Origin of the sequence: Persicobacter psychrovividus, from assembly GCF_036492425.1 — a bacterium.
GTDB classification, from domain to species: domain Bacteria; phylum Bacteroidota; class Bacteroidia; order Cytophagales; family Cyclobacteriaceae; genus Persicobacter; species Persicobacter psychrovividus.
In genome coordinates this window covers 749,728-807,398 of the sequence record NZ_AP025293.1, presented here as the reverse complement: position 1 = coordinate 807,398, position 57,671 = coordinate 749,728, and the positions used below count along the sequence as shown (strand labels likewise).

At 44.6% G+C, this 57,671-nt stretch carries 43 protein-coding genes (2 of these 43 only partly in view); 16 read left to right on the top strand and 27 right to left on the bottom strand.

The annotated features are described in order from the left end of the window. The 6 genes from AABK40_RS16535 to AABK40_RS16510 all read right to left on the bottom strand — a co-directional run. A protein-coding gene (locus AABK40_RS16535) for a polysaccharide lyase family 7 protein (protein WP_338398199.1) crosses the window boundary here: on the bottom strand, positions 1–156 show its start. The gene continues 1,200 nt to the left of window position 1, outside the view; only the first 156 of its 1,356 coding nucleotides appear in the window; its start codon is at positions 154–156; its stop codon lies off the left edge, out of view. 77 nt (positions 157–233) lie between these two features. After that, a complete protein-coding gene (locus AABK40_RS16530) occupies positions 234–1,604 on the bottom strand; it encodes a RagB/SusD family nutrient uptake outer membrane protein (protein ID WP_332921996.1) in 1,371 nt (456 codons plus the stop codon). A 13-nt stretch (positions 1,605–1,617) separates the two neighbouring features. Next, on the bottom strand, positions 1,618–4,806 hold the full coding sequence (locus tag AABK40_RS16525) for a SusC/RagA family TonB-linked outer membrane protein (protein ID WP_332921997.1): 3,189 nt from the start codon (positions 4,804–4,806) through the stop codon (positions 1,618–1,620). Between the two features lie 468 nt (positions 4,807–5,274). Then, a complete protein-coding gene (locus tag AABK40_RS16520) occupies positions 5,275–6,927 on the bottom strand; it encodes a polysaccharide lyase family 7 protein (protein WP_338398198.1) in 1,653 nt (550 codons plus the stop codon). 123 nt (positions 6,928–7,050) lie between these two features. Then, entirely contained in the window at positions 7,051–8,379 is a 1,329-nt protein-coding gene (locus AABK40_RS16515) for an MFS transporter (RefSeq protein WP_338398197.1), read from the bottom strand. Positions 8,380–8,497: 118 nt separating this feature from the next. Further along, the gene (locus AABK40_RS16510) at positions 8,498–10,783 is read right to left on the bottom strand and encodes a polysaccharide lyase 6 family protein (RefSeq protein ID WP_338398196.1); all 2,286 of its coding nucleotides are present in this window, start codon (positions 10,781–10,783) and stop codon (positions 8,498–8,500) included. A gap of 539 nt (positions 10,784–11,322) precedes the next feature. Between AABK40_RS16510 and AABK40_RS16505 the strand changes: the two genes are divergently transcribed. After that, the gene (locus tag AABK40_RS16505; RefSeq protein ID WP_338398195.1) at positions 11,323–12,198 is read left to right on the top strand and encodes a hypothetical protein; all 876 of its coding nucleotides are present in this window, start codon (positions 11,323–11,325) and stop codon (positions 12,196–12,198) included. A gap of 158 nt (positions 12,199–12,356) precedes the next feature. Here the strand turns inward: AABK40_RS16505 and AABK40_RS16500 are convergent, their stop codons facing one another. The 3 genes from AABK40_RS16500 to AABK40_RS16490 all read right to left on the bottom strand — a co-directional run bounded on the left by AABK40_RS16500 (position 12,357) and on the right by AABK40_RS16490 (position 16,080). Next, entirely contained in the window at positions 12,357–13,139 is a 783-nt protein-coding gene (locus AABK40_RS16500) for a glutaminyl-peptide cyclotransferase (RefSeq protein ID WP_338398194.1), read from the bottom strand. Positions 13,140–13,198: 59 nt separating this feature from the next. After that, a complete protein-coding gene (gene ybaK / locus AABK40_RS16495; RefSeq protein ID WP_338398193.1) occupies positions 13,199–13,675 on the bottom strand; it encodes a Cys-tRNA(Pro) deacylase in 477 nt (158 codons plus the stop codon). Between the two features lie 338 nt (positions 13,676–14,013). After that, a complete protein-coding gene (locus AABK40_RS16490; protein WP_338398192.1) occupies positions 14,014–16,080 on the bottom strand; it encodes a helix-turn-helix transcriptional regulator in 2,067 nt (688 codons plus the stop codon). 281 nt (positions 16,081–16,361) lie between these two features. Here AABK40_RS16490 and AABK40_RS16485 point away from each other — a divergent pair, with 281 nt between their 5' ends. Next, positions 16,362–18,008, top strand: a complete 1,647-nt coding sequence (locus AABK40_RS16485; protein ID WP_332922005.1) for an AMP-binding protein — start codon at positions 16,362–16,364, stop codon at positions 18,006–18,008. Positions 18,009–18,138: 130 nt separating this feature from the next. Here the strand turns inward: AABK40_RS16485 and AABK40_RS16480 are convergent, their stop codons facing one another. Beyond that, a complete protein-coding gene (locus AABK40_RS16480) occupies positions 18,139–19,857 on the bottom strand; it encodes an ATP-binding protein (RefSeq protein ID WP_338398191.1) in 1,719 nt (572 codons plus the stop codon). A gap of 621 nt (positions 19,858–20,478) precedes the next feature. Between AABK40_RS16480 and AABK40_RS16475 the strand changes: the two genes are divergently transcribed. The 6 genes from AABK40_RS16475 to AABK40_RS16450 are packed head-to-tail and all read left to right on the top strand — an operon-like array spanning position 20,479 to position 25,665. After that, positions 20,479–21,273: a Rossmann-fold NAD(P)-binding domain-containing protein gene (locus AABK40_RS16475; RefSeq protein WP_338398190.1), complete on the top strand. Its 795-nt coding sequence runs from the start codon at positions 20,479–20,481 to the stop codon at positions 21,271–21,273. Between the two features lie 29 nt (positions 21,274–21,302). Then, entirely contained in the window at positions 21,303–21,974 is a 672-nt protein-coding gene (locus tag AABK40_RS16470; protein ID WP_338398189.1) for a nitroreductase family protein, read from the top strand. After that, positions 21,967–22,674 (top strand): Dph6-related ATP pyrophosphatase, encoded by a 708-nt coding sequence (locus AABK40_RS16465; protein WP_338398188.1) that lies wholly within the window; start codon positions 21,967–21,969, stop codon positions 22,672–22,674. The genes AABK40_RS16470 and AABK40_RS16465 overlap by 8 nt, the downstream gene beginning before the upstream one ends. 4 nt (positions 22,675–22,678) lie before the next feature. Further along, positions 22,679–23,449, top strand: coding sequence for a 5'-methylthioadenosine/adenosylhomocysteine nucleosidase (locus tag AABK40_RS16460; RefSeq protein WP_338398187.1), 771 nt, complete (start codon positions 22,679–22,681; stop codon positions 23,447–23,449). A 48-nt stretch (positions 23,450–23,497) separates the two neighbouring features. After that, on the top strand, positions 23,498–25,054 hold the full coding sequence (locus tag AABK40_RS16455; RefSeq protein ID WP_338398186.1) for a DNA recombination protein RmuC: 1,557 nt from the start codon (positions 23,498–23,500) through the stop codon (positions 25,052–25,054). Between the two features lie 50 nt (positions 25,055–25,104). Further along, complete coding sequence (locus AABK40_RS16450) at positions 25,105–25,665, top strand: NUDIX hydrolase (RefSeq protein ID WP_332922014.1); 561 nt, start codon at positions 25,105–25,107, stop codon at positions 25,663–25,665. Positions 25,666–25,764: 99 nt separating this feature from the next. On the opposite strand, the gene AABK40_RS16445 is transcribed toward AABK40_RS16450, so the two are convergent. The 3 genes from AABK40_RS16445 to AABK40_RS16435 form a co-directional block, all read right to left on the bottom strand. Beyond that, positions 25,765–26,229, bottom strand: a complete 465-nt coding sequence (locus AABK40_RS16445; RefSeq protein ID WP_338398185.1) for a GNAT family N-acetyltransferase — start codon at positions 26,227–26,229, stop codon at positions 25,765–25,767. A 224-nt stretch (positions 26,230–26,453) separates the two neighbouring features. Further along, on the bottom strand, positions 26,454–27,041 hold the full coding sequence (locus tag AABK40_RS16440; protein ID WP_332922016.1) for a DUF4202 domain-containing protein: 588 nt from the start codon (positions 27,039–27,041) through the stop codon (positions 26,454–26,456). A 102-nt stretch (positions 27,042–27,143) separates the two neighbouring features. Further along, positions 27,144–28,010, bottom strand: a complete 867-nt coding sequence (locus AABK40_RS16435) for a zinc-dependent peptidase (RefSeq protein ID WP_338398184.1) — start codon at positions 28,008–28,010, stop codon at positions 27,144–27,146. Between the two features lie 480 nt (positions 28,011–28,490). Between AABK40_RS16435 and AABK40_RS16430 the strand changes: the two genes are divergently transcribed. Both AABK40_RS16430 and AABK40_RS16425 read left to right on the top strand, forming a co-directional pair. Further along, positions 28,491–29,366: an alpha/beta hydrolase gene (locus AABK40_RS16430; RefSeq protein ID WP_338398183.1), complete on the top strand. Its 876-nt coding sequence runs from the start codon at positions 28,491–28,493 to the stop codon at positions 29,364–29,366. A gap of 775 nt (positions 29,367–30,141) precedes the next feature. Further along, on the top strand, positions 30,142–30,489 hold the full coding sequence (locus AABK40_RS16425) for a hypothetical protein (protein ID WP_338398182.1): 348 nt from the start codon (positions 30,142–30,144) through the stop codon (positions 30,487–30,489). A gap of 145 nt (positions 30,490–30,634) precedes the next feature. Here AABK40_RS16425 and mscL read toward each other — a convergent pair whose 3' ends face one another. Next, positions 30,635–31,111: a large conductance mechanosensitive channel protein MscL gene (gene mscL, locus AABK40_RS16420; RefSeq protein ID WP_332922020.1), complete on the bottom strand. Its 477-nt coding sequence runs from the start codon at positions 31,109–31,111 to the stop codon at positions 30,635–30,637. Between the two features lie 215 nt (positions 31,112–31,326). Here mscL and AABK40_RS16415 point away from each other — a divergent pair, with 215 nt between their 5' ends. The 6 genes from AABK40_RS16415 to AABK40_RS16390 all read left to right on the top strand — a co-directional run bounded on the left by AABK40_RS16415 (position 31,327) and on the right by AABK40_RS16390 (position 43,383). Next, complete coding sequence (locus tag AABK40_RS16415; RefSeq protein WP_338398181.1) at positions 31,327–33,558, top strand: heavy metal translocating P-type ATPase; 2,232 nt, start codon at positions 31,327–31,329, stop codon at positions 33,556–33,558. Positions 33,559–33,654: 96 nt separating this feature from the next. Next, a complete protein-coding gene (locus AABK40_RS16410) occupies positions 33,655–34,062 on the top strand; it encodes an HYC_CC_PP family protein (RefSeq protein ID WP_332922022.1) in 408 nt (135 codons plus the stop codon). 372 nt (positions 34,063–34,434) lie between these two features. Further along, complete coding sequence (locus tag AABK40_RS16405; protein ID WP_338398180.1) at positions 34,435–38,265, top strand: efflux RND transporter permease subunit; 3,831 nt, start codon at positions 34,435–34,437, stop codon at positions 38,263–38,265. Between the two features lie 401 nt (positions 38,266–38,666). After that, a complete protein-coding gene (locus tag AABK40_RS16400; protein WP_421953311.1) occupies positions 38,667–39,809 on the top strand; it encodes a TolC family protein in 1,143 nt (380 codons plus the stop codon). Positions 39,810–40,672: 863 nt separating this feature from the next. Continuing rightward, positions 40,673–42,478, top strand: coding sequence for an efflux RND transporter periplasmic adaptor subunit (locus tag AABK40_RS16395; RefSeq protein ID WP_338398179.1), 1,806 nt, complete (start codon positions 40,673–40,675; stop codon positions 42,476–42,478). 356 nt (positions 42,479–42,834) lie between these two features. Then, positions 42,835–43,383 (top strand): DUF3347 domain-containing protein, encoded by a 549-nt coding sequence (locus tag AABK40_RS16390; RefSeq protein WP_338398178.1) that lies wholly within the window; start codon positions 42,835–42,837, stop codon positions 43,381–43,383. A gap of 143 nt (positions 43,384–43,526) precedes the next feature. On the opposite strand, the gene AABK40_RS16385 is transcribed toward AABK40_RS16390, so the two are convergent. The 13 genes from AABK40_RS16385 to AABK40_RS16325 all read right to left on the bottom strand — a co-directional run. Continuing rightward, positions 43,527–44,186, bottom strand: coding sequence for an SCO family protein (locus AABK40_RS16385; protein WP_338398177.1), 660 nt, complete (start codon positions 44,184–44,186; stop codon positions 43,527–43,529). Beyond that, entirely contained in the window at positions 44,155–44,739 is a 585-nt protein-coding gene (locus tag AABK40_RS16380; protein WP_338398176.1) for a toxin-antitoxin system YwqK family antitoxin, read from the bottom strand. Before AABK40_RS16380 ends, AABK40_RS16385 begins: the two co-directional genes overlap by 32 nt. Next, on the bottom strand, positions 44,739–45,497 hold the full coding sequence (locus AABK40_RS16375) for a YHYH protein (RefSeq protein ID WP_332922028.1): 759 nt from the start codon (positions 45,495–45,497) through the stop codon (positions 44,739–44,741). Before AABK40_RS16375 ends, AABK40_RS16380 begins: the two co-directional genes overlap by 1 nt. A 209-nt stretch (positions 45,498–45,706) precedes the next feature. After that, positions 45,707–46,282 (bottom strand): helix-turn-helix domain-containing protein, encoded by a 576-nt coding sequence (locus tag AABK40_RS16370; protein WP_338398175.1) that lies wholly within the window; start codon positions 46,280–46,282, stop codon positions 45,707–45,709. Positions 46,283–46,585: 303 nt separating this feature from the next. Further along, positions 46,586–48,868 (bottom strand): chondroitinase-B domain-containing protein, encoded by a 2,283-nt coding sequence (locus tag AABK40_RS16365; protein ID WP_338398174.1) that lies wholly within the window; start codon positions 48,866–48,868, stop codon positions 46,586–46,588. Between the two features lie 222 nt (positions 48,869–49,090). Then, positions 49,091–49,762, bottom strand: coding sequence for a bifunctional 4-hydroxy-2-oxoglutarate aldolase/2-dehydro-3-deoxy-phosphogluconate aldolase (locus tag AABK40_RS16360; RefSeq protein WP_338398173.1), 672 nt, complete (start codon positions 49,760–49,762; stop codon positions 49,091–49,093). A 260-nt stretch (positions 49,763–50,022) separates the two neighbouring features. Next, positions 50,023–51,060, bottom strand: coding sequence for a PfkB family carbohydrate kinase (locus tag AABK40_RS16355; protein WP_338398172.1), 1,038 nt, complete (start codon positions 51,058–51,060; stop codon positions 50,023–50,025). Positions 51,061–51,086: 26 nt separating this feature from the next. Beyond that, on the bottom strand, positions 51,087–52,085 hold the full coding sequence (locus tag AABK40_RS16350; RefSeq protein ID WP_338398171.1) for a PfkB family carbohydrate kinase: 999 nt from the start codon (positions 52,083–52,085) through the stop codon (positions 51,087–51,089). 171 nt (positions 52,086–52,256) lie between these two features. Further along, complete coding sequence (locus tag AABK40_RS16345) at positions 52,257–53,021, bottom strand: SDR family NAD(P)-dependent oxidoreductase (RefSeq protein WP_332922911.1); 765 nt, start codon at positions 53,019–53,021, stop codon at positions 52,257–52,259. Between the two features lie 25 nt (positions 53,022–53,046). After that, positions 53,047–54,348, bottom strand: a complete 1,302-nt coding sequence (locus AABK40_RS16340) for an MFS transporter (RefSeq protein ID WP_332922910.1) — start codon at positions 54,346–54,348, stop codon at positions 53,047–53,049. A gap of 26 nt (positions 54,349–54,374) precedes the next feature. Further along, the gene (locus AABK40_RS16335; RefSeq protein ID WP_332922909.1) at positions 54,375–54,752 is read right to left on the bottom strand and encodes a cupin domain-containing protein; all 378 of its coding nucleotides are present in this window, start codon (positions 54,750–54,752) and stop codon (positions 54,375–54,377) included. A gap of 306 nt (positions 54,753–55,058) precedes the next feature. Further along, complete coding sequence (locus AABK40_RS16330; RefSeq protein WP_338398170.1) at positions 55,059–57,341, bottom strand: TonB-dependent receptor domain-containing protein; 2,283 nt, start codon at positions 57,339–57,341, stop codon at positions 55,059–55,061. A 148-nt stretch (positions 57,342–57,489) separates the two neighbouring features. Beyond that, positions 57,490–57,671 carry the final stretch of an alginate lyase family protein gene (locus AABK40_RS16325; RefSeq protein WP_338398169.1) on the bottom strand. Its footprint extends 2,056 nt past the window's final position, so 182 of the gene's 2,238 nt are visible here — the last part of the coding sequence; the start codon falls outside the window, past its right edge — the gene reads right to left on this strand; its stop codon occupies positions 57,490–57,492.

Sequence of the window (57,671 nt, the reverse complement as noted above, 5' to 3'; positions counted from 1 at the left end):
TTCCTCTTTGTCCTCATCCACAGGAGGCTCCACCTCTGGATCTTCAGGCTTTACCTCCGTTTCTGGCACAGGTGTAACCTTGGCTGTACAAGCCACAAAAGCCGCACTGATCGCCAGGAAAAAGAATAGGTAAACAAAACAATGTTTGATGCTCATTTTAAAGAATTATGATGTCGGATCAATAAAAAGACCTGCCACAATGGAAGTTCATTATGGCAAGTATTTAATGGTGATTAATAACCAGGGTTTTGAACCAAATGCCCGTTACTTGTATCAATTTCCCGCTGAGGGATTGGCAACAACAAGCGGTTTTCATTGTAAGTCAAACCGTTGCTTTGCAGATAGTTGGCCATGGTCATTTTCAAATCACCTGTTCTGACCATGTCAAACCAGCGTTGATTTTCATATAAAAATTCTTTGCGACGCTCCTTGGCCAAAGTAGGCTTGGAAACATTGGCTAATGGCGCCAAACCTGCGCGGCTGCGAATGGCATTGAAGTATTCCAGAGCAGTGGCGTCATTGGTCTGGAAATCATTCCCCATGGTGGCTTCAACATACAACAACAACACATCAGCATAGCGAAGCAGGATATAATCGTTACCTGCCAGGCGTACGTTTGAAGACGAGCTGACGAATTTACCACAACCGCGGCGCACACCTCGCATATCGATGATGTTGGTCGTGTATCGAAGATCTTCTGTACCATTTTCACCTGGTTCAGCCTCATATAAAGCGACCATCTCTTCAGTAGCATAATTATGCGAACCTTGCTCAAACAGGAAGTAATAAGAAAATTCCTGAGAGTTGTCCGTATTGTCATCTACAAAAGAAATTGGGAACATGATTTCATTGCCCAGGCTCTGATAAAAGATATCGTTGTAGTTGGCGTTCAATTCAAAATTTCCGCCATCAATCACCTCTTTCAGCAAAGTCTTGGCCTCATCAAATTTCTTGAACTGGATCAAGTATTTAGCCAGCATCGTTTTAGCAGACTCCTGATTGGCCCTTCCCAATGCGACATTGGCACGGGTAGGCAGGTGGTCAGCAGCGAACTGAAGATCTTCGGCGATAAATTGATATAGCGCTTCGGTATCCGCCTGTTTGTAGCCTTCATAATCACCCACACGAATCAGGTAATCGGCCTTTGGTACTGATCCGAACAAGCGTACCAAATTAAAGTGAAGGTAAGCGCGAACAAAGCGTGCTTCTGCTTCAAACTGTGCTTTTTTGCCAGGATCGACCACATTCTCAATGTGTGCAATGATCATATTGGCACGGTAAATTGCCGCATAACACGTTCTCCAGTAGTTGGCTACGATAGAGTTGTAAGGGGTGATGTTCATCACCTCAAACTGTGCCCAGTCTCCTACCCCACTTCGTGTTCCAGCATTGTCGGTACGCATCTCCAAGATGGCGTATTCTTGCTGAACAACATCCTGAAGGCCGTCATACATCCCGATCACCCCCGTTTCCACTTCGTCGTCGTTGCGGAAATAATCATCGGCACCAACTTCAGAAATTGGCATTTGCGTCAAAAAGCTGTCGCAGGCCACCATTCCAGAAGAAAGGGTGGCTGCTAATAAAATTCTTAAAAGTGATTTCATTTTCTTCAAAAAATTAGAATTCAACGTTTATACCTACTGTGAAAGAGCGAGGCATTGGCGAAGCTCCTCTTTGGTAACCATAGTTCAATGGCCCTTCGTCACGAATACCCTCTGGGTTGAATGAGGTATAATTATCAGCCATCAAGTAGATCAGGTTGGACCCTGAGCAATAAACCCTTGCACTGTTTAGGCCGATGCGGTTGACCACACTTGTTGGCAAGGTATAACCGATGTTCAGGCTTCTTAAAGCGATGAATGAAGCATCCTGAATGATATCGTCCGTAAAGATTCTTTCTTGTGTTGTTGCAATATCCTCCGCGCTCATGTAGGCCTCGTTAGGACGCTGCCCCTGCATGGTTTGGTATTCATAATACTGCGGATCGATGTTTCTTACCAATCCACCGTGTGATCCCTGGAACATGAACATGAAATCGAATCGACCGATGTTGAAGCTGTTCGTAACTGCCCATAATATGGTAGGGTATGGCGAGCCCAAAACGGTACGGTCTTTATCGTCAATCACGCCATCACCGTTCAAATCCTGCACATAAGCTCTTTGAGAAGAAGCACCGATTGGCCAGAAACCTTCATTCAAATACTCCAAAGGAACATTACCGTTATCGCCTTTGGTGCGGTCTACTTTAAAGCCGTAGAAAGTAGAGATCGGCATGCCCTGAATAGCGATCCAGTTGGCCGCACGCTTGTCATCAACAATCGTTGTCAGGCTGTCTACGCCACCGTTATTGACCAATTTGTTTTCGTTGGTTGAAAGGTTAGCCGTAATGGTCCACTTGATTTTTTCAGTTTGAACAGGTTTACCACTCAACTCAATTTCAAAACCCTGATTCTGTACACGTCCCAAGTTTACAATACGCTGATCGAAACCTGTTACTGAAGGAATTTGCTGTGAAAGCAACAGATCAGAAGCAGTACGACGGTACCACTCGAATGAACCATAGATTCTGTTCCCCAAGAAACCATAATCAATACCTGGGTTAATTTCAATTTGCTTTTCCCAGCGCAAGTCTGGCATGGCAATGTTTGCTGGCGCATAACCTGAAGAAATATTACCTCCGACTACCGCACCTACTGGCGACATACGCTCAAGTGCTTCGTAATCGTTAATGCTGTTGTTACCCGTGATACCGTAAGAGATACGAGGCTTCAATACCGATACCCAGTTCAGGGGTCTCATGAACGACTCCTCAGTCATTCTCCAACCGAATGAACCCGCAGGGAAAATACCATACTGGTAGTTCTGACCGAATTTAGAAGATCCATCTGTACGCATCGAGAACGACACCAAATACTTGTCCATATAGGCATAGTTGAAACGAGAGAACACCGAGTGCAAAGTTTCTACTGTTTTGATTTGATCTCCGTAAGCGATTGTTCCCGCAGCATTCATGGTTCTCACCGCATCGTTTGTAAATCCTGTACCGATCGTTTCAGTGGTCTCATACATCCCGCGCTCGAAAGACATTCCGACTACCGCGTTGATGTCATGCCCGCCCTTGATCGAACGGTCATAAGTGAAGTAGTTATCATTCACCCATCTGAAATCTTCATAAGTTCTGTATTGCAATCTTGCATCTGCTTCGCCATTTCGTGTCGCTTTTGTACCGGTATAATAATCACGGATACGGTTGCGGTAGTTGGCCATCAATGAAGAGCGAAAATTCAAACCCTTCATGATTTTGTATTTCAGGTAAGTGCTTGCATAAACACGAGTAGTGTTCTCCTGGTAATCACGCTCCATAATGTTGGCGTAAGGGTTGGAGTTGTTTGTTACACTCACGTTAGGCAAAGTGGTTACCGTACCGTCTTCGTTGATTACTTCAAAGTTGTTGAAGTGAGACTCCTGGGTATAATCGCCAATGGCAATATTTGGGAAGTTTTCACGGTCAACGTACTGGATGCTGTGTGCATCGTGAACGATTGGCAACCATGAAGACTGACGCAATGACTCATGCAATGATGTTGGGAAAACCTGCTTGTGCTCACGTGTTGGGTTGAAATTCACACCCAATTCAAGCTTTTTGTTCAATTTGGTTTTCAACTTGAAACGCAGGTTCATTTTCGTGTACTCATCCTGAAGCAATACCCCCTGGTCATTCAAATACGCACCAGAAATATGGTAAGTCGTATTGTCTGAACCACCAGCAGCACTTAAAGAGTAAGACTGAATATTACCGCCAGTAAAGATCTCATCCTGCCAGTCGCGCTCATTGCCCTGACTGATATCCAGCATGTGATCCATACGGCTGATGGTTGTTTGTGCCTTGCCATATACCGTATTGAAATGATCAAGACTCTGGAATTTCCCTGTCGCAATGTAATCATCACGGTTGGCATCCATATCCGCCAGATACGCCTCAGCATTGGCTTTATTTTGCGCTACTGTTGGGCGGAAATCCGCTCTTTTCTGCACCCATTTTTGTCCGAAGAAAGAGTTGAAGGTATATTTTGTTTCGCCTGAAGCACCTGATTTTGTGGTGATCATGATCACCCCATTACCCCCACGAGAACCGAAGATTGCTGCTGAAGAAGCATCCTTCAATACCTCGATAGACGCCACATCGTTCATATCCAAAGCGGCCATATAATCGGAATCCACCAATACACCATCCACAACAATTGCTGGAGATGAACCTGCACCGATAGAACCTACACCACGAACCTGAATGGTTGGGGCGGCACCCGCCTCTGGGTTGGTCATCTGGATGTTCACACCCGAAACCTGACCCGCCAAAGCATCATCAATACGAGCGGTCGGCAACTGATCGAGTTTTTCATTTTTCACCTTGGAGATGGCACCCGTCAAGTGAGATTTTTTCTGTGTACCGTAACCTACCACGACAACCTCATTAAGCTCAGAGACTTCTGAACTCATCGTTACATCGATTTTTGTACGTGTACCCACAAATTCCTCTTTTTCGCCATAGCCAATAAAGCGGAATTCAAGGATTGATTTTGGGTTACACATGATCGTGTAATTTCCCTCAAAATCTGTGATCGTACCTGTTTTGGTACCTTTAAGAATAATATTCACCCCTGGAAGAGGCTCATTATCATCTTGTGAAATTACCGTTCCAGTCACTCGGATCTCCCCCTGGGCGAACAACGGTGTTTGTGCTATCAGTGACAGCAAAAAGCATTGAACGAGTAGAATTCTCCACCCTGATTTTAATACTGTAATCATGCTAAACAAATAGGGTATGCTTTATAATGTTATTAAAAAAATAAGCCAACCATTCCATATTGTAAACTCAAAAAATTTTAATGTTTACATTTCGTAAAAACATATCGTAAAACACTAAAATTAACATCTACACCGAACAAATTATTTGGGATGTGGTGATTGGTTACCCAAACTTAGAGAAATCTATTAATTTTTCCTAAGGATTTAAGGTTGATTTTATAATTACATTAATCAGATTACAAAAAACCGAGAATTCATTAAAAAGCAGTTATCACGAAACTCAACTTAAAATATAGGCTTTTCTAAATAGTGACTCAAAACACCACAACGAAATAAGCCCTCTTCAACAAAGAAGAGGGCCTCAAATAATCAAACACCTTTAACATAGTCGATAAAAAATATCAACTAACAATCATATAAATTCAATAAATACAATTCCGAAATTAAAATAATATAGTAATTGATCAATTATTGTTTAGAATACGTTTCTTTTAACTCAATACTTTTAACAGCCACCTCGCCATAAGCCCCTTTGGGCTCATCTTTGGCACCAGATTTAATCTGGCTCAAAAATTTATTTGACTGCGTGTAGCATCCCACTTTAAAATACCCTGTTTCGTCAGAAGATTTCCAGTACTTGGTATATTCTTTCCCCTGATCCAGGTTTTCGATGTGGCAGTTAATAAATCCGCCTTCCACGCTTACGGTGATCCGAAGATTTTCCCCCAACTGATAAGGCACCCCATTTTGGGTATCTTTATTATCTTCATTCCAAACAATATACACCCCATATTTTGGGTGGTACTGTACACGAAGTGGTTCATCTTCTGGCCCGTGAATTTGCACCATACAAACTTCAGGCTTTTCCACAGGCAAATGCGTTACCCGCAATTCTGTTTTCAAAAATTGATGATCCTGCACCGACCAGTAGTTATTCCCTCCGCCTACTTGCTGACGCAATTCTGCACGAGGGTATTTGGATCCTTTAGTGGTAACACCATCACAAATTCCACGGAAAAATACCTCGCCATCTTTCGCATAGAAATAAGGAGTATACTCAAAATCCACCAAGCCCTGACCGACAATCTCCAGCGGATTTTTCAATCGGCTATTGACATCATAAACCTTTGCATTGGTACGGCCTTCGGCATCCACAGGAAGGGTTAATTTCCAGTCCGTTAATGATGGAATAATTGCCGTAGGAAACTGATGATTTGGATCCACCTCAATATCTGTGGCTTTCAGCTTGAAATCATCAAAACGCCCCTGCCCGTTGGTATAACGGCCACCGATAATGATACTTTTAGCCTTTTCCGCTTCAAAAGGAATTGTAATTACTTCAAAAGCTTTATTGTTAAATTCTTTAACCGTCTCTTTGCCTTTCACACGAACATAAACTTCGCCTTTGCCTTTCACCGCAACGGACAATTCATAGGCATGAAAAGGCGTGATGCGAACATACTGACTCAAATCGCCTTTGTCGTCAACTTTTGCTGATTTTGCGCCTGTCTGAGCAACATCGGACTTCGATACTTTACCTCGAACATCCCAGCCCTTCAGCCCATTTTCAAAACCTGCATTGATTAATCTCGGTGCGGTGAAAGCATCTTTCTTCTCCTTCCCCTTGGCCACCACTTGCTCCTCACTCGTTACGAGGACGAAATCATCGAACCGTACCTGTCCGTCAGCAAACTTGCCTCCGATGGTCACGCGCTTGGCTTTTTTATTGAAAAAAGGCAGCTCAATTTTAGTAAATGCTTTTTTGTTCGATGCCTCAGCCGTAAACGTCTTTCCGCCAACCTGAACATACAAAGTGCCCTTGCCTTTTACATAGGCTGAAAGCAGGTAGTTGGTTTTGGGAGTAACCGATACTATCTGGCTGAAACTGGCGCCACGATCCTGCATCTTTGCAGATTTGCTCCCTGCATTCGCAACGTCAGAAGCTGCCACTTTACCACTTTTTTCCCATCCCTTCAGTCCATTTTCAAAACCAGGATTCACGAGTTCCACTGCTTTACTGTTCTCCGAAGTTATACCCTGCGCGAATGCCTGCATTGGCAAAGCACAAAAAGAAGAAAACAGGAGGCTACTCAAACCGATTGATATTAGGTGCTTTTTCACAAAAAAAGTTTTAGTTGATCGAAATTACGCCATCAAAGCAACGGGCAAGCCAGCGACTAAATGACAGCGTTAAAAATTTAATTTACAGGTGGCTTGCGGAACAATGCCCGCAAGCCTCCTGTATTATTGGTCTTCAACAGATTGAATGTTTTTGGCAAAATAGAAGATAGAACCTATCCCAAGTGGCACAAAAACAGCAATCATCATGAAAATATAGCTATAAGAAATTTCTGCAATTTGCGGAACGAGGAAGTTCATCAGTACTACCGACAACACTCCGATTGTTCCACCGAAACCTGCCAACGAACCGACATTTTTTCCTGAGAACAAATCCGAAGGAAGGGTCTGAACATTACCAATGGAGAACTGGAAACCAAACAAAACAACCGCAACAATATATACAAACCAGTCTGGGTTGTGTTGCAAATTGATCGTCAATACGGCCGCCAAACCAACGAGCATCAGGACGCCACCAATAACAATGGTTTGCTTACGCGCAGTGTTGGTGGACTTTCCTTTTTTCATCAGTTGGCCAGAATAATACCCTCCTGCAATAGAACCAATGGCGGCACCAACATAAGGGATCCAGGCAAATGCTCCGATTTCCTTGACATCAAAACCGTAAGTATCTGCAAGATAAATAGGCATCCAACCTACAAACAACCACCAGATAGGCTCCATAAAAAAACGTGAAACCAATACTGCCCAGGATTCTTTGTGCGATAAGATTTCTTTCAGAGGCATGGCCACCGCGTGCTCGTCGTTGTCGGCTTTAGATTGCCCAGATTTGATATGCTCACACTCCTCGGCGGTAATCCAAGGGTGATTTTTTGGCTCGCCTTTATTAATCAGCAACCATGGCACAATCCATAGCATTCCCAAAGAACCGATGATCATGAAGGTGGTCTGCCAGCCGAAAGCAACAAACAAGGTGGCGATAAACGGCGGAGCGACCACGGAACCCAATGAGGCACCAGCATTGAAAAGCCCCTGTGCAAAAGCGCGCTCTTGAATTGGGAACCACTCGGCGTTGCTTTTTGCGGCGCCTGGCCAGTTACCTGCTTCCCCAAAACCAAGGGTTGAACGGAAGAAAGAAAGGGAAAAGATCCCTCTTGCGAAGGTATGGCAGAAAGACGAAATCGACCAGATCCCGATAGAGATCACATAGCCAAAACGCGTTCCTACTTTATCAAAAATACGCCCAGAAAAGGTTTGCCCTAAAGCATATGCCACCATGAAAATATTCAGGATGATGGCGTAATCGGCCTTGGTCAGTCCCAGTTCAGCGCCTATACCATTCTCGCCAGGAAACATCATCGCTAAAGCCGAACGGTCAATATAGTTAATTACCGTCGCCAAGGCGATCAGCCCGATGATTACCCACCGCAAATTGCGGAGTTTAAAACCCTTTTCCTTTGGGGTGGTGCTCTTTTTATCTACAACTTCATTCATCTCTAAAAAATTTTTATCCCCGAAGGGTGAAGTATTCAGGTATTGATTTAAATGTTCCCGTTCCCGAAGTGGGGTTCAGGAGAAATTCAGGGAAGCGGCAATCACTCCCCCAATATTTTTAACCCCTTGGCTGTGCGCCAAAAGTATAGTTTTTACGTGTGCTGACTTTGCGACTCAAAGCTTTCTCCTTCGGTTCGGTTTGCGCAAATTCGGAAATGTGCTTGCCACGGCGAGGGTAATAAGATTCAATTTTCCCTGAGCCTACACTCAAAATATGGTCGATACTGCTCACTGCCCAAAGTGGGTCTTCAAAGCGGATCGTACGGCCAGAACATCCAGAATTGTAGAAAAACAGGTTGTCGGCAGTTACTTTCTGTACTCCCCAAAGCATCACCACACTGCCTAATTCTTTGTTGCCGACGTCCACGAAATCACAATTTCTCACCGTTACATATGGCCCTGTGGTGGACTCATCATTTCCCATTCGGGTGATTTCCATTGCGCCAGTCATCACCTTCTCGAATCGGCAATTTTCAATCACCACCTCTTCGGCGCTGTATCGGCCTTTATCGTCTTTTTGCCCATTGATATTCAAGGCAATGCCTGAGATATTGTTGAAATCACAGTTGATAAAGCTGATTTTATCCGCAAAAGTACTGGTGAAAGCCCTGAATGCGGTATAATCTGCGGCATCAAAATTAGAGAAGCTACAATCTTCCACTTTCAGGTTATAATGCTCGATCATTGGCTCGTCTGAAGTGCGGATTCCTGCCTTAACAATACCCGTTTCTGAGCGGCCATTGAATGCAATACCTTTCAAACTTAAATCTCCACCGTTGTCAATAACAAAGAATGATTCCTGCTTGGTATTTTTTACATATTTGAAGTTTACACGAGTTGAATGACCATTGATGATTTTCACATTTTTCGTGATATGAATCGCATGGTTGAATTCAAAATCTGAACCTGCCGCAAGCTGAATCGTCGTGCCATCTTTTGCCTGATTCAAAGCCGACACCAGTGCCTCGAAACCATTCACGGTTACTGTTGTATTGACCAATTGTTTGGTTTCAGGAGTTGGCGTGTACCAGCTGACCCCCACTTTGTTTTTATCTACAGGCAATTTTGGTGTAAACTCAGCACTCGCATACAAGCCGTCCTGATTTTTTTCATAAGCTGTTTTTACCCTTACCAATCCCTTCGTCTTAACCGATGAACCATCGTTTACGAACGCATTATTATTGAAAGTAAAGCCTGAGATATCATCAAGTTTCGTGAATACCGCTTTTCCCGCAGGATTGTAAAATAGGTTATCGCTGATCGTGATATGGTCTGGTGTCTGTGTCCGCTCACGGTCAGCACCTACGCATAATTCAATATTTGGACAGTTGAAGAACTTGTTGTTTTTCACCAATACATCGTGCGCACGGATATAACGGTTCGCCAGAGAATTAGGCACGCCGTTCATAATTGGCAGCGGCCCGAAAAATCGGCGGCCTGCCAAATCCTGAAAGTAGTTGTTTTCTATCGTGTGGCCACCATTAATTACCCGAACACCTCCTGCATTGGCAAGGTTCTCGCCAAGGAAATAGTTGCCAAGCACCTGATTACGGTCACCATGGCGCAACGCCAACACCCCTTCACAGGCGATAAAAAGATTATCTTTAATAATATTATCTGAAGATTTGATCGAAACCACTTCCACCTCACCAGAGCAACGTTCGAAAAGGTTACGCTCAATTAAAGTATTTGAAGACATCTCGCAGTAGGTCGAAACCCCCACACGGAGCGTTTCCCCACCGTTGGAGCCCAACTTCGGACGGAAGCCAAAGTAATTATCATGAATATGGTGGAAATTCTGACGTGACTCCACATTGTTCAATTTCACGGCCATCAGCACCCCTGCATTCAGTTTTCCACCGAAATAGCAATGATCAATTTCATTATGCTGCCCGTAAAGCTCCACCCAAGAGGTTTTCTCGAAGCGATCCGCAGGGTTGTAATGATCCATCACCACCTCACTCAAGCGACAATGTTTGGCCACCTCATCCCCAATTTTGAAAGCAACCGCTACACGGCCTTTGGCATATCCATCTTTAAAAACCAAGCCATGCACCTGAAGGTACTCCCCAGCCAATGCCAGCGAAGAATTCCCCGAAAGGATCGTCTTGCCTTTTTCTTCCGCCATTAAAACGATCGGATTGGCTTGCGTACCCTGTCCTTTAAAAGCAATCTGTGTATCATTCCACACACCTGCAGCCATACGAATAGTATCCCCTGCTTGCGCAGTACTGATGGCCTTTTGCAGCCCATCGGCTGTAGTAACCAGGCCGTCTTTTCCTGAAAAATTACAGGCTGACAATAAAAATGCCAGGCAAAAAAATGGTGTAAATAACTGTTTCATCTTCATCGAATCCTTTGACCCTCCTCAACGAGTTCGGTTTATCTTTCCTTAAAGCGAATAGTGGTAGAGGTAATTATAAAAATTTCTAAAAAATGGTTTTAAAAATTAAAAACCTGTGCTCATCCACCGCCGACCTTCGAATAATTTTAACAATAATTTGAATGGTCTTTGGTTTTTGGTTTACCAAAAGTAATCACTCAAATTAAATTTTCCTAAATGGAGATAAAGAATTTCAATAGAATTTAAAACAAAGCATCAAATCACCATCAAAATATCAAATTTCATAATTACCCATTCAACAAACACAACACCACCGCACGAATTAATGACAAAGATCATCTTTCCATAAAACAAAATACCATTATTTAGAATATCAACACTGCGCAGTATGCAAAACCCTCCATGCGCCCAAGCTTCGGGCCTGTTTAGCATGGTTCAACCAACATGCACAGGCGCATCCATTGAAATATCTGATCAAAAATCACTATTTTTGTATTCAGCGCTAAAACCATATTTACCACCATCATTTTTTCGACCTCATGAATAAGTTTCTTTTTCCCTTATTGCTGATGATCGCCCTGGCAGGCTGTAAAACCGCTGCGCCTTTTCTGTTAATGTACGATCAACAGCCGCAGCCTATGCTGTCCAAAAGTCAGCTTCCGAAAGCGAACCGAAAACTACCCACAGCGGTGAAAGTCATCGTGAAAAATATTTCCCAATTCCCCGACTCCACCTGCCTGGTTGGTAGCCATACCCTGACACACGATGAAGTCAGCAATAAAAAATCAGTGAATCACTATCAGCTTTTGCTTGGCGAAAATTCCCTGGCCAGCAGCGTCAACAGCTATACCAAAAAAGCCATTGAAAAAACCATTCAGCACGGAGGTTTTTTTCAGGTGGCCAATATGCTCGAAGACTCCGCCCTCACCCTTGAATTTACCATACGCCAGTTAGCCGTCAGTGGGAATTTTACAAAAGTCGAGCAAACAGAAAGCGACGGTTATTACAATAACAACCCCTACATGAGCCCCTATCGCAACAATCTTTACGGCTCCCCCTATGGCATTAACGATCCCTACTACCATAACCGCCCTTCATCGAAAACCCATACTTATATCAAAAGCAGTCTGCCCGAACGATACATCTATTTTGAAGCTCGCCTGATTGGCACCTCGAACCAAGTGATTTATCACAGAAGTTATCAGGTGGAAGGCCAAAATTTTAAAGGTAGCGGAAAACGAAAAAATAAAGCCTACGGCGAGGAAGGCATTAAAAAGCTGTACCTCGAAAACAACCTGATCACGGAAGAATATATGCGGCTGATGGTCGAGGAGATGACCTCAGGATTTCAGGAGTGCATCGATAAGATGATTAAAGACACCAATGTATATATCTTGCGCATGAAAAACAGCTGATCAGTCGCCTGTATTTTTATCAAAAAAAACTGAAATAAAAAAGGGATACCTGAACGACCATATGTCACTGACATATATCCTCAGGTATCCCTTTCATATTGAATAAATCAAAGCTTCAATAAGATGCTTGAAGCATCCCGATCTTTCGTATTTTTTACCTATCTGAAGCGCACAATATAAGCGCGGGGCCATAATTTGCCAGTGATATAGGTTTGGTTGTTGGTCGGATTGAACGCAATACCATTGAGGACATCTGCGCGTGGGTTGGCGGATTTATTGTCCTTCACCAAGTGATCAAAGTTGTATCGACGAACAACTTTACCATCTTTAGGATCGATCTTGACAATATCTGCTGACTGCCAGACGTTGGCAAAAATATAACCATGAATATACTCCAGCTCATTGAGGTAAGTGACGGCTTTACCGTTTTCTGTTACCGACAAAGTGCGCTCCTCTTTAAAGGCTTCAGGGTTCAGGTAATGAATTTTATCCGTACCATCACTGATGATCAGGCTCGTGCTATCGTGCGTTACTCCCCAGCCTTCATAGCCATATTCAAAAGTGCCTAATTTTTTATAGTCATTAACGTCATAAACAAAGCCGGTCTTTCCGTGCCAGGTCAATTGGTAAATTTTATGATCCATCACCGTAATTCCTTCACCAAAATAGCGATCCTCAAGGCTGAGTTTTCTTGCGCCCTGCCCTGTGGTATAATCAATCGAAGAAATCCATGAGGTACCATTGCCGCCAGTACTTTCGAGTAACTCATTGCCGTTAAACACAAGCCCCTGTGTAAAAGACTCAGTATCATGCCCCAAAGTCATCAGGATGTCGTACCCACGATCCAGCGGCGCGGATTCCTGCGTTGTATTTTGCTGTTCCTTTTGATTGCATGCGAACAAGCCGACGATCAAAAGCAATAATAATGATGTATTGTTCATCCTTAAATATAATATTTTGTTGTATTATTTTTTATTCCAGTACGTTTTTTCGTTGCGTATCAAGCCTCCACCACCGAGGCCCTCCTGCCGTCGGTCGCTTGCATTAAACCTTCGGCAGACAAACAAATCTGCGTACCGCGCAAACCTGCACTGATAAATATTTGTGCGTGTTCAAAAGCTTCCTCATCTATAAAAACGGGGAAGTTTTTCTTCATCCCGATAGGCGAACAGCCCCCACGGACATAGCCCGTAATACCGAGCACCTCTTTCAAAGGAACCATCTCCACCTTTTTGTTCCCACTCGCTTTGGCCAGTGCCTTCAGGTGTACTTCCCTGTCGCCGCGAATCACCGCCACGATCACGCCCGTTTTATCACCGCTCAGTACGAGGGTTTTAAAAATTTGCTCAATCGGTTGCCCCGTCTTTTCTGCCACCGCAATTGCGCCTCTTTCCTCCTTTTCTACAGCATAATGATGAAGGCTGTAACTGATTTTCAATTGGTCGAGCTTACGGGCTGCATTGGTTTTTTTTGCCATAATCTATCCCTGTTTTTCACTGCTCAGGTCAGAGCAGTCGCCACTAAGAGCATGTTTAAAACTTAAAATTCGCAACGAAAATTTGGCGTATTGTAGAAGCGATCAATCATTCAAAATCAATTCCAGTTATCCGAACTTGCGCTCGAATGGAGCGCCTTTAAACACGCTCTTAATAAAAATCCTTCCCCACATTGCTGCTGTCGGGAAGGATTGATGTTAAGCGTTTATCGAAAGGTTACGATCAGCTGTAATCGGGAGAGAAACTCATCCAACCTACGCCGACCACAAACCCTGTTATCTTTAATTTTTACTGTTCAGCAACGGAACAGCCCCTATGATCAATAGGAGTTTTTCTTATTTTTTTTGCGGTACTCCTCGGGGCTCATCCCGAAGTAGTATTTGAAATTGGAAGAGAAATAAGCGCCAGAAGTAAAGCCTACCCTGTGCCCGATGGTCTCCACATTCTGATTGGTTTCCAGCAGTAAACGAACAGCCTCGTCAAGCTTGCGCTTACGAATATAATCATTGGGTTTCAGGTGTGTGCGCTGCTTGAGGTTACGGAAGAATATCCGTCGTTCCATCCCCAGGGCCATCATCACGTGATTTTGATTTAAATCTGGCTTCTCCAGATTTTCGAAAATCACCCCATCCACTTTTTTAAGAAATTCATCTTCAACAGTTCTTAAATAGGCGGGTGTTTCATCCTCTTTTTCAATAGCCGCTTGCAGCTTCATTTTCTTGCGGATGCGGTAAATCGAATAGCCACCTCCAAGCACAATAAACAGAATAATGACAATAAAAATAATGACGGTTCGGCCAATAGGGAACTTCCAGGGCAATTCCACGTGCATGGTTTCCGACCACTGATTTGGCCCGAGGCTTGCTTTCCATTCCACATGTTCCATATGGCGAAACTCTGTATCCGCTACCAGCTTCCATTTCCGTCCTTCGTGGTATTGCCAGTTGGCCGTAGAATCATGTCGCCAGGCGATAAAATCCCACACCTTGGGCATCAGGCTCTGTGCATGTAAAAACAGGTCGAATTCCTCATCGTCGGGCAAAGTGGACTGATATAAAAACACCGGCATGGTCGGGAAGGTTTGCGGCAAAATCACCACCTGCCCATCGGCGTAGTTCAATGCCCATTGATTTTTCACTTTACCAAGCTGATAATCTTCCTTCAGCTGCCCATAGTCAAAAACAATTTTAGCAGAAGGATCAATCAAATAAAGTTGTGCGCCATTATTTGCCCAAAGCATGCCTTTATTAAGACCAATCAATTGCCAGTGTGCTGCAGCCGGCTTTTTGGGCGTCTGCCCCTCCAGCACCTCCAATTCTTCCTCCAGGCTGTGGTGTTCTTTTTCCAACAGTCCACGGTTCACCTCAAGGACGGAGTCGTCCACCAAAAGTTGGCCATGTTTCACCTGCCAGCGCTCACCGCCAAGGGTCAGAACTTTGGAGGCATCAACCGGGTGAAAATTCACCGCTTCAGCTTTCAGTTTCTGTAACTTACAATCCTTGGTAAAATCCACCATAAGGCCCTCATCGGTTGCTAGGGCAAACCAGTGCCCTTTCGCAACATAAATCAATGGGTTGGCCGAGGGGCTATCAAAAATTGGTTTGATATGATCGTTCGCATCGATCTGGTAAATTCTTTCGCCTTGGGTCTGAAAATAGAACTTGCCATCTTCACTGAAAACCCTGCTCGGCACTTCAGCTAATTTGCCAAAATCCTTTTCAAGGTCGCCCGTAACATCAGAAATCAATTTCAGGTGTCCGTCTTTGGTCAGCCAGATGCCGTCCTGTGTTACCCCGCAAAACTGATGCCCCCAGAAAGGCTGTGCGAATTCCACTTGCGTCATGGTTTTATCAGCAACATTCACACTGATCATAAAAAAAGCACCATTGGGCTGTATGCCCAAAAATTTGCTGCCACCAATCTTATGCAGTTCATAATCCTGAAGCGCTCCCGCAGCACCTATAGCTTCTGTTTTACCCTTTTTAAAATACCAGAGCGAGCCTTCCCCTTCGAGCATTAAACCCTGCTGCAAAGGAAAAATCTTCGACAGGCGTTCATTCACTATCGGCTTTGTAGCAAAAGTTCCCCCTTGTGCCTTCAGCTTAAACAAACCCGCACTACTGCTGGCATAAAGTACACTATCAGCATTATATAACTGACTGAATTTGGCCTCTTCCGCTACTGTCTGCCATTTGCCCTGATTCAGGAATAGTATTTTTCCTTGTCCATTAATTGCCATGATTCCGCCATGATACGGAAACATCTGCTTCAGGCTGGTAGTACCTTCGGGATAAGTGTACAAGAATCCGTCGGCAGTATTTGCCCATGCTCCCTGCGCACACAGGAACATTAAAAACGCTGAAAAAAACAGGTTAAGTCGTCTCATCAAAATCATTTATTAGCTGCTACTTCTGCTATTATTTCGTATAACTCCACAAATTAAGTCTTCGGAAGAAGAAACTCGAACTTTAAAGGAAATTATTCTTCGACAAAATTAATTTTTATATTTTACACACCAAACATTGTACTTTACCGATGGTTTAAGCATTAATATCAACGCTTTTAAGGAAAAAGAAATTTTGTTTGATATTTTCGCGGTCGCTTAATTTTTCACACAAACGATCAAGCGCACCTTATCAGATTTTATAATATTTATATAAATTTATTTTGAAGACACTTGTATCTTTAATACAACAATCCATTCAGGAGTGTTGGGAACTGCCAGCTTTGTCCAACTATAAAGGAGATAACTATACCTTTGGTGCAATTGCTATCGCCATCAAACAACAGCATTACCTCTTTGAAACATTGGGTGTTGAAAAAGGAGATAAAGTGGCTTTAATGGGAAAAAACTCCGCCAAATGGGCCATCAGCTATTTGGCTGCCGTTACCTATGGTGCAGTGATCGTCCCTATATTGCCGGATTTTAAAGTAGAAGACGCCACCAGAATTGTGCATCATTCCGATGCCAAAGTATTGATCATCGAAAAGTTCATTTTTGAGCAAATGGAGGTGGAAGGAATGCCCCTTTTGCAGGCAGTAATGGATGTGGCGGACTTCAACCCTTTATATCAGAAAACAGAAATACTGGACCTTGGGGCGCTTCCTGCCGAAAAAATGCTACAGGATTTCCCGCTCGGCTACCATGCCGCTGATGTTCAGTATGCCGAAACACAGCCAGACGATTTGGCGGTGATCAGCTACACTTCAGGAACGACGGGCTTTTCCAAAGGGGTCATGATTCCCCACCGAAGCCTGACAGGCAATGTGGTTTTTGCTCGGGAAAACATGCCCCTCGAACGCGGCAACAAAATCATGTCTTTCCTGCCTTTGGCGCACACCTATGGCTGTGCTTTTGAGTTTCTTTTTCCTTTTACCCGAGGTTGCCACATCACCTTTCTGACAAAAACCCCCGCACCAAAAATCATTATGATGGCCTTTGCGGAGGTCAAACCTCACTTGATTCTGTCCGTGCCATTGGTAATTGAAAAAATCTACAAAAGTCAGATATTGCCTGCCCTCGAGGATTCAAAAACCAAGATGATGCTCAAGGTTCCCCTGCTCAATAAGCTGGTGCATAAAAAGATCCGAGAAAAACTGACACAGGTTTTCGGCGGAAATTTCAAAGAGCTTATTATTGGTGGCGCGGCCTTCAATGCGGAAGCGGAAGCTTTCTTCAAAGAAATTAAATTCCCTTTCACCGTAGGTTACGGCATGACCGAATGTGGCCCACTGATTGGCTATGCCTCCTGGAACAATACAGTACTTGGTGGTTCTGGCCGACCTGTAGATGCCCTTGAGGTGAAGATCGACAGCGAAAACCCAAGGGAAGTGGTTGGCGAAATTCTGTGTCGTGGTGGCCACGTGATGCAAGGTTACTATAAAAATCCAGAAGCCACCGCCGACACCATCGACAAAGACGGTTGGCTGCATACAGGCGATCTGGGGATTATGGACGAGCAAGGCAACATCCTGATTAAAGGAAGAAGCAAAAGCCTGATTTTAGGCCCTTCGGGAAAAAATATCTACCCAGAAGAGCTTGAATCTTTACTGATGAACCTGCCCTATGTTGGCGAAGCCTTGGTGGTTGACCGTTCGGGAAAACTCTGTGCCCTGATCTATCCTGATTATGTAGAAACAGAAAAAGCGAACCTGAGCATTCCACAAATTCATGATATTTATAAAGAACACCTTAAGGTGGTCAATACCAAAGTGCCCAAATATATGCAGCTGAAAATGGTGGAAGTTCAGCAGGAAGCCTTTGAGAAAACCCCAAAGAAAAATATTAAACGCTTTTTGTATCAAAGTAAATAAAGCTCCATCATAATAAAAAAACAACAGACGATCAGTGATGCATAATTCCCATCGCTGACCGTCTGTTAATTTGATCTTTAGGGGCCATTAATTCATTGATTTTTTTAGATTTGTAAATGCTGGGCAGCGGTTACTCCTCAATCAGAACCGGACTCAGTGGCAGGTGGATCGTGAAAACACTGCCCACTCCTTCTTCAGAAAACACACTGATATGTCCATGGTGTTTTTCCACAAACTCTTTACACACACTCAGCCCCAAGCCAGAGCCTTTAATATTCTCGGCATTTTTTCCCCTGAAAAAAGGATTGAAAAGATTTTTCTGATCCTCTATAGAAATGCCAATCCCTTTATCCCGGATAACGATCAGCAACTCATCATTATCCGTCTCCAAAGATAACCTAATGGGCGCTTCCTTCGAGGAATACTTGATCGCATTGGTCACCATATTGGTAATGGATTGCTCGATCATCTTATAGTCGAAAGTCATCAAAAGGCTATTCTCCAAACAATTCTCAAACTCCAGATGGCGTCCCTGAACGCTAAGCTGCTCCAACAAATCCGCCATAAAACTCTTCACCTCATACTGCTTGGGATTGAAAGGAAAGTTCCACAAATCCAAGTCCTTAAAAGCTAAAATCTGATCCACAAAATTGACGAGCTGATCCACCGATCCGTTGATCCGACCATTCATTCTCTGAAGCTGATTATTGGTCAGTTGTTCCCCTGAAATCAACAGCTGATGCATCAGGTCTACCGACGAACGAATGACGGTAAGTGGCGTTCTGAACTGGTGGGAAATGGTCAGGATAAAATTCTCCCGAACCTTTCGCATTTGTTGCTCCTGATCAAGGGTATTTTTAAGCGTCTGCATAATTCGGTGACGGATACTGATGTCCTGAACAATGGAATCGATATGGGTTACCGACCCGTTTGCCGAAAAAGTAGGGGTATCTTTGATGTGCAGGCGGATGGTTTTTCCATCGGCACAAAACACCTCGAGCTCATAATTAAAGGGATGACCAGCCTTCATTTGAGACTGCCGATGACTAAACATCTTTTTGTTTTCTTCAGACGACCAGAATATCTCCTCATATTTTTCCTTGAAATCCGCTTGATTGAAGCCCAGCAGCTGCACGACCGAAGGGCTGACATAATCTACCTGCCCATCAATAGATTCACTTTTCAGGAAATATTCATCGCGGATACTGTCAATCAAATTTTTGTATTTCTTGCTTTCCCGCTCCCGTAATTCATTCGACGACGCAAGTGCTTCTCTTTGTTCTTCGTAATGTTTCCTGAAGATAAAACCAACCACAAAAATCAGGATCATCGCGAACATATTGGTCATAAAGAAATCAAGCTCCCGCAACTCATCCGTTTCATAAGGAATAATTATCGCACTCATTTGCTCATCGAAAAAGAACAATAACCACATGACGATGATATTGGTAGCAAACCACTTAAAATGGTACTTTCTGCCCATCAAATAGGTAACCACCACAAAAATAATAATGAAATTTAAGCTGCTCGGCCCCGTTTTCCCTCCAGAAACCACCCACATGGCCACGTTGGAGAGCACTCCCCAAAAGCTAAAGAAAATCACACCTTCCTGGTAAAAATCAGAACTTATTCGAGACAACACATAAATTTGTGCTACAAATATGGTTACCATCAACATGGTATAGACCAGCACCGGAGGGAATATTGGAGTCGTGAGCACAAACACACTATAAGATGCATAAACAATAAAGCCCACGAAAAGCCCTATGTTCAACACTCGGTGTTCAAATGCAAAAGATGGCCCCCCCGATAATAGCCTGTGCAGTTTATCCAAATAGGATTTGATCATACTCCCTAATTAACTTTTTATATAATATATTACTAAACTCATATTTACAGGGTCGAAAAATTCAAACCAATAATGGTAAATTTTTATTAAAGCGCCTTTTTTCTTTTCAACAGCTGCTGATCATTCCTTACAGCGAAATACGATGGAAATAACCCTCAAATGTCATTTCATCCTAAGATTTAAGAGTGGGTTTCAGCACTTACCGCCTTACTGCAAATTTTCATATTTGAACATCCGCTAAGTGCCTAAGGCTGCGAAAAACATCAAAAACCAACATCAAAATCTGTCGCAGGACTCCGTCGTGGGGCAAACCTATCGACTTAAATATTGAGCACAAAAGGGACGATCGCGATAGATTATGGCCATGAAAACGGCGGCTCATTTTTATCAATATTATGCTGACCGAAATACACGGCGATCCTAATTTTACAGCGGGGCAACATTTACGTGCGGAGCCCCCAAAAGAAGCACGATGATGCCCTCATTTACAATGGCTGCTATCCGGTTGATGAAGGCTAAATATCTGTTGAAAACGCTGGAATCAGTGGGCAATAAAAAAACAAGTATTATTTATGAGTTGCAGCATTATTGCTTTTTGGGCTGATTTTGTAACTTCATCCCATGACATCAGACAAACTTCAAATTGGAATTATTGGCTGTGGATGGTTTGGGCTTCCGCTCGGCAGTTTTTTGACCAATGCGGGCACACAAATTATCGGAACGACCACCCAACAGCAAAAGCTCAGCCTGCTGAAAGATAAGGGCATCGATGCCTTTCAGTATCGCATCGGACTTGATCCCCTGCCTGCAGCATTCAAGGCCTGTGATCTGGTCGTGGTCAATATTCCCCCAAGGCGCCAAAAGCGGGAAGCGATGGACTATTTGGAGGCCATCCACCAACTCAAAGATGACTTGCTGAAAGCGGAAATCAATCAGGTAATTTTTATCAGTACCACAGGAGTTTATAACGATTCGCCCACTGCAGTCACCGAAAACGATCTTCCCGATCAGCCTGAAAATCACTTTCATGAAGCGGAACTGATCTTCAAAAAGCATTTCAGCAAGGTGAATATTCTCCGTTTTGCAGGGCTTTTTGGCGGCGACCGAAAAGCAGGACGATTCCTCGCTGGCAAAGAAAACCTGGAGGACAAGGTCATCAATATGTTGCACCTTGACGATGCCATAGGCTTCACCCAAAGGCTGATCCACCAACCACAGCCCAATGAAGATTTCAATGTCTGCTGCCCAGAACACCCTTTGCGCAGTGAATTTTATACACAGGCGGCGAAAAAAAATGGGCTGAAACCACCGACCTTCGCCTCAATGGCCGACCGCCAAAAAATGATTTCACCCCAAAAAGGCATCACGCAACTGGGCTATACCTACATTTATAAAAACCCTTTGGAGGCACTTTAAAAGCCTGAAGGCCGATCAATAACAATGCTATGAACACTGAATCCGATAAATTTATCCCATATACAGCGCCTGTGCTTGATGAACAGCAAAGCTTAAAGGCTGCTGCCGATTATTTTGAAAAAATCAACCAGCGCCGAAGTTTGCGGGAATTTTCCGATCGCCCTGTGGCGCGGGAGGTTATCGAAAATATCCTTAAAGCCGCCAACTGTGCGCCAAGTGGGGCTCACAAACAGCCTTGGACTTTCTGCGTGATCAGTGATCCCACACTGAAGCAAAAAATCAGGGAAGCCGCAGAAAAAGAAGAGTACGAAAATTACCATGGCCGAATGAGCGAAGCCTGGCTCAAGGATCTCGAAGCTTTTGAAACCGACTGGCACAAACCATTCCTGACCACTGTGCCCTACCTGATCATTGTTTTCAAAAAGCCTTACGACCTGATCGAAGGACAGAAACATAAAAATTACTATGTGAATGAATCCGTTGGGCTTGCCTGTGGATTTTTAATCAATGCCATTCATGAAGCAGGGCTGGCAACACTCACCCATACGCCGAGCCCCATGAATTTTTTGCATAAAATTCTTGAACGCCCTGAAAACGAAAAGCCCTACCTGCTCCTGCCTGTGGGCTACCCTGCCGATGAGGCCAAAGTCCCGAATCTTCACCGAAAAAATTTATCGGAAATCAGTATTTGGTATGAATAAGAAAACCTATCTCAACTGGAGCGGAGGCAAAGATGCCGCCATGGCATTGTACAAACACCGCGCAACGGGCAATGCCCCGGTAACTAAACTTCTGACCACCATCTCGCAGGAACAAAGGCGCATTACCATGCATGGCGTTGCCGAGGCACTGCTCGATGCTCAGGCTGAAGCCCTCGGCTTGCCCGTACAAAAAGTGGCGCTGCCTGCATCGGAAAATCTTGAGCAATACAATAAGGTTATGGCCGAGGCCATGCAGCAGCTCAAGCAGGAAGGTTTTGAGCGGGCTGTATTTGGGGATATTTTTCTGGAAGATTTAAGAAAATACCGCGAGGAACAACTTGAGCAACAGGCCATCAGGGGCGTATTCCCTTTGTGGAAACTCAACACCAAAAAGCTCCTTCAGCATTTTATCAATCTGGGCTTCAAGGCCGTTGTGGTTTGTACCAATGCCCGCCTGCTTGGGGAGGAATTTGTCGGAAAAGTGATTGATCAGCAATGGATCGACCGCCTGCCCGACAATGTGGATCCTTGTGGAGAAAATGGAGAATTTCATACCTTTGTTTTCGATGGACCGATTTTCAGTGCCCCCATCCCGATAGTCATTGGGGAAAATCACCTGCACCATTATCCCCAAAAAGAAGGAGATACCTGGGATGCTGATTACTGGTTCTGTGAATTGAGCTTAAAAAATAATCCCTAAAAAATTGACGATAAAAGTATTTAAACCCGCACTCATTGGCCTGCTCCTCTGTGTTTTTTGCAGTACCATCACCAAGGCACAGGTCGCCATCCTCGGCGCCATGGACAAGGAAATCACCGACTTAAAGTCACAGATGAGCATTTCCGACTCTACCCTGATCGCTGGGCAGTGGTTCTATCAGGGTACCATCGCCGATAAGCCCATTATCCTTACCAAATCAGGGGTTGGGAAGGTCAATGCGGCCCTAACGGCTACCCTGCTGTTAGATCATTTCAAGGCGGAATCGCTTTGGTTTACAGGTATTGCTGGAGCTGCCAATCCTCACTATAAACTGCTCGATGTTGTTGTTTCTGAATCCCTGCTCCAGCATGATTTCGATGCACGCCCCTTTGATGCCCAGCCCGCTCTCGTGCCATCAAGCGACAAAAATGGCTATTTTCATGCCGACCCACAACTTGTCACGCAAGCCTTTCGGGCAGCACAGCAGGTGGTTGGAAAAGCGCATGCACACTGCGGAATTATTGTTACTGGCGATCAGTTTATTGCCGATCACCAGAAGGTTGAGCAGCTGCGAAAAGACTTTCGTGCCGACGCCATTGAAATGGAAGGAGCCGCAGTGGCACAGGTGGCTCACCGCCTGGGCAAGCCTTTTGTGATTATCCGCAGTATCTCGGATCAGGCAGATGGAGAGGCAGAAATGACCTACCCACAAATGGCCAAAAATGCTGCCGCCCATGCCATGAAAATCATTGTCAGAATGCTCGAACAAAAGTAATATGCCACGCCTTCAACTACTGATTCTCTCACTTTAAAAACCACCCCTATGGATCTTCTCTTTGCTATACTTACCGGACTCATCTGCCTGGCCCTCGGTTACCTGCTGGCACAGTTGCGGGGCAAACAGCAGCAACAAAATGTTGCCCTGAGTGCTCAGGAAAATCATCAGCTGAAATCTCGACTGGAAGAAGTCCGTCAGCAGTTCAACAATGCCCAGCAACAGGCAATGCAGGCGGGCCAATCCCTTGCCGAGCACAAGTCTGACCTCAAGAATCTTCATGCACAACTCGCCGAGCAGCAAAATCGCTTTGACAGCCTGAACGATGATTTCCATGAAGTTTCCGGGCGCAGCACACAACTTGAAAAATTGCTCGCCACGGAAGAAGCTCAACGAAAAGCCATGGCTGAAGACGCCAAGCGGCAACAACTCAGGGAAGAATCCCTCGGCCAACAACTGAATGCCCTTCAGCAAAAAAATGAAAACCTGATGGAAGCCCTGAAAACGCAGGAGGCCAACAATCGGGGGCTGCAGGAAAAGCTTCAGCAGCAGAAAGGGGAAATCGAAGACCTCCACCGAAAATTCAAGACAGAATTTGAATTGGTGGCGCAAAAAATCCTGGAAGAAAAAACCGCCAGGTTCACCGATCATAACAAAGAGCAACTGGCGCAGATTTTACAGCCTCTCGGTCAAAATATCGACAAGTTTCAGGCAAGGGTAAATGAGGTGTATGACAAAGAAGCCAAAGAACGTTTTTCATTGGCAGAAAAGGTCCGTGAACTCGCAGCGCTGAACCACAAAATCAGTACCGAAGCCCACAACCTGACCAAGGCGCTTAAAGGGGAAGTTAAAACCCAGGGACGCTGGGGAGAGATTATCCTGGAGCGGATTCTGGAGCAGTCAGGGCTGAGAAAAGGCACTGAATATTTTATGGAACAGGAGCTGAAAGATGAACAGGGAAAACACCTGCGGTCTGATATTGAGGACAAAAAAATGCGTCCCGATGCCGTAATTCATTATCCCGATGAACGGCACGTGATCATCGATTCCAAAGTGTCGCTCAACGCCTATACCCGCCATATTGAGGCCGAAGAAGATCGCATCAAAATTCAGGAACTTGATGCCCACGTTCAGGCGATAAAAAATCATATCACCGCCCTGAGCAGTAAGGGGTATGACGATTACAATAAAGCACTCGATTTCGTGATCATGTTTGTCCCCAACGAAGCGGCCTATATTGCGGCGATCAAACACGAACCACAGCTGTGGGAATATGCTTATGAACGCAGAATTATGCTCATGAACCCCACCAATCTGATCACTTCCCTCAAGCTGATCAACGACCTGTGGAAACGGGAATATCAGAACAAAAATGCACAGGAGATTGCCGAGCAAGGCGCCAAACTGTACGACAAATTTGTGCTTTTTACCGAAAACCTTGAAAAGGTGGGCAGCAGCATTCAGCGGGCACAAGAGCAATACGATACCGCCTACAAGCAACTTTCCACTGGAAATAATAATCTGGTGAAACAAACACAAAAACTCAAATCCCTCGGACTGAAAACCAAAAAAGAACTTCAGCCAGGTTTATTGGACCAACACTGATCCAGCATTGATTCAAAAAAACGGCCATTTGGTCAAAAAAATACAGCAGAATGAAATATAAAATCTTAGCGGAAAAGCCCGTCTTTGATCAGTTTTTCAAGATCAATAAAGCCACCATTGAACACGACCAGTTTGACGGATCAAAAGTAACCATTGAGCGGCTATGTTTTGAAAGAGGCGACGCCGTGGCCGTCGTGATTTATGAGCAAGATACCGACAGCCTGCTGTTCACCAACCAGTTTCGCTACCCCTCCACCAAAGAAGGTGATGGCTGGGTTTTGGAACTGACCGCAGGGATGCTTGAGGGCGAAGAAGATGCCGCCATGCGGGTAAAAAAAGAGGTGGAAGAGGAGATTGGCTACCGTCTGAATTCGCCAAAATTTATCAGCTCATTTTTCGTATCTCCAGGAGGTACCTCGGAGCGGATTTTTCTTTACTATGCTGAAGTTTCAAGCACCGACAAACTTTATGAAGGCGGTGGCCTGAAAGCGGAAAAAGAGGACATTCAACTGGTGAAAATCAAGCGACAGGAAGTAAAGCAGCTCCTGCAAAACAACCAGATCCGAGATGCCAAGACCATCATTGGACTTCAATGGTTTTTGATGCGCTAACCCCCAGAAAAAAGCCCTGGCAAATTGCTGCTGCCAGGGCCTTTACATTTTTATGGAAACCGAATCTCTGATTGATTATTAACCCGTATTATTCAAGCTTCAGTCGTCATTTAGCGATCCCGATGAATTGCTCCACTCATAAAAATTACAGCTTTCATTTAATTCAAAGCCCTCCTTGGGGTAAAGGCTATTTCCTATTAAATTTGACTTGTCAGTTTCTAAGGACATTCCGCAAGCTCCCGTTTCCTTTACCAGCTTTTTTGCCCGCGCAATCAGTCCTATCGAAATCCCTTTTCCTCTATGGTTAGGGTGTACAAAAAGATCATTAAGTAGCCAGAATTTTTTCATTTTAGTAGAGGAAAATAAAGGATACAATTGTACAAACCCCACCAATTTATGGTCAACTTCTGCTACAAATATTTCAGCATCATTACGCTCAATCCTTTCCTTCAAAAATGCTTTGGCACCTTGAAGATTAGACTCTTTACGATAAAACACCCTGTAGCTATCAAACAATTCAGCAACTTTATTTAGATCTTTTTCAGTAGCTTTTCTATAAATCATTTTATACTGATCCTATTATTGAAATTCTGTATTGTCTGTCGGCAACTACCACAACCACCCTGCTTATAAATAAATATCCGTTAATGCATATCACTTAGGGAACACCATTAAGCTGGGCTATCGATTATTTTTCACCTATCGGTACGGACGTCGCATGCACCGTCCTTACGGCGGTAGAAATCATGTTTTTTATTGGGGTGATGGCATATTTTCGACAGGCTATGCTAAAGTGCTTTTTTCACCAAATCAAGTGCCTCAGCAGAGAAAGGGATTGTCAATGCCATCTCCTGCCCTTTGGCCGACATTTTATGCCATGTTTTTTGAATGATACTGACCATTTTTTCTTCCTCGATATCTGCGGCAGCATAAAAATCCGCCAAATAATTTTCAAGAAAAACCAGGCAAATCACATCTTCATAAGTCTGACAATCAGCATCTCTTTTGATGTGTTTTTTCTCCATAATTTTCCTGACTGCCTGTTTCTGCGCCTCACCAAATCCCGCCTGATCCATCATTTGGTGGGTAAGTTGCAGGTGGTGCTGAATCAAGTCCGTACGCCATTTCAAATATCCCTTTCTCCCTTCTGGATAGTCGGTCCGTGGGCTTTCCCAGCGCCCAACATGATTGGCCCTAACGGCAATTTGCAGCTCAGCGGCAGGCGAGGTTTCCATCTTGAAAAGCCAAGCGGTCATTCGTTGCGAATACAGTAATTCTTCGGTCAGTTCCTCCCCATTGCTGTTGATGGTTTTCGGGTCCTGCCTGTTTTTTTCATCGATCAGATTTAATACTTGCTGAAGTTGATCCTGTGACATTTTAAAAAAGTGAATAAGGTTATAGATTGATTATGCTTACAACCTAATCATAAAAATATTCAATTTTGAGCGGAAAGGCTGAAAATTTATGGCTCGTGGCCCCTAAGCACAGCAACGCTTGTATTTCTGCCCACTTCCACACGGACAAGGGGCATTTCTGCCTATTTCCATTCGGCGGAGTACCTGCTCGCGTTCGGCCATATCATGTTCGAAAATCTCTTCGAGCAAAGCGTAAAGCTGAGGGTGCTTGCGTTGCATGCTTTTGGGGTTTTCAAAAAAATGCTCACTCGCCACCGCAAAAAACTCTGCCTCATTCGTACCACCGTAGGCATTAATGTCCGACGAACGCTCATGAATCTCCTTAATTTTTGTTTTCATCAGGTCGATCCACGGAATCGTATATTGCCGCTCAAGCAACATCGAAGGTACCCCATCGATCACACCATCCATTTTATCCACCAAATGCACAAATTCATGAATGGCCGTGTTTCTTTTGTCTTTTTCATTGGCGAAACCATCATGCAGGGCCCTTTTTGAAAGAATCATTTTTCCTTCCATATAGCCTGTTCCTACCATGCCCAGAATATTACGCCCCTCCCCTTCAGTGGCAAAATTCTTATCGAAATGATCAGGATAAATGATCACCTCGAAGAGATTATCATAACGCCAATCAGCAAATTTAAATATGGGAATTACTGCGCTTGCCGCTACCAGCAGCTTGTCCACTTTATCAATCTCAACACGGACACCCGTAATTTTATGGTTCAGAATAAATTCTTCCACTTTCCATTCAAAGTGTTCCTGTTCCTCAGCCGTCAGACCATTATAAAAAGCGACTTTCTCCTGAAGGATTTTCCTCCACTTAGTCGGGAAATACCCATCTGGCGACTGCCAAGAGCTTTTTCGAAGGTATCCATAATACGCTAAACACAAAGCAGCCACCATGGCAAAAAAAATAAATAAACCCATTTTTATTCAATTATTGGATTATAAAAAACAAGAAAAATGACTGTAAAAGGATTAAATATTCAGGTGATACCCAATTGATTCAACAGGGATCGAAATCAGGAAAAGAAGACACCAACTGTTATGCACGCTGAAACTACAGGCGTCTATTCACTGAAAAATAACCTCATCACTTCCACTAATCTATTGATAAAATAAATATGTATGATTGAATCGTAACTTCACTAATATATTGAAATGATCATTGAAATACGCTTCTGTCCAACAACTATTTTATCCGATTCAAATTCACACAGGCTAAACCTTTGACTTATAATGAGTAAATATTTTATATTTATTCAGATTTTATTTATATTCATTAATACCGAATAAGCTTCTTTTTCAAAATATGTAACAAATACATCTTCACAAAGAGCCGATTCACGATTATACTGGCGCGTCTGCTCCCTAATCAAAACACCTTCAACCTTTATACCTTTCCTCATGAGAACTGCCCTGAAAATATTTGCTTCAGCCACCTTGTTTCTTTTACTTTCTACCCTTGGCGTAGGTGTTTACTTTTACCAAACCAACCCGAGAATTCGTGCCATGGTAGAAAATGATGAGTCGGTACTGTATTATTTTCCTTCAAAGGCCATGCAGCCTATGGATGATCTGCCCCACAAAACCACCTGCCTGACGGTGGACGACTCCCTGAAAATATATACCTATCAGTTTGAGCCTTCCACGCCAAAAAAAGCCAACATCTTTTTTATTCATGGCGCGGGAGGTAATGTATCGACTGCTCAATACCTGATTCGGCCATTGATAGAAAATGGCTTTGGAGTATATGTGGTAGATTGGCGAGGATATGGAAAATCCAACGGCAAGCCCAGCTACCGTGGGGTGATGAAAGATACCGAGGCGGGTTTTGCTCACTTCATTGGCAGCGTTAAACCTGAGCAACTTAAAACCATTGTTTACGGTTGTTCTCTCGGAGGGCAACTGGCGGTCAAAATCACCAAAGATCATCAGCAAGAGGTGGATGCGTTGGTGCTCGACGGTGCTGTGGAATCCGCTCAGCGGCTTGCGATGGCGTACGCGCCCGTTAGCATATTGAAAGCCCAGATTGAAAAGTCGCCAGAAAAATTCAATCAGGAATATGTGGCCGTACGAGATATCGCCATGATCAAAGCTATTCCCAAATTAATTATTCACAGTAAAAATGACCAGCAGGTGCCTTTGAGTCATGGTGAAAACCTCTTCAATGCCGCCTATGAACCCAAAAATTTATGGGTAACAGAAACAGCCCATATTCAGACCCTGAAAGTCTTGACTCCCGAGGCCATCGACAGGATTGAGGCATTGATAAAGGAATAAGTGATCTTTATTGCGCATGCTGTCAAAAATAGCTTATCAAAATGGGATTAATCATCACCGACCATGTCAATGTCATATAAGTTAAGGATTTTAGGTGGTGCTATCTGAATTTGAAATGCATGTAGAGATGTTATTCTTAACGACTCACATGACAATTTGAATAATTCAAGGCGAAAAAGAAGCTTATAGTTACAGGCATACCATCAACATTGTCCCTCCGCTGATCAACATTTTCAAATAACTTCATTTTCTATCCCCCACCACAGAAAAGTTCAAGAACAAAGCCCTCCACGGAAAGGGTCAGCATTAAAACAATAATTCCTTCAGGTGCTCGAATAATTAATAATCATCCATTTCATTGCAATAACCCTCCGCCAAGCAACACCCTATTCACGGTATTTTTAATTCAGCAACCCCAAGATTAAGAAGTCATCAGGAGGACGCCCCACGATGGTGGTTCCGTGTGAATTGACAATTACACAATTTTGAGCCTGCAAAAGCCCCTTAATTTTGAAACTCGCAAAATCGACCTCCAGCACTTCTAAATTTAACATTGGGCAACCGCAATCAAGGCTTTTGATAATGAAATATACTTTTTCGGGAAGTTGGCAAGATGCACCTGTTTTTTTAGGCCATTTTGAAAATCTCGTAATCCGACCTGCCGCAGGAGCCTATCAGGTCAATTAAAAAGATCATAATCATATGAATTTAATAAAAATAGCCCCGTACATTTGTAATGTAATCAATTAGCAAATAACACAAATCAATTACAACGATGAAAAAATTCTTATCTATTGCCTTCGCCCTATTATTGACAGCATCTTTCGCTTTTGCAGGTACCAACGACAATGAAGCTGCTAAAGGAAAATCTTTCTTCCGAGTGATCTCTAACTCGAATGCTGAAACTTACAAAGTGTTATACATGGCTAACATGGACTCTAAAGTAGTGGTATCACTATATAATGAAGCAGGTTCATTGGTTGCAAAAACAGCTGTAAAAGACAAAGACAACTTCATGAAACCATTCCGTTTCGAGCGTATGCCTAAAGGGACTTACACTGTAGTTGTAAAGGATGGTTTTGGCGTAACCCGCAAAACTTTCGAGCACAACCCATCACACTAATTGATTCATCGGCGAAGGTTGACGCAAGGGCAATGATGTATTGCCCTCGGCGATTCAACCCGATGAATCATCAGTGAAAAATTCTTAAAAAACCCTCGATCGTCGAGGAGCCATAATGCCTTTTCAAGGGCATTTTTTTTTGTCCCTACTTTTCTGAAGGACCTGACTTTTGGTCTCCATCAGGGCGTTGAGCCTTCTGTAATTTGAGCTGTTCTTGCAGTAAATCACTGATCTCACTGAGCAATTCAATATTCTTGGGTGTTTTAACCGTGCCATCTTTAGGATCATCAGATTGGTTCCTAAAGGCATTCATCACCTTAACCACAAAAAAGACACTCAGCCCGATAATCATAAAGTGGATCCCCGCATCAATCAGCTTTCCATAACCAATCGCGATCTCGGTAATTTTTGAGCCATCCGCTGCTTTCCCCGCCTCTCGCAGCACCACCTCATACTCACTCCAGTCAATTCCTTCCGTAATGTACGACAAAGGGGGAAGCATAATTTCCTTTACCAGCACATCCACCACCTTATTGAATGCCTGCCCGATAATTACCCCAATGGCGATATCAATCATATTGCCCTTAATCGCAAACTCCTTAAACTCCTTCAGTAAACCCATCGCTCTCTATTGCTATTAATGCCTACACTACCAATTATCCCCCCCTTTTGTTGCTCCTTTTCATTAATACCCCCAGTCGATTTAATGCCTAAAAAAAATCATGAAGCCCCCAATTAGTGGTATCTTCAGCAAAATCTTATAAACCAAAAGCAAAATTCCATAACACAAAACCGATCTGCCCGACCGACCTTTGTAATACACAAAACAACCATCCCATGAAAAGCAATGCACTCACCGAAACGCCCCTCAGATATCAGCAATTTCCTGTAAAAGGCATGAGCTGCGCCTCTTGTGCCGCTCAGGTAAGCAAGGCTTTACAGGCCGTTGCAGGGGTTAAAGAAGCACAAGTCAATTTGGCCACCCATCAGGTGCAAGTCAGTATGGAAGCACCTATCGGAGAAAAAACTTTGCAGGAAGCCGTTCAACGGGCAGGCTTTGAATTATTGCTTGAAATAGAAGACCCCACTGCTGAAAGGGAAAAGCTGCAAAATCAAAAATTACAGCAACTGAAAAGCCAAAGTCTCTGGGCCATGATTTTCACCCTTCCTGTTGTCATTATCGGCATGTTATTCATGGATTGGGAGGCTGGCCGATGGCTCTCAATGCTTTTGTCGGTACCTGTTTTAGGGATTTTCGGACGCTCATTTTATATCAATGCCTGGCAACACGCCAAACATGGAAATGCCAATATGGACACCCTTGTGGCCCTGAGTACAGGCATTGCCTTTGGCTTCAGTGTTTTTAATACTTTAAATCCTGCCTTTTGGCTCCAAAGAGGCATGGAACCGCATGTTTATTTTGAAGCCTCCACAGTGATCATCACCTTTATTTCCTTCGGAAGGTGGCTCGAACAGCGGGCAAAGTCAAAAACCAATAGCGCCATTCAAAAACTGATGGGCATGCAGGCCAAATTTGTCAAAGTGAAAATGGCACAGGAGTTTGTGGAAATCCCTATTCATGAAGTACAGGCAGGCATGGAGGTACTCGTGCACCCTGCCGAGCGTATTCCTGTGGATGGGCAGGTGATCAAGGGGCACTCTTTTGTGGAAGAAAGTATGCTCACGGGAGAGCCTGTTGCGGTCGAAAAAAATGCGGGCGACAAGCTGTTTGCGGGAACGATAAACCAAAAAGGAATATTACACTTCCAGGCTGAAAAAGTAGGAAAAGACAGCCTCCTCGGACAAATGATTGAGCGCGTACAGCAGGCACAGGGCTCACAGGCTCCCGTCCAAAAATTGGCCGATAAAATTGCCAGTATCTTTGTGCCGACCATCCTCTTTTTATCTGTGCTGACTTTTGCCCTGTGGCTGTTTTTTGGCGGTATGGCCTTTTTCCCACAGGCAATGATGTCGGCGGTAACGGTTTTGGTTATTGCCTGCCCCTGTGCTTTGGGGCTTGCCACACCCACGGCCATCATGGTGGGCGTAGGCAAGGGAGCTGAAGAAAATATCCTGATTAAAGATGCCGAAAGCCTTGAAATTGCCCATCGTGTCGATACGGTAGTGCTCGACAAAACAGGAACCCTCACCGAAGGTCAGCCTGCGGTAGTGCATCAGTTTTGGGCGGATAAAAGTAAGGCAGATATCCTCGAACAAATAGAAAAATCTTCGGAACACCCTTTGGCTTCTGCAGTACTTAAAGCACTTCCCAAAACTACGCCAGCCGATGAAATCCCACCACTGAAAACCTTCGAAAGCCTCACGGGGCAAGGGGTTCGTGCCCAAATTCAGGATCAGAAATGGTATTGGGTAGGCAACCTCAGCCTGGTGGCTTCACAATATCAGCAACTTCCCGAAACCGTACAGACACAGGCTGAACAGTGGCAGGAGCTTGGACATACGGTCGTTTATTTTGCTGACGATCACCAGATCCTGAGCATCTTTGCCATTCAGGATCAACTCAAACCTCAGGCATCATCAGCGATCAGCAACCTGAAAAAAGCAGGCATTACGCCTTATATGCTCACGGGCGATCACCCAACAACAGCCAAACACATGGCTTCACAGGCGGGTATCGATCATTATAAGGGGGGCGTACTCCCTTCGGAAAAAGCCGCCTTTATCCGCCAGCTACAGGCCGAAGGGAAAATTGTGGCCATGGTAGGCGATGGCATCAATGACGCCGAAGCACTCGCCACTGCCGACATCTCTATGGCGATGGGACAGGGGACGGATATTGCTATGGAAGTGGCCAAAATCACCCTGATGACCAACGACCTCCACGCTATTCTTCGTGCCTTCCGATTGTCAAAAATGACCGTCAGGGGAATTCATCAAAACCTGTTCTGGGCATTTATTTATAACCTGATCGGTATTCCGCTGGCCATGGGTGTCCTCTACCCTTTCAATGGTTTTCTGCTGAATCCCATGATTGCGGGGCTGGCGATGGGACTGAGTTCCGTTTCGGTGGTCAGTAACAGTTTACGCCTCAAAAAACAGCCCCTGTAAATCAAGAGGTTTTAAGCTGATGCTGATTCAATTTTTCAGCAAAAAAAATCATCCACTATTCCAATAAAACACAAAACATTGTAATTTACAGCTCAAATGGCGAAACGCATCTCACATATTATCCTATCTATGCTCGTGTTGCTCTCGACGATCGGTATCGTCGTGGACAAGCATTATATGGGTAATCATTTGATGAGCGTTGCCTTTTATCAAAAAGCACCATCCTGTTGCCCGATGCCTACGGAGCATTCCGAAAAAAATCACGGCTGTCGCAATGAGATGAGTGTACAAAAAATTCAGGATGTCTTTCAACGGCTGGATTTCCATTTTGACTTCATCGCTCCACAGGCGATCAACTCCCACGATATTTTCTTGCAGGCATGGCAATTGCTCTGCGCCTTAATGGCGGAGCATCACCGTGCGCCCGAAAATATTTTTCGGGAAGCCCCACCGTCGCCCGACGGTCAGGCGCTCCGGCTGAGCATTCAGTCGTTTATTTGTTAGACCTGCCCCCGACTAAAGTCAGGGGTCATTGCGGTATGTTCATGCCTTTTTAGTTCAAGCGTCCCGCTTGGACTAAAGACATCGTGATGAAATTTTTGTGCCTATCGGTACGGACGTTGCATGCAACGTCCCTACATCGAGCAATCAAATTCTGTTTGACAACTGTACGGGCTGACCTATGTGTCTGCCCAAATCAATTCTGAATCGGATAAAATTTGGATACACACAGAGGTGTATCCGTACAGCGTTCCATCCCCTGCCCCTAATAATACTTATAGTTCAAGCGTCCCGCTTGGACTGATCATTCTAAGCAAGCACGGTTCAAAAAAGTCCAAGCGAGACGCTTGAACCAATACGGTCTATCAAAAAATCATGATCAAATTCTTTCTACATAACCGCCTCGTGACGGTCTTGTTGATGCTCGCCCTTGTGGTTTGGGGGATCATCACGGCGCCTTTTGGCTGGAAAATCGGTGGGCTCCCCTCCGATCCGGTGGCTATTGATGCCATTCCCGACATCGGGGAAAATCAACAAATTGTTTTTACCGAATGGCCGGGGCATTCTCCTCAGGACATTGAGGATCAGGTCTCGTATCCGCTGACGACTTACTTGCTTGGCTTGCCGGGCGTTAAGTCGGTGCGTTCGTCTTCTGTCTTCGGCTTTTCAAGTATCTATGTTATTTTCAAAGAGGACGTCGAGTTTTACTGGTCGCGCTCGCGGATCCTCGAAAAATTAAATGCCCTTCCTGCGGGTTTGTTGCCTGCGGGGGTGAGCCCGACATTGGGCCCTGATGCGACGGCATTGGGTCAGGTGTTTTGGTACACAATTGAAGGGCGCGACCAAAACAATCAGCCGACGGGCGGATGGAGCCTTCAGGACATTCGTTCGGCACAGGACTTTTTGGTCAAGTATGGGCTGAACGCTGTCGAAGGGGTGGCAGAAGTTGCTTCGATCGGTGGGTATGTCAAGGAGTATCAGGTGGATGTTGATCCCGATGCCTTGAATGCTTATCACCTGTCGCTTTCGCAAGTGATGAAGGCCGTTCAGCAATCCAATAAAGATGTTGGGGCGAAGACGGTCGAGATCAATCAGGTGGAATATTTGATCCGTGGGCTTGGGCTGATCAAAAGCACTAAAGACATTGAAGAAGCGGTGGTGGCTGTTCAGAACAATGTACCGGTTCGGGTAAAGGATGTGGCGCATGTGAAGCTGGGTCCTGCGAACCGTCGCGGACTGTTGGACAAAGACGGCGCCGAGGCAGTCGGTGGAGTGGTCGTTGCCCGTTATGGTGCCAACCCTTTGCAGGTGATTAATAAACTAAAGGAAAAAATCAAACAGATGGCGCCGGGCATGCCTGAAAAAACATTGAAGGACGGGCGGGTGAGCAAGCTGACGATCGTTCCGTTTTATGATCGCTCGACCCTGATCCACGAAACCCTCGGCACTTTGCGCGAAGCCTTGAGCATGGAGGTTTTAATTTCTATTTTGGTGGTGATCGTGATGGTGATCAACCTGCGGGCCTCCTTGCTGATCTCAAGTCTGTTGCCGATTGCGGTGCTGTCGGTCTTTATCGTGATGCGCTATGCGGGCGTGGACGCCAACATTGTGGCGCTGTCGGGCATTGCCATTGCGATCGGGACGATGGTCGATCTGGGGATTGTCATGTCGGAGAATATTATCAAACATCTCGACGAAGCGCCTCCCGAACAGAAATTAATTGACACGATATATATAGGTGCAAAAGAAGTCGGCAGTGCGATCATTACGGCAGTGGCGACGACGATCGTCAGCTTCGTGCCAGTCTTTACCATGCAAGCCTCCGAGGGCAAACTGTTTCGTCCGCTCGCCTTCACCAAATCCTTTGCGCTTTTGTCCGCCCTGGTGGTGTCTTTGTTGATTTTGCCAACGCTCGCCTATTGGTTTTTCGGTTGGAAAATTCGCAGTGAACGCATGAAATTGTTTTTGGGCATCGGAGGGATTGTCACGGGCTTGGTGTTGCTGACTTTTCGCCAATGGTTCGGTGGCTGGATGCTTTTCTTCTATGGATTGATCCCGCTTTACCAAAAATTTATCGCCCCGAAAGTCCCTCAAAATAAGTGGACCCAATGGACCAATCATCTCGAAGCCATCATTAGTATCATCGGGGTGGTGTCGCTGTTGGCGAAATATTGGATGCCTTTGGGGGCGAACGAAAGTTTGTGGCGGAATTTCATTTTCGTTGCGCTGATCGTCGGGCTGATTCTGTTCTTGTTCTATCTGTTGGAGGTCAATTACAAACGGATGTTGCTATGGTGTTTGAACAATAAAATCAAATTCCTGAGCGTTCCAATTTTCGTGATCTTCTTCGGGCTACTGATCTGGCAGGGATTCAATGCGACCTTCTCATGGTTTGCCAAACCAATGGAAACGATTAGCTGGTCGGTTCGTTCGACAGCCCTTTGGAAAGATTTGTCAGACGAATTTCCGGGTACAGGCAAGGAGTTCATGCCTTCGCTGAACGAAGGAAGCTTTTTGTTGATGCCTACTTCGATGCCTCATTCGGGCGTAAGTTACAACCGAAAAGTGGTTGGGCAGTTGGATAAACTATTGACCAATATTCCTGAGGTCGATATGACCGTCGGGAAGATGGGGCGTGTGAATTCAGCTTTGGACCCTGCACCGATCTCCATGTTTGAGAATGTGATCAATTACAAACCCGAGTTCATGACCGATGCCTATGGCGAGCGCCTGCGCTTCAAAGTGGATGAGGAAAACAAATTCATCACTACCGACGGGCGACACCTTTCCAATGCCGAAGGTTTGAAGGCCAAGCTGAAGCAAAGCGATTTGATTGAAAATCAAGACGGAAGGCTGTACCGCAACTGGCGCAAGGAAATCAAAAGTCCTGATGATATTTGGAAGCAAATTGCCAAGGTATCGAAAATTCCTGGGGTAACTTCTGCGCCCAAACTTCAACCGATCGAAACGAGACTGGTGATGTTGCAAACGGGGATGCGTGCACCGATGGGCATCAAAGTATTTGGTCCCGACCTGCCGACCATTCAGGATTTCGGGATCAAACTCGAAGATATTCTAAAGCAGGTGCCTTCAGTAAAAAAGGAAGCCGTCTTTGCCGATCGGATTGTGGGCAAGCCCTACTTGCTAATCAAACCTAATCGGGAACAAATTGCCCGCTATGGTTTGTCGATGGAGGCTATTCAGAAAATGATCGCCACCACGGTCGGGGGCATGCAGATGACCACCACCATTGAGGGGCGTGAGCGTTATGCCGTTCGGGTGCGCTACCCTCGTGAGCTTCGCGACAATCCCGAAGCGATCGGAAAGATTTTGATCTCCACCCCAACGGGTGCACAGATCCCTTTGCGACAGCTCGCCGAGATTGCTTATGAAAGAGGTCCGCAGGCGATCAAGAGTGAAAATACTTTCTTGTTGGGCTATGTTTTGTTTGATAAAATGCCTCAACATTCTGAGGTAGAAGTAGTCAATGATGCACAAAAAGCCATTGAGCAGGCGATTGATGCGGGGCGTTTGAAAGTTCCTGCAGGCGTCAGCTATCAGTTCTCGGGAAGCTATGAAAATCAGGTGCGCGCCGAACAACGACTGGCAGTGATCATGCCCATCGTCCTGTTGATTATCTTCCTGATTTTATATTTCCAATTCAAATCTGTTGGCACTTCGCTGATGGTTTTCTGCGGAATATCAATGGCCTTCAGTGGTGGCTTCCTGATGCTTTGGCTCTATGGACAATCATGGTTTGCCGACTTTTCTTTCATGGGCGTAAACATGCGGGAGCTGTTTCAGATGCACACCATTAACCTGAGTGTGGCCGTTTGGGTCGGCTTCATCGCCCTCTTCGGTATCGCCACCGACGATGGGGTTTTGATTGCCACCTATCTGGATCAAAGTTTTAAAAAATATTCCCCCGAAAATAAAATGGAAATCCGTCAGGCGGTCGTCAAGGCTGGTCAGCGACGCATCAAGCCTGCGATCATGACTTCCGCCACAACGATCATTGCGCTCTTGCCTGTACTGACCTCCACCGGTCGGGGCTCGGACATCATGATCCCAATGGCGATTCCTTCGTTTGGGGGCATGCTGGTGGCTTCGATTACTTTTTTCATTGTGCCCGTGCTGTATTGTTGGCGCGCTGAATGGCAATTGAAAAAGAAAAATGATGGTTCAATGGAAGATTTAGGATCATGAAATTTAATGTGAAAAAATATTTTAGTCCAAGCGAGACGCTTGAACTAAAAACCACCTCTGGTTCAAGCGTCCCGCTTGGATCAAAAAATTATATACACTGTAAGGATAGACCTATGTGTCTATCCAAATCTCTCTGGAATAAGGTAGGGCTTGGGCACACACATAGGTGCGCCCGTACAGTAAGCAAAACTCAAACTCTGAAAAAAATTGATCCAAGCGAGACGCTTGAACCAAAAAGGGCCTCTACAGCGAACAAGGGGATTCAACTCAAAGAGTATAAAAAAATCTGTGGAAATCTGCGTAATCTGTGGACAATAAAACAAGTTCCTCTTTACACCTTTCTCCTTTTCCTTCCACTATTAGCAAAAGCCCAAGTCCCCGAGCACTACATCGAGCAGGCGATGCAAAACAATCCGACGCTTCAGGCACAATACAAAGCCTTTGAGCAGTCGATGGAAAAGGTGGCCGAGGTGCAAGGCTTGCCCGATCCGCAATTGTCAATGGGATATTTCATTCGCCCGATCGAAACCCGCAACGGACCGCAACGCGCCAAGTTTTCGCTGATGCAACAGTTCCCGTGGTTCGGAACGCAAAAGGCGAAAGCTTCGGTGGCGCATTTGCGGGCGGAGGCACAGTACCAACAATTTATTGATGCTCAGCAAAAAATTCGGTATCAACTCTGCAAGGCATACAATCCTTTGATCGAGCAACAGACGATGGAACGGATCGAGCAGGAAAATATTCAATTGCTGTCGGCTTATAAAAATATTGCCCTGAGCAAGTTTGAAAATAATGAAGGAAGCATGGCGAATGTCCTGCGGGTGGATATGATGCTGAAGGAGGCGCAGGTCAATCTGAAAGTGATTCAGCAAAAAGTAAAGCCTTTGCTGGCAAGCTTCAACCGCTACCTGCACCAACCGATGGAGGCAAGCGTTGAACTACCCGTGCTCGCCTACCCTGATACTTTGCAATGGGAAGCACAGGCGCAAATGGACAGTGCCTTTGCTCAGCATCCTGAAATATTGGCCATGCAGAAAATGGTAGAGGCAGGCGAAGCGCAGGCGCAAGTCGCCCGAAAGTTGGGCGCTCCAAAGCTTGGCATCGGTCTGGATTATATGATCGTCGGGCAATCGGATATGCCCGCTGAATCTTCGGGGCAGGATGCGCTGATGCCGATGGTGTCGGTAAGCCTACCGATTTTTCGCAAAAAATATAAGGCGATGAAGCAGTCCGCCGAGCTTTCGCAACAGCAGTGGCAGTTTCAGCAAGAGGCGGTTCGGGATCAGCTGAAGAGCGATTATGAACAGGCTGTTTTTGAAATCGAAAGTCAGGTGCAGTATTATAATTTGTATCAGGCGCAGTATGTTGAAAGTCAGCAGACGCTCGACCTTTTGTACACTGCTTATGCCAATTCAGGTAAAGATTTCGAGGAGGTTTTGCGGATGCAACAGCAGTTGCTTCAGTACAAAAAGCGAAAGGCAAGCGCATGGACCAAGTATCAGAATGCCTTGGCGGAGTTGGGGTATTTGTTGGGGGGAAATTGAAACAACAAAAATTTTATTTAGGCGCTGTAGGGGCTGACCTGCGTGTCAGCCCTTAAAGAAATAAAAAACACGTTCAGGTCAGACACATTGGTCTGACCCCAATGTCATTAAGTTAAGGGCTTATTGCTTAAAGGCATGTATTAATTTGACCAATGAAAGGAAAATCCCGAAGGGATGACATATCATAGCCCGGGGTGAAACCCCGGGAAAATGGCCTACGAAATGCTGAGCCCTGAAAGGGCGTAATATAAATTTCTATACAAATAAAGAGTAGCACCCTTTCAGGGTTATAGGTTTTAGGGTTGGTATTTCGAGGGGTTTCACCCCTCGCTATGTAGTGTAATCCCTTCGGGATATAAAAATAGATACCTGAGGTATGTGCTAATGATCTTTCAAATCATACTTCTTAGTATTTGCTAAGGTTTAACCTGTTATAAAACCATAACTTCGAATAAATGATCGGCTGTTTCTTAACTTAATGACATTGGGTCTGACCCTACCACCAACAATGATGGCAGATTATTTTGTACTAACGTACGGACGTTGCATGCAACGTCCCTACCCATCAATAATCAACAAAAGAATAAATAAAAAATCATAGTAATCCTGTAAATCAAGGTAATCATGGTCTATAACACTTTACTGGTCGTAGGCTCCTGTCTACGACCAACAATGATAACAGATTATTTTGTACTAACGTACGGACGTTGCATGCAACGTCCCTACCCATTGAAATAAGAATAAATAAAAATCATGGTAATCCTGTAAATCAAGGTAATCATGGTCTATAACACACAAACAGAGACCTATCACGAGAAGGACTCTCGCGATAGGTTTTAGATAGTCAAAAAAATAAAAAAATCATGATCAAAAAATATATCAATAAACAAACCGCCGGCTACCTTGCGCTTCTTCTCGCAGGGCTATTAATCGGGCGATTCTTTTTCCAAAAACCATCCGAAAAAGAAGTTATAGCTACCGAAAAATCGGAACAAAAAACGACTTACACCTGTGCGATGCACCCGTCTGTTCGCCTGGATCATCCTGGCGATTGCCCGATCTGCGGGATGGAACTGATTCCCGTGGATCATGAGCAGGGCGAACAAGTTGATGTTGATGCAGTGAAGATGAGTCCGCAGGCGATGGCTTTAGCATCGGTAGAAACAACCACCGTGGGCGAAGCTTCAGCAGAGAATACCCTTGCACTGAATGGAAAGATTGCGCCCGATGAGCGAAAGGTGTTCACGCAGGTGGCGCACTTTGCGGGTCGCGTGGATGGGCTGTCCGTGAATTTCACGGGTGATTATGTGCGCAAGGGTCAACCCTTGGCGGTAATTTATTCGCCTGCCTTGGTAACGGCGCAAGAAGAACTTTTTCAGGCGCAAAAGTTCAGGGACAGTCAGCCGGCGCTTTGGGCGTCAGCCAAACGGAAGCTGAAAAACTGGAAGCTGACGGATGCTCAGATTGAAAAGATCATCGCTTCGGGCAAAGTACAGGAGAGCTTCCCGATCTTGGCGGATGTTTCGGGCGTGGTGATGAAAAAGATGGTCAATGTGGGCGATCACCTGATGGAAGGACATCCGATGTTTGAGATTGCCGATCTGAAACACCTTTGGGTACAGTTTGAAGTGTATGAATCACAATTGTCTTTGGTGAAAAAAGGAACAAAAGTGAGCTACACTGTTGCAGGTCAGCCTTCGAAAAAATATGAGGGCACAATTGATTTTGTAGATCCGGTGGTGAACCCGAAAACGCGGGTGGCACATGCCCGATTGTTGTTGAAAAATTCGGATATGGTGCTAAAGCCTGAGACTTTTGTTCGTGGAAAGGTGCAGCTCAATAGCGAAAGCCAAGCAGAAAAATTATTGGTGCCCGCTTCCGCCGTGCTATGGACCGGCAAGCGTTCAGTAGTGTATGTTCAGCAAAAAACAGCCGATCAACTTTATTTCCGCATGCGGGAAATTGAATTGGGTAAAAGAATGGGCGACCAATATGAGGTGTTGAGTGGATTGACCGAAGGCGAAGAGGTGGTTACCGAAGGCGCTTTCAGTGTGGATGCTTCGGCGCAGTTGGCAGGCAAGCCAAGCATGATGAGCCCTGAAGGTGGCGGTGCCCCTAAAATGAATATGCCGGGAATGAAAATGGACATGAAGATGGATAAGGGGATGAAGATGAAACATGAGCACCACGGGATGAAAATGACTTTCGATCAGCGGGCTCAATTGTCCTCGGCAAATCAACAAATCTTCGAAGCCTTGTTGAATGATTATTTACAAATCAAAAAGGCATTGGCTTCGGATGATTTTGCTTCGGCTCAAAAGGCATCCAACGATTGGGTTACAAATTATCAAAAGATGAAAGCGTTAAAACTGAAGGCAGAAGCCAACGAACGGATGCAGATGTTTGCACATCATTTCGATCCGATCAGCAAGCATTTGTCCTCGGCAAAAAATATGGATGAGCTTCGGAAAACGTTCAAGCCCTTCTCTTCGACGATGATCGCTTTCGTAAAAGCCTTCGATGCCTTCCCGACCGTGTACATCATCCACTGCCCGATGGCGGATGGGGATCAAGGTGCCGACTGGCTCGACACAACCGATCAGGTGTTAAACCCTTATTTTGGTTCGAAGATGCTGAAGTGTGGGTATCGGACGGGGGTGGTGAAATAGGTTGATCGATATTTTAGGGGCTGTCGCACAACTGGCTTCGCAATATATCAAACCAAATAAAATTTGATCATGCCTTTATTTACCATGGAATGAATTCCATGTCTATTGTGAAAAATCCTTTCAGGACTGGTGTACCAAAGGTACATTTCGTAATAGCTGCGGGTTTTAACCCGTAGTACATAAGCGGCAGAATAAAATTTGGGTATTGATAATCAATTGGCAATTGTGCAACAGCCCTAAACGTATTTTATTTAATTATTTAGGGCGAGCACTTAAGCTCGCCCCTATATTGATTTCAAAATATTAAAATTATTATTCCTACCTTTAATTAAACATTTACATAAATGAACTCAACAATGAAAAACCTAACCAACCTTTGTTTACTTTTGATCGTCAGCATTTTATTTGCCTGCGAAGGCGAACAGAAAAAAGAAGATCATGCGGGGCACGATCACGCAACAGAAATGACAACGACCACCGATACCACCGTATCACATGAAGCCAATGACAATGTTTCTGCCGACGGCACACAAAAATTATTGGCGGGCTACTTCGAAATCAAAGATGCTTTGGTGAAGACCGAGCCTGAAACCGCCTCCAAAAAAGCGCTGGCCTTTGTAAAAGTTCTCGAAGCCAACGACGCTGGGCAGTTGTTTGCCTCCACCCGCGCGATTGCTTCGGCTAAAGATGTAAAAGAGCAACGCAAGCAGTTCGAGGTACTCTCTCAGCAGATGTATATGTTGGTAAAAAATAATAAGACCGACGGCGCAACGGTTTACAAACAGTTCTGCCCGATGGCCTTCGACAATAAGGGCGCTTTTTGGCTGGCCAAAGAAAAGGAAATCAACAATCCTTATTTCGGCGACAAGATGTTGCACTGCGGAATGGTACAGGAGGAGTTGTAAACTTGGGCTGCCAATAAAAAAGGGCTGTTGCCTCATAGGCATTTCGTTGTTTGTTTTCTCGGTGCAAACCCGATGTTATGAATGTGTCATCGGCTTGTTATTCAGGCCAAAAAAATGATGCAACAGCCCCTTTATAGCCACGATCAAAGTGTTTTTCGCAAGCAGTGGATATCAGCGATCAGCTGCTGAACATCCAAAGCCAAAGTGCCATTGTAAATCCCACGAATTCGCTTATCGGCATCCACCAAAATTAAATGTTCCGTGTGCAAAAAGTCGGTACTGTCGCGGCTGTAGCCAATGTCTTCTTCCGCAAAATAAGCCTGTCGGGCGAGTTGGTAAATCTCACTTTGCTTACCCGTCAAAAAATGCCAGTTCGGGTCACTGATTTCATAAGATTTCTTAAAAGCCTGCATCACGGCTGGAGTATCATACCACGGCGTTACTGAAAAAGACAGCAGCCCCACACGGTCGTCCTTTTCAAATGCTTTACTGACCGATTGCATTTGCTGAACCATCGTTGGGCAAATACTTCCGCAGGTCGTAAAAATAAAGCTGGCCACATGAATTTTTCCCTCAATCCAATGCTGATCCAACAGCAGGCTGTCCTGATTCAGTAATTTAAACGGACTGATTTTATGGGTAATTCCTGCTTCAATCTCTTCTGGAGCCGACAAAAATAGAGGTGTGAAAGTGGGCTCATTATAATAGGGCAACATCGTCGATGCCTCCACGGTTTTTTCCGCTCCACTTTGGCACGACCACAGCAATAGGCTACTGATTAACAGCCAGACTGTCCGATACATTAACGCAGTTTTTCGTCCCCAGCAAGCCGTACCTTCTACCATTGATGATAACATAATTCGCTCTGATTTTTCCATTGTCATACCATAATTTTTGTTCCCCTTCTTCCTGCCCATCTTTATAATGTGCAAGATGAATCAACTGACCGTCCACATTCCACTCCTGCAACTTCCCCTGATAAATTTCCCGCTCAGCAGTATACTCAAAACATTTGTTTCCATTTTTCCAGAAGGCCACCTGCGGGCCATCTTTCAGCCCGTCTGAAAAATAACGACACTCCTGCCGCTCCCCACTCTCGTACCATTTTTGCACCAACCCATGCGGACGCCCTTCCTGATATTCACCCTTGAAAACAGTATCTGCTTCCATACTCAAATCATAGACGCTCCCTGAAAAAGGCTGCCCCTGATAGTAGGCACGATCATCATGCGTGGTGGTGGTTAAGGCCGACCGTCGGATTGCGTTCGGCCCCGTGTAAGGCTCCGTTCCTGTCGCCGCCTCTTTGGTGGGGCTACAGGAAAAAACCAACAGGCACCATAAAATTAATCGGTTCATTACTGACTGACCGTTCCTGCCTGACCATAAAACCCATTCCCGTTGATGTAAGGTGCCTCATTGGTCACATGGTAATGGTAGATCCCTTCGGGGAAATCAGCCGTTACGTGGGAATGCCCATGAAACTCATCAAGGTTCTCCACGGCGGCACCATTTTCCTCAGGCCCATAAACAGGGAAACCGTCCAGCAAAAAGCCCAGCAAAGCAGATTTGTAAGCCGTTACGGTGGTCAGGTAAGTGGGCTCTACATGATAATGAAAAGTCCCGTTTCCAGTCGGGTGGCCCAAATACTGGTCAAAGCTTTTGTATTCATCGGTTAAAGGCTGATTTGGTCCCGCATACTGATTGAAAAATGGCACCCCATTCAACGAGACCCCAATCGCACCAAGAGGTGTAGGCGCATGTCGGTCGGCCTTTTCAGGATTCAGCGGAATTCGAAAAGTATAATCAAAAGAAGCAATGGTATTGGGATTTTTCTGAAAGGTATAGCCCTCAAATGTCGTTCCACTGAAGGGCTCATATAAATCACTTGTTGTAGGATAATAAACGCTTTTATGATCTGGCATTCCTGTGGTTTTGATCACAATAAAGTCGCCATCGAGCATCAGTCGGGAAGCCCCATATATTTTCTCATAAACTGCTGGAATTTCCTGATCGGCATCAGGATCCATAATATCAGCAACATCATTTGCGCCATCAGAGCAGGCCATTAAAAAGCCTATAATAAGGGTAAACAGAACGGCATTAAAAGTTTTCATAGGATATTAGTTAGGTTCATACACTATGATTGGATGCAGTTGCGCCAAAAAAGTTTAATGCCTCACTAAAAATATCCCTACTATTGATGTAGGATATGGCGGATTTTTCACGGAACACGGCGCCCACCCCAGCTTAGCTTACTAAATGCCAAACCCTTATCCGCCTGAAATAAAAAAACAATAAGGTGGATAAAAAAATAGCGATTGCCTCATAATTCATCGATGCCGCTGCGTTTTGGCCGATCGAGTTGTTTGAATTGTGTGGGCGTCATGCCTGTTTCCTTTTTGAATTGTGCCGAAAGGTAAGCGACCGAGCTGTAATTTAACTGATGGGCAATTTCCGATAACGACCGCTCATCGTAAATGAGGTATTCCTTGACCATCTCGATCTTTTGTTTGAGAATATATTTTTCAATCGTGATGCCCTCTGTTGCAGAAAACAACTTCGTCAGTACTGAATAAGTATGCCCGAGTTTGGCAGAGAGAAAGTCTGACCAGTTTGCGGTCATTTCTTCTTCCTGATGGTGTATTTTTTCGATAATCAGCTGTTTGAGCTGTGCAATCAGTTTTGCATTTCGCGAAGAAAGTAACTCAAAGCCCAAATCCTTCAGCCCTGAAGCCAACGCCTCGGTTTGTGATGCTGAAAGTTGATCAGCAAGTAGCACCGTCCCCAGCCCAACCTCCTGATAATTGATTTGAAGTTGTTGCAGTAAATCCGAGACCGCCATAATGCACCGCGGACAAACCATGTTTTTTATCTGTATCGAAAGCGTTTCCTTGCTCATTGTAGAACTCCTTTTCTGTTGGTTGCCTGTAAAATAATCAATTTTCCCCTGACAAACGATAGGAAAAGAAAAAGCCCTTCGCTGAAAAAATCAGGAAGGGCCAAGATACATAGCATTAAGGAAAGACATTTTAATAACCCCCTGTGCGGGTGGCCATTGTATTTTTTAAGGGACCCATGCTATGATCAATTCATCCAACAGTAATTTAACAGGACTGGAAAAGAGCACCTGCACCGCAATGCATGGCGCAATCTTTTTCCTCCTGAGCTGACTCATATTTGGCAAATGGGACAGCGGAATATTTTATTTTGTTCCGAAAGAACCACCGAATTCGTTGTTGGTTTTCAACTTCATCGCTTCCTCACGGTTCATTTTCTTGTTCACTTCGTAAACGTGCTCGCCCTTACGTTTGTAGTAAGATTCGATACGTCCAGCGTTGATCGATAAGATATTGTCGATTTTAGAAACTGCCCACAATGGATCTTCGAAGCGGATTGTACGTCCTGAAGCACCAGAGTTGTAGAAGAACAGTCCGTCGATATCCAACTGCTGAACACCCCACAACAATACGGCAGAACCCAGCTCTTTATTACCTGTTTCGATGAAGTCACAGTTTTTCAATTTCACTGAAGGGCCAGTCGTTGATTCGTCATTACCCATACGTGTAATTTCCATCGCACCAGTCATTACTTTATCGAAAGTACAGTTCTCGATGGTTACTTCTTCAGCGCTGTAACGTCCTTTTTTCTCTGTTTGACCGTTGATGTTCAACGCCACACCTGAGATGTTAGTGAACAAACAGTTTTTGAAAGTAATTTCATCAGCGAAAGTAGAAGTGTAAGCGCGGAATGCACAGAAGTCGGAACCGTCGAAGTTTTGGAATGTACAGTCTGTTACATCCAATGAGTAGTGTTTGATCATTGGAGAAGTAGACGTACTGATCCCCGCTTTTACGATACCTGTATCTGAACGACCGTTGAAGGTAATGCCTGAAACTTTAAGGCTACCACCGTTCTCGATGGTGAAGAATGGCTTTTGGTTGGCATTCGCCAAATAACGGAACATTGAGTGACCTTCACCTTTGTAAACGATGTTTACGAAGTGCGTCAAGTGGATACCATCAGCAAAGTGAATTTCAGGAGCCGTGATCTCGATGGTTTCACCGTCTTCGGCATTTTTGATCGCTGAAGTCAATTCATCAAAAGAAGCTACTTTTACGTGCTTGTCCGTCAAAACAATGGCGTCAGAGATTGGTGTGTACCATTGTGGTCCCGCTTCGTTGTCTTTTACAGGCAACTCAGGCGTAAAGTTTTTGCTTGCCCACAAACCTTCTTTAGTTTTGTGGTAAGTATCAGCAGGAATGGCTTTCATGCCTTTTTCCTTCACTTTGAAACCGTTATTCACGTACTTGTTTCCTTTGAAAGTGAAGCCAGAAATATCATCCAATTTAGTGAAGATATCTCCTTCGTTAGGGTTATAGAAAGTGTTGTTTTTGAAAAGGATATGATCAGGCGTTTGTGTACGCTCGCGGTCAGATCCAACACACAATTCTACGTGAGGGCAATTGAATACGTGGTTATCTTCGATTTTCACATCGTGAGCACGGATGTAACGGTTCGCCAATGAGTTAGGTACCCCATTCATTACCGCCAATGGGCCGAAGAAACGACGACCACCCAAATTTTGGAAGTAGTTGCCTTTGATCAAGTGATTACCGTTGATGATACGCAATCCACCGCTGTTGTTAGACTCACCCAAACCAATGAAATAGTTACCCAACACTTGGTTGCGGTCACCATGACGCATCGTCATTACACCTTCACAACCACGGAAAAGGTTTCCTTTGATTACGTTGTCAGAAGATTTGATCGAAACAACCTCTACCTCACCAGAACAGTGATCGAAGATGTTGTTTTCAATTTGTGTACCTGAAGTTTTGGTACAGTAAGTAGAAGTACCTACACGCAAAGTCTCACCACCGTTTGATCCCAATTTTGGACGGGAACCAAATACGTTGTTGTGAATATGGTGGTAGTTTTCACGCGATTCTGCGTTGTTCAATTTTACGGCCATCAATACACCGGCATTCAATTTACCACCGAAGTAACAGTGATCGATTTCGTTGTGTTGTCCGTAAAGTTCTACCCAAGAAGTTTTTTCGAAACGGTCAGCAGGGTTGTAGTGGTCGATCACGACCTCGCTCATGCGAACGTGTTTGGCTACTTTGTTTCCGATTTTGAAACGAACCGCCACACGGCCTTGTGCATAACCATCAGTAAATACCAAACCTTTTACGGTGAAGTATTCTCCAGCCATCTCCAAAGAAGAGTTGCCTACCAAAATGGTTTTTCCTGATTCTTCCGCCTGAACAACGATACCCGCTTTTGGCGTACCCTGAAGATCAAGCTTAATTTTGGCATCGGTCCATCGGCCAGAGGCCAACGAGATGGTATCACCTGCTACGGCAGATTTGGTGGCGTCTTTCAACGCATTCATATCCTTGACAACCACATTTTTCGCCTGCACAGTCCCCAAGGCTGCGGCAAGAAAAAGGGTCATGGATAACTTTGAGAAAAAGCTTTTCATGAAATCTAAAGTAAATATTGTTAAAAATTGGGCAAAAAAGATGGCTGGCCACCTTGATTGATCCACGATATTGGTACAGGGGATGAAGGGCTGGATTTCTCCCAAGAAAAAATCCCTAAGATACTTTAGTGTCAGAAAGTAACCAATTAGCAAAACACGTACTGCTGACACAAAACAAAGCCCAAGCACAAAAAGTGCTCAGGCCTCAAATAATTGATTAACTTAACCGCGAAGCTCAGCGATAATCGTCAAAGCTTCTTTAGTTTTATTCTTGATCGCCTCCAAATCAAAGTTGCCATCAGCATCTTTGATCATCAATTGCGATCCCATTCCTACACAGTGAACTCCTGCATTGAACCACTCTGTCAAGTTCTCACGCTCAGGCTTCACACCACCTGTTGGCATGATCGATGACCATGGGAAAGGACCTTTTACCGCTTTCACGAAATCAGGGCCACCTACTTGCTGACCAGGGAAGATTTTCACTACCTCGCAACCCAATTCTTCCGCCTGAGAAATCTCAGACAAAGAACCACAACCTGGAGACCAGGCGATCTTGCGGCGGTTACATACTTTGGCCATCTCTGGGTTCATGATTGGAGAAACCACGAAGTTTGCACCCAATTGGATGTACAATGCAGTCGTTGGAGCATCAACGACAGAACCGATACCCAAGATCATCTCTGGGGTTTCAGTAGCTGCCCATTTGATCAATTCGCCAAAAACCTCGTGGGCGAAATCGCCACGGTTTACGAATTCAAATACACGTGCTCCACCATCGTAAGTAGCTTTCAATACTTGCTTACAAACGTCCAAGTCTTTGTGGAAGAATACAGGAATCATCCCTGTTTCTTTCATCTTTTGAGCGACTTCAATTCTTGTGAATTTTGCCATTACTGGAATATATTTTGTCCTCCTGTCAGTTAAGAATTAACCCACAGATTACACAGATTTCCACAGATTTGATGTGTTCCTCCAAAGATCTGATAAACTGTCAGGGGCTCTTTTATTAATGAATTTGTTTAAAAGAGGTCAATGCTATTTTTACATCAACCTCTAATATGTCCTAATCAGTACCTGTGATTTCATCAACTCCCTAAAAAAATCTGTGAGCATCTGTGTAATCTGTGGGTACTCATCAAAACAAAGAAATCTTATCGAGCTACGCGACCTGAAGCGTCACCACCCATCAATTTCTCTACTTCGTCAACCGTTACCAAGTTGAAATCACCTTTGATCGTGTGTTTCAAACATGAAGCAGCTACGGCGAAGTCCAAAGCTTTTTGATCATCTTCCGTGTAAGTGTTCAATCCGTAGATCAATCCACCCATGAAAGAATCTCCACCACCTACACGGTCAACGATGTGCGTGATATCGTATTTGCGAGCAGATTTGAACAACGTTTTGCCGTCATACAATACACCTTCCCAAGTGTTGTGGTTGGCGTTGATAGAACCACGAAGTGTAGTGATTACTTTCTTCACTTTTGGGAACTTAGCCATGATCTTTTTAGATACAGACAAGTAAGCTTCGCCATCTACATGACCACCTGTTACGTCCACACCGTCAGGAGAAATGTGCAATGCCATTTCAGCATCTTCTTCGTTACCCAAAACAACGTCTGTCAGAGCAACCAATGCTGGCATTACTTCATGACAAGCTTTTCCGTATTTCCACAATTTAGCGCGGTAGTTCAAATCACAAGAAACAGTAATTCCCATTTCCTGAGCAACTTCCAAAGCTTCTTTCAAAGCATCTGCAGCACCTTGCGACAACGCTGGCGTGATACCTGTCCAGTGGAACCAAGTAGCATCAGCGAAAACTTCTTTCCAGTTGATCATGCCTGGTGTGATCTCAGCAATAGCAGAGTTGGCACGGTCATAAACGACTTTAGAACCACGAGCTACAGCACCTGTTTCCAGGAAGTAGATCCCTACGCGGTCACCGCCCAAAGCGATGTTTTTAGTCTCCACGTTGTAAGAACGCAATTTTTTGATCGCAGCATCACCGATATCATTTTTTGGAAGACGAGTTACAAACTCTGCATCCATACCGTAATTTGCCAATGAAACGGCTACGTTTGACTCACCACCACCGTAAGTTGCTTCGAACTCATTTGCTTGGTGAAAACGCAAGTAACCAGGTGTTGCCAAACGCAACATGATCTCTCCAAAAGTAACTACCTTTGCCATCTGTCTATTATTATTAATTAGTTGAATTATCTACTGATTAGTCCGTTGCGGTCGCCACCCATAAGTGCTTCAACCTCCTCAACAGAACATATATTTTGATCGCCAACCACAAAGTGCTTCAATGTAGAAGCTGCCGCAGCAAAATCCACGGCCTCCTGCTTGGTTTCGTAATTTCTTAATGCATAAATCAATGCCGCCATAAAGGAGTCTCCGCCCCCTACACGATCGACAATGTGTGTCAGGTTGTAAGTACAGCTGCGATAAACGCGCTCGCCATCATAGAGAATACCCGCCCACGTATTGTGGCTTGCCGATACACTTCCTCGTGCGGTAAAAACCACCAACTTACAGTTTGGATATTTATCCATCATCTGCTGCCCTGCTTCTGCATAGAGCTCATCAGATACTTTTTCTTTAACCACATCAACATTGGGGTGGATCCCCGACATGATGTCGCAATAATTCATCAATTCTGGCATAACTTCTTCCGCTTCCACACCCCAGTTCCAGAGGTTTTTGCGGTAGTTGTAATCACCAGAAATGGTTACGCCCTTGGCTTTTGCCGCTTTCAGGGCTTCTTTGGTTACATTAAAAGCCGAAGCCGATAATGCAGGTGTAATGCCTGTCCAGTGAAACCATTCAGCATCCTCAAAGACTTCGTCCCAGTTAATGCTGTTTGTTTCGATGGTTGACATTGAGGAGTGGTCACGGTCGTAGATCACCTTACTGCCACGATAAACCGCCCCATTTTCAAAATAGTAAAGTCCCAGTCGGTTTCCGCCCCAGTGGACATTGTGCGTATTCACGCCAAAGCTTTTGAGCGACATTATTGCCAGCTCTGCCATGTCGTTTTTAGGAAGGCGAGTAACAAAAGAAACATCTTCGCCAAATTGCGCCAAAGAAACGGCTACATTGGCTTCCGCGCCGCCAAAATCAATGTCTAAACTTTTAGACTGTCTCAACCTTACCGATCCTGGTGATGCCAAACACATCAGCATCTCACCGAAACTAACAACTTTACTCATCGTTCACACAAACTTATTTTTGCAGACATCCGCGGCGCATCAGCGCATCCTGGAGGTTTGCATCAGATATATTAAACCTTACCGTTGGACATGGCCATGGCGACCAGGCTTATGGTAAAGGAGGAACAAGGCCTGCTCGAAAAAGCGGGCCTTGTTATTTATTTTATTGCATCAAGAGAATGCCAAACCACCGTTGATATCGATGTTGTTACCTGAAAGGAATGAAGACTTGTCAGAAGCCAAGTAAACCACCAAGTCAGCAACCTCATCAGCACGACCTTCACGACGCAAAGCAGTTGCACCAGCAACATTTACACGCGCTTGAGCAGGAGTGTGATCATCGTGGAATTTCGTTGCGATCATACCTGGGCACAATGCGTTACAACGGATACCATCAGGTCCCAATTCTTTCGCCATTGCACGAGTGAAGCCCATTACAGCAGCTTTAGAAGCACCGTACAAAGAAGCACCACCACCAGCACCGTCACGACCAGCCTGAGAAGCAAAGTTCACGATAGAAGAACCTTCACCCAAGTGAGGACGAACCGCTTTAGTCATCGACCAAACTGTTTTCATGTTCAAGTCCATCAACAAGTTGTACCAGTTCTCGTCTTGCTCTTCGATTTTCTTACGACCAACAATACCACCTGCAACGTTCACCAATACATCGATACGCTCACCGAATGTTTCAACACATTTAGCAACAACGTTCTCAACGTCTTCAGTTTTCATCAAGTCACCAGCAACAGTGATGATCTCAGCACCTTTTTCTTTTGCCAAACGTACAGTCTCAGCAGCATTTTCTTCTGCTTTGTCTTCAGCTGCATAGTAGTTCACTACCAATTTTGCACCTGCTTCTGCCATTGCCAAAGTGATTTCACGTCCGATGTCACGTACACCACCTGTAATAATTGCTACTTTTCCTGAAAGATTCATAATTGTGATTATTTAAGTAATTTTGTTAATTTTTTTCTACTGGCTTCAAATTCTTCGCTAAAAGGAAGATGGAGCCGACACCCAATGGTACCAATACCGCAATCAAGATAAAGACTGGAGTATAGGATACACTGGAAATTTTCGCCACGAGGAAGTTCATCAGTACGACTGACAAAACGCCCACAGTGCCACCGAGTCCAGCAAGTGAACCCACTGATTTTCCAGCAAGCAAATCGGAAGGGATGGTCTGTACATTACCGATAGCAAACTGAAAGCCGAACAATACAAAGGCGACAATTGCGACGAATACTTCTGGTGTTTTTGCGAATAATATAGTGGCTACCAAGCCCAGGAACATAATTGCACCACCAATGATGATGGTCTTTTTCCGAGCGTAGTTGACCGTTTTTCCTTGTTTTAATAGTAAGCCTGAGTAATATCCTCCGACGATCGAGCCAAGGGCTGCACCCACATAAGGCACCCAAGCGAACATCCCGATTTCTTTGACATTAAAGCCGTAAGTATCGGCGAGGTAGATGGGCATCCAGCCAACGAACAACCACCAGATGGGCTCGAAAAAGAAACGCGAAGCCAACACTGCCCAACAAGCACGGTGGCTCAGGATCTCTTTCAGGCTCATGGCCTTACTGTTCTCGTCGTTATCCTCTTCGCTTTGGCCAGATTTGATGTACTCACACTCTGCCTCATTCACCCAGGGGTGATTTTTCGGATTTCCTTTATTGATCAAGATCCAAGGGAGGATCCACAGCATACCGAAAGAACCGACAAACATAAAGGTGGTTCTCCAGCCAAATGCTGCCCACAAATAGGCGATCAACAATGGGGCAACTACGGCACCCAGAGAGGCTCCTGCGTTAAACAATCCCTGTGCAAAAGCACGCTCCTTGATCGGGAACCATTCGGCATTACTTTTTACGGCACCAGGCCAGTTACCTGCTTCGCCAAAACCCAGGGTTGATCTTAAAAAACCAAAACCGAAGATTCCTCTTACGAAACTGTGACAGAAGGAAGAAATTGACCAGATACCGATCGAGATGACATAGCCGAAGCGTGTCCCGACCTTATCGAAGATCTTCCCAGAAAATGACTGCCCAAGGGCATAAGCCACCATGAAAATATTGAGGATCAAAGCATAATCTGCTTTGGTGAGATCCAGGTCTTTAGCAATATCGGGCCACATCATTGCCAATGCCGACCTGTCAATATAATTAATGACCGTCGCCAGGGCGATTAAGCCGATAATTACCCAGCGCATATTGGTTTTCACCTTTTTCGCTGAGCCTTTCCATTCATTTTTGCTTTTCATGGCCACAAGAGTTTTTTGGGTAATGATTATTTACCGCCGCCTAAATATGCAGGCTTAGTACCGTCAAGGAAGTCTTCTCTGATCGGGCTGAAAACGTCAATCAACATTCCTGCTTCAAGGCAAACTGCTGAGTGCATCAAATCTGGTGCGATGTAAAAAGAATCGCCACCTTTCAACACTTGTTTTTTACCTTCAACATCCATTTCAAATGCGCCACTTACTACATAGGTAGTTTGTGAATGAACATGCTGGTGAGGAGTACCGATACTTCCTTTTTCGAAATTTACTTTCACCATCATGATCGACTCATCGTATCCCATGATTTTGCGAGAAATTCCGCCACCTAATACTTCCCATTCGTTGTCAGCATCCAAGAAGAATGCGTCACTCTGTACCTTTTTCATAATTATAAAAATTGTAGATTATCAAAAGAGTCATTAGCGGATCATCCGTCGCCTTTTCCTGATAGAACTGGCGGGCTGATGAATGTGCTAAATTTGGCGTTTTGGTTTTTGGTAAACCAATTGACCTATTACTATATATCAAGATTCATACCATAAGCACGTTCCGCAGAAAAATATATTATCGGTTTTTCAACTGTATTTTGGGAGCCATTTCAGGCTGTAACTTTCCCAATATGCAGTTGTACCTGTCCTGCAAAAACAAGCACAAAAGACCGTTCAGTAATGACACGGCCCTTTGCCTATGGTTTAGAATTTAAATTTCACCGTTACCACATGTTCACGTGGGCTGCTGATACGGCCAACGATTGGCTGTCCGTAAACCTCTCCTTTTTTGCTTGGGTCCGCTTTTGGCAATCCAGTCAAACCAGAAGGTGATTGTCTGTTGGTAAGGTTCGTACAACGGTAACCGATCGTAATCGCTGGCGTCAGTTTATAGGACAAACCAGCTGTTGTGAATACGTATGGTGCGTTGTAGAAAATGTTCATTTTATCCAATGCCTTTTTCGACTGGTAGCGGAACAAAGCGTTCGCACTCAAACGGGAGCTCACTTTGTAGCTTGTATTGAACTCAATAATGTGCTTTGCGATACCTGTCGGCGTGTTTCCAGTGTAATCGTATGCAATGCCATTTCCATCTTTGTTAGGAATTTGGTATTGATCATATTTTGGCTCCTGATAAGTGTACTGAAGCACCATGCTCAACCCTTTGATCGGTTTCGCATAAGCATTCACATTGAAACCCGTTGTTTTTACATTATGTAAAATTCCGATTGTTGTACCGTCAGTCAGAGCAATGGCTTCGTAATCGTTGGTTTTGGTGATGTAGCTGATACCAGTACGGACACCATATTTAGCCTTGATATATCCGAAGTTCGCCTGTGCCATATAGATGTCGTTGATGGCATCCATATTGTAATTAGGATCGGGCGTCGTTGTTGTTTTGGTAATCCCCAGGTTCAACAAACTTTTTGCTACCGAAGCATCGATGCGGAAAGGTCCTGTTTTGTAAACAAAGCCCAGGAAGCCACTGTGTCCAAGGTTGGTCTGATTATAATTGTACCAAACAGGGTCTGTGCCATTTCTGAAATCTTTTGCCGCAATCAAAGGATTACCACCAAAAGCATTTTGATCAACACCCAAGCCTGTTTTCAGGATTTTTGAATACTTGTTGCTGAAGATATCCAGACGGTAACCGTAAGAAAGCGTGAATTTAGCATTGATCTTCCAGTCGTCTTTGGCAAACAAAGAAGTTGTTACAGAATTGATGTCTCTACCTTCTCCATATTGGTTGTTGTAGGCAATCGCACCTGTGGTTGTATTACCCGCTGCATCAGTCAAAGTTATTGGCAATGCCAAGCCATCGGGAGTGGTAACATCCAAATCTACACGTTGCTGCGTAACGATGCGATCCATTTTGATCCACTGCAAATTGTAACCGAAAGCCACTTTATGCTTGTTGAACGTTTTGCTCAATACCGAAGCGGAATACAACTGAGAGAAAGGTTTAGTACCTTCTGAAGTTTCGTATTTAGACTTTACCATGTAGGTATTTGGAGAGATCACCGCACCTGTCTGGCTGTTGGTCATTTCTACACCAGCACCCGCATTGTAAGTTGAAGCCAAGAAAGGTTTCGCTACTGGCTTCCAAATTGTCCGGTTACGATCGGTAACACTGAAACGCAAGATGGAATTCAATGCCCAGCCATTATCAAAGAAGTGATCGTATTTCAAATCCAGCCCTTTGGTTTCATAGGTGATCGCCCCTGCAGGGTGAACCACACTTGTTTGGCCCGTAACGGGATTATAAAGATCAAAATTACCGATAGAAGGCAACAGATAATTGTTATAATCAGAAAATCCAGTGTTCGAAATATCACCATTCTCTTCCAGGTTGAAGATTACGTTAGGCTTATCTGTTTCGTGGATATTACTGTAATAGAAGTCAATATTAATATTTCCTTTCTTCAATGTTTTGCCGACACGCCCAACGAAGTTGTAGCCGCTTGTGCCTGTCCAGCCATCCTGATAATGGAATGGTCCTTTAGCATCTTTTGCCGAAAGACCTACCCCCACATACCAGCCTTGAGCAAGGGATTGCATTACTTGTGCATCCATGAAACGTGTACCACGATCGGTAGCACCGATCATACCCGTGATAGAATTGGCTACTTTTTTAGGCTTGTAGTTAATCACAAAACCTGGGTAACCATACTGAATGATGGTCGAAAGGCGGTCTGGTTGCTCACGCTGCCCAGACAAAAGGTAGTTTCTATAACCAAGGGTTGTCCCGTAGCCCATTTCGAAGAACGTACCAGAATAGGTCTGTTTTGTGGAAAGGCCAGGAATACCAGTGTTCAGTTCACGGGGAACATCATTGGTCGCATTTTCACTTGAAAATACATTGATCTGCTTCGTCAGGCCATCAGCAGAAGAGGATGTTTTCTTTTTTACAGGAGCTTGGGCAAACCCCATTCCCGCGACCATAATGGTTGCGGCTAAAGTGCCAAGAGTAGATTTTATCACATTCATCCTAATAAATCGTTTCGATTTGCAAATTTCAGCGAGTCAAGCTGTTAGTGGTTATGAGGTGTAGTGTTGCAAATACACAAATGTATTTTTGATATTAGCGATGTGTGGGTTAAGGGACTGCCGAAGCAGCCCCTTGATATTTTTTGGTTTATTTGATGATCACATTCAATGGGCCTTCCCATTTAACATCCTGTCCGTTTACTGTGGCTTGGTGAGCGGCAGTTTTGTCGTTGTTGTTTGACAAAAGAACGATGTACTGATGACCGTTAGCGTGATCAACAGTGATCTGAGTCAAGCCGTTTGAAAGCTGTTTGTCAGTAACATTTTTGA

Coding starts and splice junctions, on each gene's coding strand:
- AABK40_RS16440 (WP_332922016.1), bottom strand. CDS start 27,041: ATGTCACAGGATCAACTTCAGCAAGTATTAAATCTGATCGATGAAAAA.
- AABK40_RS16475 (WP_338398190.1), top strand. CDS start 20,479: ATGACATCAGACAAACTTCAAATTGGAATTATTGGCTGTGGATGGTTT.
- AABK40_RS16445 (WP_338398185.1), bottom strand. CDS start 26,229: ATGATTTATAGAAAAGCTACTGAAAAAGATCTAAATAAAGTTGCTGAA.
- AABK40_RS16490 (WP_338398192.1), bottom strand. CDS start 16,080: ATGAGACGACTTAACCTGTTTTTTTCAGCGTTTTTAATGTTCCTGTGT.
- AABK40_RS16375 (WP_332922028.1), bottom strand. CDS start 45,497: ATGAAAACTTTTAATGCCGTTCTGTTTACCCTTATTATAGGCTTTTTA.
- AABK40_RS16430 (WP_338398183.1), top strand. CDS start 28,491: ATGAGAACTGCCCTGAAAATATTTGCTTCAGCCACCTTGTTTCTTTTA.
- AABK40_RS16515 (WP_338398197.1), bottom strand. CDS start 8,379: ATGAATGAAGTTGTAGATAAAAAGAGCACCACCCCAAAGGAAAAGGGT.
- AABK40_RS16360 (WP_338398173.1), bottom strand. CDS start 49,762: ATGGCAAAATTCACAAGAATTGAAGTCGCTCAAAAGATGAAAGAAACA.
- AABK40_RS16380 (WP_338398176.1), bottom strand. CDS start 44,739: ATGAACCGATTAATTTTATGGTGCCTGTTGGTTTTTTCCTGTAGCCCC.
- AABK40_RS16340 (WP_332922910.1), bottom strand. CDS start 54,348: ATGAAAAGCAAAAATGAATGGAAAGGCTCAGCGAAAAAGGTGAAAACC.
- AABK40_RS16330 (WP_338398170.1), bottom strand. CDS start 57,341: ATGAATGTGATAAAATCTACTCTTGGCACTTTAGCCGCAACCATTATG.
- AABK40_RS16425 (WP_338398182.1), top strand. CDS start 30,142: ATGAAAAAATTCTTATCTATTGCCTTCGCCCTATTATTGACAGCATCT.
- AABK40_RS16385 (WP_338398177.1), bottom strand. CDS start 44,186: ATGTATCGGACAGTCTGGCTGTTAATCAGTAGCCTATTGCTGTGGTCG.
- AABK40_RS16410 (WP_332922022.1), top strand. CDS start 33,655: ATGGCGAAACGCATCTCACATATTATCCTATCTATGCTCGTGTTGCTC.
- AABK40_RS16480 (WP_338398191.1), bottom strand. CDS start 19,857: ATGATCAAATCCTATTTGGATAAACTGCACAGGCTATTATCGGGGGGG.
- mscL (WP_332922020.1), bottom strand. CDS start 31,111: ATGGGTTTACTGAAGGAGTTTAAGGAGTTTGCGATTAAGGGCAATATG.
- AABK40_RS16350 (WP_338398171.1), bottom strand. CDS start 52,085: ATGAGTAAAGTTGTTAGTTTCGGTGAGATGCTGATGTGTTTGGCATCA.
- AABK40_RS16400 (WP_421953311.1), top strand. CDS start 38,667: ATGCAAAACAATCCGACGCTTCAGGCACAATACAAAGCCTTTGAGCAG.
- AABK40_RS16395 (WP_338398179.1), top strand. CDS start 40,673: ATGATCAAAAAATATATCAATAAACAAACCGCCGGCTACCTTGCGCTT.
- AABK40_RS16500 (WP_338398194.1), bottom strand. CDS start 13,139: ATGAACAATACATCATTATTATTGCTTTTGATCGTCGGCTTGTTCGCA.
- AABK40_RS16405 (WP_338398180.1), top strand. CDS start 34,435: ATGATCAAATTCTTTCTACATAACCGCCTCGTGACGGTCTTGTTGATG.
- AABK40_RS16370 (WP_338398175.1), bottom strand. CDS start 46,282: ATGAGCAAGGAAACGCTTTCGATACAGATAAAAAACATGGTTTGTCCG.
- ybaK (WP_338398193.1), bottom strand. CDS start 13,675: ATGGCAAAAAAAACCAATGCAGCCCGTAAGCTCGACCAATTGAAAATC.
- AABK40_RS16390 (WP_338398178.1), top strand. CDS start 42,835: ATGAAAAACCTAACCAACCTTTGTTTACTTTTGATCGTCAGCATTTTA.
- AABK40_RS16415 (WP_338398181.1), top strand. CDS start 31,327: ATGAAAAGCAATGCACTCACCGAAACGCCCCTCAGATATCAGCAATTT.
- AABK40_RS16510 (WP_338398196.1), bottom strand. CDS start 10,783: ATGAAACAGTTATTTACACCATTTTTTTGCCTGGCATTTTTATTGTCA.
- AABK40_RS16345 (WP_332922911.1), bottom strand. CDS start 53,021: ATGAATCTTTCAGGAAAAGTAGCAATTATTACAGGTGGTGTACGTGAC.
- AABK40_RS16465 (WP_338398188.1), top strand. CDS start 21,967: ATGAATAAGAAAACCTATCTCAACTGGAGCGGAGGCAAAGATGCCGCC.
- AABK40_RS16435 (WP_338398184.1), bottom strand. CDS start 28,010: ATGGGTTTATTTATTTTTTTTGCCATGGTGGCTGCTTTGTGTTTAGCG.
- AABK40_RS16470 (WP_338398189.1), top strand. CDS start 21,303: ATGAACACTGAATCCGATAAATTTATCCCATATACAGCGCCTGTGCTT.
- AABK40_RS16365 (WP_338398174.1), bottom strand. CDS start 48,868: ATGAAAAGCTTTTTCTCAAAGTTATCCATGACCCTTTTTCTTGCCGCA.
- AABK40_RS16505 (WP_338398195.1), top strand. CDS start 11,323: ATGAATAAGTTTCTTTTTCCCTTATTGCTGATGATCGCCCTGGCAGGC.
- AABK40_RS16355 (WP_338398172.1), bottom strand. CDS start 51,060: ATGGCAAAGGTAGTTACTTTTGGAGAGATCATGTTGCGTTTGGCAACA.
- AABK40_RS16530 (WP_332921996.1), bottom strand. CDS start 1,604: ATGAAATCACTTTTAAGAATTTTATTAGCAGCCACCCTTTCTTCTGGA.
- AABK40_RS16335 (WP_332922909.1), bottom strand. CDS start 54,752: ATGAAAAAGGTACAGAGTGACGCATTCTTCTTGGATGCTGACAACGAA.
- AABK40_RS16455 (WP_338398186.1), top strand. CDS start 23,498: ATGGATCTTCTCTTTGCTATACTTACCGGACTCATCTGCCTGGCCCTC.
- AABK40_RS16525 (WP_332921997.1), bottom strand. CDS start 4,806: ATGATTACAGTATTAAAATCAGGGTGGAGAATTCTACTCGTTCAATGC.
- AABK40_RS16450 (WP_332922014.1), top strand. CDS start 25,105: ATGAAATATAAAATCTTAGCGGAAAAGCCCGTCTTTGATCAGTTTTTC.